Below are 57,671 nucleotides of genomic sequence, written 5' to 3'. Positions count from 1 at the left end.
AACTCACATTCACATACGACTCGGCTGACAAAGTGCTCATCGGAGATACCGAACCGCGATATACAGGTACCGTCAATACCAACGTATACTGGAAAGGATTCAACGTATACGCACTGCTGAACATGCGACTCGGAGCTTGGCTATACAACACCACACGTGTGAGCAAGGTGGAGGGTAGCAACCCGAAATACAATGCTGACCAGCGTGTGTTTGACGACAGATGGAAGCAGCCAGGCGACATTGCACTGTACAAGAACATTGCCGACAGTTCGCGTCCTGAGCAGACCGACCGCTTTGCCGAGAAAGAGAACACTCTCACTCTCGGTACGCTCAACATCAGCTATGAGTTCAGCGACGAGATGTGCCGACGCATGTATGTACGCAACCTCCGCTGCGGTGTGAACTTCACCGACATACTGCGACTCTCTACTGTGAAAATAGAGCGAGGCACAGACTATCTCTACAGTCAGGGATTTGAGTTTTATGTGAACGTAACGCTTTGAAATGAAGAGTGAAGAATGAAGAGTGAAGAATGAAGAGTGAAGAATGAAGAGTGAAGAATGAAGAATGAAGAATTCACTTCCTTAACTTCAAAATAATCAAAAGATATGAACTATAAAAAGATATTAGCAAAGACATTTATGGTTATAGGCCTGGCCTGTGCCGCCACATCATGCGACAGCTATCTCGACATCACTCCAGACGGACAGGTGAAGCGGGACGAACTGCTCGAGACTAACGAGGGCGTGGAAGACGCTATATACGGAGTGTACGCAAAACTGCGCTCCACATCGCTCTACGGACAGGAAATGTATTTCTCCGCTCTCGAGATAATGTCGCAGACACTATGGTGCTACGGAAACCAAAGTGTCACGGCTCTCGGACAATACAACTACGGCAACACCAGCGTTAAGAACGTGTTTGCTTCGCTGTGGACCGACATGTACAACAACATCTCCAACGTAAACAGTGTCATCAACGCACCGTTAGTGGAAAACGCCACGACATATCCCGCAACCATCTACCGCGGTGAGGCACTTGCTCTGCGAGCCTTCATGCACTTTGACCTCATGAGACTTTTTGCCGACCAGATAACGGTGAAACCAAATGCCGACGGCATTCCATATGCAACTCAGTTCTCGCTCGTGGCTCCTGACTTCGAGTCATTGGCTGAAAACTACAACCATGTGATTGCTGACCTCACCGAGGCGGAGCGACTGCTTGAGGGCGAAGACCAGTACAAGAATTCTACGGCATTCATGACCGACCGACAGATTCACCTCAACCTCCACGCCGTAAGGGCTCTTCTGGCAAGGGTATACCTCACTATGGGCAACAAGCAGAAGGCTCTCGAATATGCACAAAAGGTGATAAGGGAGAGCGGACGACAGCTTAAGACAAAGACTGAGGTGATAAACGACGTGGCAGGAGTTTTGTCGAAGAAAGAGTGTCTCTTCGGCATCTACTATTCGGGATTCTACTCTCTAGTAAGCCCTAAACTACAACAGACTGTCTCCTACTCGTCGCTCGACCTAAGGAATGACTTCATGGAGATGTATGAAAAGGGAGTGAGCGGACTCGACTACCGCACCAATGCCTATTTTACATCCGTTGACCTCGGAGGAACGGCAAAGTACCGACTCTGCAAGTTCACCGACATCTACGACCTGCAGAACAATTCATCGGCACGCCCTGCTGACCTTGTACAGGGTATCAACCTCATCCGTCTGCCGGAGATGTACTACATTGCCGCTGAATGCTTGCTCGACACCGACTATCAGAAGGCTGTGGACTACTACAATGATGTGATAACCAACCGCGGACTCGACCCGTTTGACGGCACAGGTGCAGAACGCCTCACCATCGACATGATCAACACAGAGCGTTATAAGGAGATGATAGGCGAGGGACAGACCTTCTTCAACATGAAGCGACAGAACCTTAGCATTTCTTCTTACGACAACTCTGTGATATACAAACCTGAAGATGGCATTTACACAGTGCCAGTGCCAGACTCAGAGAAAGAGAACAGGAATTAATACCAGATAATGTATTTTAACATGAAAATATCAAGGATAATACCTATCGCCATGGTGGCGGCAATGACTGCCGTGTCGTGTAGCGAAACAGACTACATGACTTTTGACACTGCCAATAATGGCGTCTATTTCACCAAGGACACGCTAAACTACTCGTTCAGCGTGACACCAATAGAGGTGAAAACATATACTTACAAGGTGCCGTTCCGCATTATGGGACCGACAAGTGGAGAACAGCGTACGGTGAAGTTTAGGGTTGACCCGCAACTTACCACAGCAAAAGAGGGTGTGCAGTATAACTTGGGACAGGCTGTGGTGTTGCCTGACTCTATCAACGGCTACATACCTGTGGAGATACTGCGCGACGGACTGGAAGGCACATACGCCACGGGATACACAAAGTATAAGCTGCACCTCATTCTCGAAGAGAACGAGTTCTTCCAGCCTACTCTCGATACGGCGAGCCAGCACCGTATTCTCACGTTCGACAATGCAATCGAACAACCGGAATGGCTCAGCGCACACGGCGAAAAGGTTTGGGACGTGTCGACTCTCGGCGTATGGCATCCATACAAGTTCATCAAGATGGTGGAGTATTTCCATGCACTTGCCGACATACTGCCCGAGACCTACAAAAAAATGGTGGAGGCTTACGGAGAAAACCTGGAGAACATACCATACGGCGACCCGTACGTTTATCGCACGATATTCAAGAAGTATATCTACGCCCCCATGTATGAGTTCTTCTCCAATCCCGCCAACCACGACATGATAGTCGAGGCATATCCTGACTTCCCATTCGACTTCCCAAGTCCGTATTGAGAAATGAAGAATGAAGAATTAAGAATGAAGAATGAGGAATGAAGAATTAAGAATGAAGAATTATGAAAACAATTAAACAGACAATAAATAAAATGCTTAAGCATATATTCCCCCCTCTCTCTTTGAGAGGGGTCGGGGGTGAGGCTTTTTGTCTCGCCTTGTCAGCCCTCACTCTCGTGTCGTGCTTCAGCGACGACACGACATTGGGCGACCGGCCGTTGGCGGAAATAGTGATAGACTCGACCAGCGTGGCTGAGGTTTACAACATCAACAAGAACGAGACGCTCACCGTTACACCGAAATTCTCGCAAACCAACGGGGGAAAGACCGTTACTACTACATGGGAGATTGACCAGAAGGTGTACAGCAACGAGCCTACACTCACATTCACAGGTAAGGAACTTGGTAGCTGGAACTGCCGACTCATTCTCGAAAATGAGGACGGCAAGACCTTCTATCCCTTTAAGCTCAACGTCAACTCGCCATACGAGGAAGGCATCACCGTGCTCAGCGCCGATGCCGACGGACGCCCATTCATATCATTCATGCAAAAGCCTATCGGCAACGAACAGGCTATGTTCTACGACTATGACTGTCTCGAAGTAAACAATCCAGACATGCACTTCGCCTCCATGCCTGCCGACATAGTGCAGAGCGCAGGAAGCCTTATCATCGCATGTCAGGGAAAGGGAATGAGCGGAGAGGACGTGCCCACCTTATATTATATAAATGAGAAGACAATGGTGGTGGAAAACATGCTATCGGTGACTGAGTACGACGACTTCAAACCCACCATTCTCGGCATTCCGTCGATGGATGCATCGGGTGTGGCTTACCCAGTGATGTGTGAAAACGGAAAGGTGTATGAATTCTCAACCACTGAGGGTGCTCTCGTGAAACCCACAAAGCTCAAGTACACCTACGACCAGACGATGATAGTGCGCGACAACGGCACAGGATGGAACTACGAACTCCTTACATGGGACAAAGAGATAGGTGCCCTCGTACAGATATACAACGGCTACGGTCCATACTACTGCAGCAAGAACTACCATCAGACCCGAGCCACCTGCACTGGCACAAACAACTACTTCGATGGACGCACGTTCTGCAATATGACACTTGTGCGCATGACCGACGCACAGTCTGCCACTGCCGACCCGCAGATTCTCGTAGTAGTGAACAATGGAATGCTCGTGCAGAAGGTTGTGCTCTCCACGTCGCTGTGGAAGTATAACTTCGACACTTCAGAGACTGTGCTTGACGACAATGGTGGCACCAAGATTGCCATGGTAGGCGAATGTCCACTCACCCCCACCACTCCCACCATTGCCAATATGACCTACTACTCCCTTCTCTTTGCCGAGGGCAACAAGGTGCGCCGTTGGAACTACACCACATCCCAGTTGCTCACTGCCGCCGACGTGCTCCAGACCGTAGGCTCTGCCGATGCCGTCATCACCGGTTTTGAGATGAGTGCCGACCACAAGAAGACCTATGTCGCCTTCTACGAGCCCACCAAGTCGGGCAAGAACGGCAGTCTATGGGTAATAGACACCGACAAGGGTACCGTACTCGAGAAGTATGACAACGTGTTCTATCGTCCGGTAAAGATGATATACAAGAAGAAGTAAAGCGCGCTGACCGCCCCTCGCCTCAAAAGAAACTAAATCGGCTGCATTGCGGCATGGGGTGAGTGAGACACTCACCCTCCTATTGCGGTGGATTTTTGGTAGGGAACTTCAGTAAAAATACTTCCCCCGTGAGAGAAATATTTGTCTCTCACGGGGGAAGTTTTTTTTCCCACGAGGGAAATTGTTTTTGCCCACGAATAGGAATAGGGGCTCTCATCCGTCTTTATTTCAAGCTACTCAGCTTGGCTTTCAGCTTCGGGTCGGAAGGACGTTTGGCGCAGGAGTCGATGATGGTGCCTTCTTTATCCACTATCATCAGTCGCGGCACCGACTTGATGCCTGTCTGCTTTATGAAGTCTGACTTAAAGCCGCCGGGGATATTGAGATAGAGTACATTCGACGGGGCACGTGATGTCATCATCTTCTTCCATGTGGCCATGAGCTGGTTGCCGGTGTCGAGCGAGATGGAGAGAAACTGGATGCCGGTGGCTGCCAATTCGTCGGCGAGGCGGTCGTAGTATGGCATCTCGGCCTTACATGGCACACAGCCCGTAAACCAGAAGTCTAACACGATGTATTTGCCCTTGAAGTCGGCAAGAGTATAACTCTTTCCGTCGACAGTGTTGCCCGTGAAAAATGGCAGTTGCGCTCCGATGAGCTTGTCGGCAGCCTTTGCCTTTTCAGCCATTGCCTTCAGCTCTGTCATACGGTTGCGCAGACTATCGTCTGTAGTGAGCGAAATCAAATCGTCATACTGGTTGATGACATCGGCATAGTAACCTTTGCGCAGTGATAGTTCCACCATGCTTACGATGTATTGGGAGCGCAGAGTGGGGTCGGTGATGCTGCGTGCATAGACAGACATATAGCTGTCGGGTGAGGTAGGTATAAAGCCGTGGCGTTCCATCTCTTCAAAAGACTTGTCGATGGTGTCAAACCATTTTGGATAGCTGAGCATCAGAGGGTCGTCGAACTTCACGTCTTTCAGAAAGTCATAATAGTCGGGCGCAAGCTCTATCTTCTGGCTTATTTCCGGACTGAAGGTAAGCGAGGTCTGTGCTCCGTTTATTCGCTGATAGAGGAATGTGTTGCTGAGATATGCGGCATGTACTTTCTTGAACTCGGCATTTAGGCCTGAAGCATGTAGTTCATTGAGACGTGTGGCAAGGACTTCTTCGTTGTATTCTGTCCATTCGCGGGAGTAGGGGGCTATGCTCTGCGGTGTGGTGCAGTTGAACGGATGCTGCTGCATAAACGTGTTTTCGCTCTTGAACGTACCGTCGAGCGTGGATGTGCCGTCGGCGGCAATAGTTATAGTGGTGGTGCTGCCTTGGGTGCAGAAGAGCGGTAAATATCGGGAACCGTCGATTACGAGGTTGAAGTAGCGTGGTTTGTCTACTCCATAGCTGAAGGTGGTGTCACGTGAGGCTATTGTGATAAACTTGCTGGAGTCTTGTGGCTGGAAGAACACGGGCTTTCCGCCCGCATTCTTTATGTTAAACACTGCACTCCCGGCCTTGACTGTCAGCGTAGAGATGGCGAGGGCAGCGATAATCAGAAATCTTTTCATTGTCATTTGCTGTTTTGTTTGAGATTACTGTTTTGCATGGCTTTCACTGGGAATGGATAGACAAGCAGATGGGAGGTGGGGGAGAGGGTATATGTCTTGCCCTCAAACTCCTTGCTTACGGTCTCGTTAAACTCATGGCAGAAGCGGCGCATGTCGAAGAAGCCATTGTAGGTAAGGAACAGTTCGCGCTTGCGTTCCTCGCGCACGAAACGCAGGGCTTCTGTGGCGTTGGTAGTGGAGAGGTGGGTATAGCGTCCTGCCACACAACGCTTTGAGCGCAGGGTTTCAAGATATAGCATAGCTTGGGATATGGCTTCGGGTGTGGCCTTGCGTGCATAGCATTCGGCGAGCATCAGGTAGACCTCAGACAGACGCATGCCCGACGGATTCCATTTTATACCTGTGGTGGCGAAGTCTTGAGAGCCTTCAGGTGCTGTGTCGTGTTGTGCTTTGTAGCGTATGCAATAGCGGTAGCGAAGGTCGGCATTGCGCTCGAAGAGGTTGAGTACTTCCTTGGTGACATACATTGGGAATGGGTCGTCCTTGGTATTGCCATATTGATAGAGCAAGTGTTCCGCCCCGTCGTAACCATAGGTGACACGGCTTTTCCATATTGTTTCTACAAAGTCGTTGATGCCCATGTAAGCGGGATTGTCGATGGCTTGATCAGGATAGCCCATCTGGATGAGCAGTGGTGCGTATTTCTTGTAGTCGGCGGTCATGTCCCATATTTCGTGTCCGCCCGCTTTAGCTGCCTCGAGTGCTTTTTCGCATGCGTCGATACACTGCTCGTACTCCCTTTTGTAGAGATGTACCTTGGCTTTCAAAGCGTAGCCGAAGGTCTTGTCGGGGCGGAAACTGTTGAGGGCGCGGTCGGGCAGGTCGTCTATGGCGGCGTCGATGTCTTTCTGGATGAAGTCGTAGGTGTAGCCCACAGATTGCTGTACGCCTTCTTCTTCAATCGACTCAAACATTTTTTCGCGTACTATGATACCGTTGTCGGTGTAGGCTGTGGGGGGGTCGTAGGGTGGGGCGAAAGTGTTGACAAGGAAGAAGTAGTTGTAGGCGCGCATAATCCGGCCTTGTGCCAGTCCCGTCTTCTTGTCTGCCTCATTGCCTTTGGAGTCGGCAATGCCGTCGACGAGGGCGTTGTATCGTGTGATGCGGTCATAGCAGTTATTGTAGAGCGAACTCTCAATGGTGTAGGCTGCACGGTCGTAGTTTTCGTCCCAAAAGAAAGCCGTAGACCATAGTGGATAGGTATAAGCCTTGAGCTCCTCGCTTTTGTTCCATGACGATTCTCCGCTCATAGCCCAGAAGTTAGAGTGTTCGTATGACGGCGACACTTCTTCGAGCAGTCCTAAGTAGTCGTCGGTGGTTTCGAGTTGTGCCTTTCCTTTTGGCACGATGTCGAGATAGTCGTCGCAGGAGCAGATCATTGCCGCTGTGGCCATGATGGTCCCGCAGAAAAATAAATTATGGTGTTTCATTTCTTTTGCAATATTAGAATTGAATGTTCAGACCTAAGATATAGCTTGGCATTACAGCCTCGTTGCGTGTGCCGCTGTTGGCATTGAATGCCTCTGGGTCTATGTCTTTATCGTTGGCTGTCCAGCGGAAGGCGTTGTCTACCTGTAGTTTCAGTCTTGCTCCCTTGACTCCTATTTTCGTGAGCCATGTCTTGGGCAGGTCGTAGGTGACGCCGATGTTTCTCATCTTTATGAACGATGCGCTGACCACATTGACGTCGGCATATTTCCAATGGTAGTTTCGCTCGCCGGTGTCGGAGTGCAGACCCATGGCGGGAATGTCGGTATCGGTGTTGGTGGGGGTCCATCGGTTGACGATGTCTTCGCCTATGGCTCCGTTTCTTATGGTGTTATATGAGTCGTAGAGTGTCACCACATCGTCGCGCAGTGAGTGACCTGTGTAGTATACTGCCTTGAGGAACAGACCGAGGTTTTTGTATCTGAAGTCCATCGACAGTGCGCCGCTCCACTTCGGAGTGAGCTGTCCTACACAAACCACAGCATCGGCGCTTCTTACCGGGCTGATAGACACTATGTTGCCGCTTTCGTCGTATACTGAGGGATTGCCGTCGGAGGTCAGTCCAGCATAGCGGTAGGCGTATACAGACTTATAGGTGTCGCCAACGCGATAGTTGCTTGCAGGCGACTGTATCATGTCGATGGCGTCGGTGGGCTCGTAGTCCACTTTCTCAATGGTGTTGCTGTTGTATGCGGCGGAAAAGGTGGTTGAGAGACTTGTCTGTTTGTGTTTCAGCCAGTCGTAAGTGGCCACGAATTCCACTCCCACGTTTTTCATCTCGCCGTTGTTGGCTTTTGCCATGCCGTTGAAGCCGAGCGAGGGGTCGATGCTCTTGTTTACGAGCAAGTCGGAGCTATAGCGGCGGTAGAAGTCGATGCTTCCTGACAGCTTGCCGAGGAAGCGGTAGTCGATACCAACGTTGAAGGTGGATGTCTTCTCCCAGCGTAATGAGCTGTTTGGCGGAGTGAGTATCATCGTTACCGGAGCTCCGGAGTGGAGGGTGGTGGCGAATCCGGCGAGGAGGTAGGGCGACGAGCTTTGGTCTACGTTACCTGTAATACCGTAGGTGAGTCGCAACTTCAGGAGGTTTATCCATGAGAACTGCTTCATAAACTCCTCCTTGTTGGCGTTCCAGCTGGCACCCACCGACCACAACGGGCGATAGCGGTATTTCGGGTCGGTGCCGAAGAGGTCTGCCTGTTCTATTCTCACACTGGCGTTGAAGGCATAGCGTTGGTCGTAGGTGTAGCCGGCATTGAAATAGGCTGACACGTAGCGGTGTTTGATTTCTGACACAGAAAGGTTTTCGGCACGGCGGCGCACGCTGGAGTACAGTTGTCCCACTACGCCGTCGCGTGAAAGGGTCTGCCAGTCCACCTGTGAGTAGGTGAGCTTTTGGTCGTCGTAGCCAAAGCGTTCGGAGCTCCAGGAGCGGTAGTTGTCTTCGCGTATTTCACCACCAAGCAATGCCGTGATGTCGTGTTTTGAGGCAATGGTTGTGTTGTAGTTGAACTGACCGCGGAGGTTGTAGTAGCTGTAGTTGGCACTCACGCTGTAGAGGCGGCCTCCCTGCGGAATGTTGTAGGTGTAGGTGCCGTCGGTGTTGGTTGAGGTGAACTCGTTTACGAGACTTCTCATCATATACGAGTCTGCCTCGTCGTATTCCTCTTGGTCAATCATGCGTTTCTCGTATTGGAACTTCAATTCGAGCCCAAGGCCTTTTACGATTTTAAAGTCGGTCTGGGCGAAGTATTTCATATAGGTGTTGTCGGTCTTGGCGATGTTATTCCCCGACTCCTCCACGGCATTGTAGCCCATGGGCTGTAGTCCTTGGGCATTGTCGAATGATGTGGCGAGCACTTGGTTGTAGGGATATCTGTAGGCCAATGAGCCGTCGTCGTTGTAGAGGCGGTCGTAGGGCATGGCGTTGGCATATCCGAGGTATGAGGCCTGTGTGTACTTGCTCTTCAGCACAGAGAGGTCGGCACCTAAGGTCAGCTTAAACCATGGTGCCACCTGCAGGTCGTTTTTGAGGTATAGCTGTGCTGTATTGTTGTCGTTGAACTTTGTGTACATGCCGTTGCTCCTGAGTCGTCCAGAGGCGAAGAAGTTGTATTTGTCGCCTCCCTTTGACACCGACACGCTGTAGTCCTGGGTGATGGCCATCTGCTGTAGTTTGTCGCGGTATTCTTTTCGGTAGTCGTAGTTGCGTAAGGCGTCGATGGCGCTTTTTGCTCCGGCTTGGTCTATTTCTCCTTTAGCAAGTCGGTAGTATATCATGTCTACCTGGGTCATGAAGGTGGCGTTCGACTTGTTGGTAAGTGTGTTGAAGTAGGCGAGAGGGTTTGCCTGGTAGTCGGGGTCGGAGAGAAGGAACTCTTCCTCAAGGTCGATGATATCGCTTGTGGAGGCGTAGTGCTTGTAGCTTAGCGACGGTAGGGGCTTGAGGTAGTAGTTGGCGGAGACGTTGATGTCGAGCTTGTCCTTGGCGGCGTTTTTTGTGGTGATGACTATCACGCCGTTAGATGCCCTCACACCATAGAGAGATGTGGCAGCGGCATCCTTTAGTACCGTCACTTGGTCTATTATCTCCGGGTTGATGTTGTCTATTGATATGCCGGTGGCAGGCTGTCCGTCGATGACGAGCAGTGGAGTGCCGCTTACGGCAAATGAAGATGTGCCTCGAATGCTCATGTCTCCGTTGTAGATAGTGAGTCCGGGTGTCATGCCTTCGAGTTTCGAGCTAAGTGTGGTGGCCTGTATCTTATTGAGTTTCTCGCTGTTTACGATTACGGCAGACCCGGTGTTGCGTTCGCGTGAGATGGTCTGGAAGCCGGATACCACTACCTCGTCGAGCACCTTGCTGTCGGCCTCCATCTTCACCACGATGGCCTTTGTAGTGGTGGCGGCAGTTTCTAAGGCGGTCATTCCGACAAAGGTGATGTTGAGCGTGTAGCGTCCTTGTTTGGTTACGGGAATGGAGAAGTTGCCGTTGAGGTCGGTGAGTACTCCAGTGTCAGTGCCCTTTATCTTTACTACGGCACCGGTGAGAGGTTCGCCTGTATCGTCGAGCACCTTGCCTTTCAGGTAGAAGGCTGTAGCTGCAGGGCTGTTCATGCCTTCGCCTGTGGTGTCTTCTGCAGCTTTGGCGGGTAAAGCCGTGATGAGAGCCATACAAGTGATGGCGGCTGCTTTTGTCAATGTTGTTTTTTTCATCTGGTGTGATTATTTGACTTTTCTTATTGTTTCTTTTTCAGAAGTGATAATGCGCAGTATGCCGTAGCCATTGTAGGTGGCGGGAAGGGTGACTGTGTTCCCTTCATTGCTTGAGGAGAAGAGAGTCCTGCCGTCTGAAGAAAAGAGTTCTACAGAGGTGATGGTCTTTGCTGATGTCACCAGCCATGACCCGTCGGCATTGCGATGGAATTTGACCTCAGGCGAGGTGGCAAGGCTGCCCTCTATGCCTGTCGACGATGCTGGTTGAATGCCACATTCCATGGCTTGTCCGTTATTGTAGCCATCGTCGGAACCACCTTCGCCCTGGTCTGTTGGATTGAGGGCAGAGAGAGAATAATAGCCGTCTGACTTTCCACGCCATCCCCAGTTGATGTGGAACATGCCGTTGCCGTCGTAGCCGTCGCACACGAAGGTGTGACCTATTGTAGAGTTCGCTCCTCTGTAGATTACAGGTCGTGCAGCCTCCAGTTCGGCAATGATGAGCGATGCCCATGTGTCATCGTCATAGTTGCTTCGCTCGTGATGTGTTATGTCTTTGGAATAGCCGAAATAGTCTGCCATGCGTGCTACCGAGCTTTGGGGCGTGGCGAGTGTCACGTCGTAGCCAAAGTCTGCCTTTGATGCATGGGTGACACTGACGAAGAGGTCGGCTACGGCGGTGCATTGTTCTATGGTGGGAGTGGTCTCGTATTCGTCGTTGATGTTCTCCCAGTCGAATTTCGGCTGTTTGTCGAAGTCAAGTTCCCTCCATGTGCTTTGCTTGCTGTCGTAATAGAACACCGAACCGGTGGGGCGTTCAGGATATTGGTAATAGTACATTACCTGGGCAATGGCAGTAGGTACACATCCAGTAAGACATTGTTTGCCTTCATATCCAGACCGACGTTCCATCGGACACTTCATGTTGTATGGGAAACCTTGTCCCCAGGTAGACTTGAGCAGAGGCTTGATGGCATCGGCAGAAATAGTGAGTTTTGTAGTGCCGTGGGTATAACTGTCTATCCATTCCTTGCATGCAGGAGGCATTTCGCTGGCATCGAAGGTGTTTTCGGTGGAGTAGGCGAGAATAGTGTTGCTTTCGTCGGCCGACACCACGACAAATCCTTTTCCGCCGTTGCGGTTGTATACATACAGAGCCGGTTCCGCCTTTATTGCTCTTGTTGTGGCTGGCCCGGTGGCAGTGTAGCAAAGTGTCATTTCCTTGGTGTCTGCCCCAAGAAACAGGGCCGCAGTTTCAAGTGCCTTGTCGTTGTCGGCGGCATAGCTGGATACTACCGTGGCTGCCAGTAGTGAACATATTAAGTGTTTCATATTAAGCATTCTTTATTACTCAGTTACTAAAGTATTCAGGTCTCTACCTTCCACCTTCTACCTTCCACCTTCTACCCTCTCATCGATGAAAGTATAGAATTCAGGTGACTCTCCAGAAACGATTTTCAGTATTCGTCCTTCCGAGTCGAGTACTATCTTTGTTGGATATCCAGTGATGTTGTATTGTGCCGTCACGTCGTCAGGAGTGCCGTTTAGTACATGAAGCCATGGGAGTTGGTGTTTTTCTACGGCAGCCTTCCATTTGGGCTCCTTGTCGTTGCACGCAATGCCGAGAATCTCCATTCGGTCGCGGTATTTTTCGTAGTACTTCTTCATCTCCGGCATGCCTTTGATGCACCAACCGCACCAAGAACCCCAGAAGTCGAGTATGACATATTTGCCGCGAAGCGACGAGAGCGTGAGTTTGTTGCCGTTGATGTCGGTGAGGGTGAAGTCGGGAGCGAAGTTGCCTTCCTTTATGGTTTTGCTTGCTTTAAGGCGCACGGCATCGGTGTGTGCTTTCTTCACCAAGAAGTCGATGTAGGCCTTGAAGCGACCATTGCGTGCCGTGGAGTCAAGCAGTGTGGAGGCATGGTCGATGTCGGTGCAGAAAACGTTGTTAAGCATCACGATGGAAATCTCCGACGATGGGTTCTTTCTGATATAGTCCATCGCCTCTTCAGATATGGTGTGGCGCATGGCATCAGCCTTGCCGGAAAACACCTGTTTCAGAGAGTCGACGTTAGCTCCCGGCATGTCTCTTTGAGAGGCGAAGTCGAGATTAAGTTGTCGCCATTTAGTCTGAAAGGTTTTGTTGAAGACTTCAAACTGCTTGTAGTCGTTATAGAATTGGGTGCCTTCAACGCAGATGCCTTCTGCGGTGGAGTTGATAATGAGTTCCTCGCCGGGCACGGCTATGTAAGAAAGGTCTTTCTTTGTGGTCTTGCCTTCCGACAATGTCTTGTATGTGATGGCGAGATATGACACCTTTTCGGTAGGTATGGATATATCGAAGTTGCCGCCTTCCGTACGGCAAGTCTTGCTTTCTGTCATGCGGCTTGTCTCGATGTCGATAAGCTGCACTATGAGTGTGTCGTTGGTAATGCCCGAAATGTTTCCTTTTATGCGAAGGATGTTTTCGGCTGCATATATATTATAAAAGGTGGCTAAAAGTAATAAGATAGTGATAAATGTCTTCATTGTATTTATAAAAAAAAGAAACAGCATCATCGGGGCGCATTACGTCCTGTGATGCTGTTTCGGTATTAAATTTGTCTTATTTTACGATGAGCTTTGCAGAGGCAGAACGGTCAGGTCCGTAAACTACCACGAGGTAGGTGCCTGGTACAAGGTTAGATGCGTCTACGTCGAATGAGTCAGAGCCGGCCTTTGCCTGTGATGCCCAGACGCGGCGTGCCGACATGTCGTAGATGCCAATCTCTGCGCCGTTCTTCAGCAGTGTACTGGTGATGGTGAACAGTCCGTCGGTAGGATTTTCCGACAGCTTCAGATCGCGTGAGCTTGACTTAACGTTGTTGATGCCGGTAGAAGGTGTTCCGCCTTTAACCACCTTCAATGAAGGAGTGCCATCGGCAAGTACGCCAGACTCGTCGGCATAGAGAATCACGATATCGTCTTTCTTGAATGTGCCAACCACAGAAGCAGTGTTGTTCTCGCCCACTTCTACGCTGAGAGGATTGGTGTCGAAGTCGCAAACCTTCTTGTTATTCTCGTTCACTACTACAGAAGCTATCGAGAGTACTGAGCCTTCAGCGGCATTGAGAGTGAAGGTATAATTTCCGTCCTCTGGCACAACGAAACGGCGGTTCACCACGTAATAAGCGTTGGCTATGGCGCTCTCGGTGTTGAGCTCAATCACCGGTGCATATGCTGGATTGTTGCCGCATCCGGCTGCCGAAAAACCGTCGAGTTGGAACATGATGGAACATGCTGCATCTGTGGTCACACCCACGAGGTTCACTCCGGCCTTAAGGTAAGTCTGCTGAGGCAGAAGTTCGTTGCTCTCGTTACTGCCTCCGTCGCAAGCGAGGTGCTTTGTCACAACTTTGGTCACGTTAGGAGAAAGAGGGTTGCCAATGTCGCTGCTCAACACCTTGAGTGGAGCGTTGATGGCAGGCTCTATCTGGTACCACATGGTTCTTGCTCCGCCGATGCTTTGGGCGATTCCCAGTCCGTTGCCGTCAATAACGATTGGTTTCACGCAGTACATACCAGCCGGTGCGTTTGCCATTGAAGTTGCACTTGGGAAGAAGAAGTCAGACGACCTGAGCTTTAAGAACACCTTATACTCCTTGCCGGGTTCAAGATAGTAGGTGTTAGTACTCATCTTGATTGCAGAACGGCCTCCGCATCCTTCATATATCAGGATGTTTCCGTCTTCAAGACCAACAGGAGCGCTTGATGGGAACATTGAGGCTTCGGTCACGGAATAGTTGTACCATGCTCCGTTGGGAATAGTGGATCCGTCCACATACGTAGGCATTGCCGTAGCTTCTTCGCATGTTGCACCTTGAGCCTTTAGCTCCGAAATGTTTGCGGCAAGAACAAGTGCCGCACAGCTAAGTAACAATTTCTTCATAATGTTTCTCTCTGATTCTTTAAGTTATTAATTGATGGCAAAGATAGGGAATATTCGCGAAAGTTGACGTTTTTTTTTTTTTTGTTTGCGCTTTTTAACGAAAATCATCTACTATTTGAATAATATTAACCAACTATCTAAGTCTTTTCCCCTAAGTACATTTCACTTAGGATTTGAAACCATGTTACAGGGTCAGAGGGACATTCTAAGAATTCACATGCATATAGCTAATCGTCCTTCTGTATTAGGGACAAGGGTACTCTCATTTTTATTATCTACTTTTGCAGTAGGATTGCAGCATTTCTGAGCATATTCAGATTGGGAACAAGTACGACCAAGTGAACAAGGTCGTGCCGAGGGTTGTGCCGAGGCTATCTAATATTCTAATTTACTTCGCAACAGCAGATATTGCCGGTATGAAATCCTTCTTTCGCGACATCTGTCCTTCCACGCGGATATATCCCTGCTGAGACTTGCCGAAGGCTTTCTCGGCCATTTCTTTCGCTCCTTCACCATAGAAAATGATGTCGGTGTAGTTGTCACGTTTGTTAACCATAAGAGCATAGAGAATATCACGCTCCTTTTTTGCCATTATTGACGGCATCACGGCTTGCATCCTGCCACGCAGACTTATCTGCGACGCCTCGTCGAGCGAATTCACCTGAGCCACACCCATAGGACGTCCGGCTACCTCACTGCCATAGTCCTTGTAGTCGGAAAGGAATATTTCCTCGTCGGTCATACCAGTGTAAGAGGCCAAAGAGTCGGTCATCTCCTCATAGTGTCTTTCAACGTCAGTTATGCCCGACAGGGGTAGAAGGGTGTTGTGCATCTCACGGTCTATGTCGGTCACGGTGGTGGAGGTCATGCCGTTAGTGTCAGACAGTAAGGCAGACAGCATCAGGTATGCCATTGTCTGATTGATGGGCTCACCTAACTCCTGATAGCATGTATACACTACGGTGTTGGTAGAACCTAACGGCACTATCTTGAAATAGGGTATGGAGGCTGTGGGGGAGTTGCCCAACGCATGATGGTCGATAATCTGCAGTACCTTTGCTTCCGTAATGCCGGGCACTGCCTGTTCTGAGGTGTTGTGGTCGGTCATGATGATGCGTAGTCCGGCTGCGTTGTCGAGCACTGGCGGCACCTCTACTCCAGCCTTTTCCAGCACCATCTTTGTCTCGTTGTTTATCTTTCCTGCCACGCGAGGTTCGCAGCGGTAGCCCAGCGATTTCATAAGGCTGGCGTATGCAATGGCAGAGCAGACGGCATCGGTGTCGGGGCTCTTGTGGCCTATGACGTATGTCGTGTCGCTTTCTCCCCAGTCGAGACATGCAAGGATGTTGGCCACAGGACTGGCGGGAGACGAAGGGTTGTCGCGGTCGTCGCATGATGCTAGTTGGAATACAAGACACAACGCCACCAGAACGCTATGCCATCTTATGCATGATTTCGGTATCATGGTGTTTACTTTAATTTTCATGTCGTTTTGATATTATGTATGTTGAAGACTTTTTGCAATTGAATTCATAATGACTGCAAAGCTACGCATTTTTTGTTAGACCGCCAAATAATAATTCAGAAAAAACGGGACTTCGCAAAGGTTTACGTATTAAATAAGTTAATATATCTTTATAAAAATGCACATTTAGAACAAAAATGTGTAATTTTGCAGCCGAATAATTCACATTATAGTATTATGACGCATAATTTATTAGCAGGAAAACGCGGTATCGTCTTCGGTGCATTGAACGAAGACTCTATCGCTTGGAAAGTGGCCGTGAAGGCCGTTGAAGAAGGTGCAACAATAACATTGAGCAACACTCCCATGGCATTGCGTATGGGCGAGCTCGACGAACTGAGCAAGCAGCTCAACGCGCCTGTAATACCAGCCGACGCTACCAGCGTTGAGGATTTAGAGAAAGTATTCAGTGAATCGGTGGAGAAACTTGGCGGAAAGATTGACTTCGTGCTCCACTCTATCGGCATGAGCCCCAATGTGCGTAAGCACCGCACTTACGACGATCTCGACTACAACTATCTGCAGAAGACGCTTGACATCTCTGCTATCTCGTTCCACAAGATGCTACAGGTGGCGAAGAAACAGGACGCTATTGCTGAATACGGCTCGGTAGTGGCTCTTACATACGTGGCTTCGCAGCGTACTTTCTTCGGCTACAACGATATGGCTGACGCAAAGAGCATGCTGGAAAGTATTGCACGCAGCTTCGGATATATCTACGGACGTGAGAAAAACGTGCGTATCAACACCATCTCCCAGTCGCCTACACCTACCACGGCCGGTAAGGGCATAAAGGATATGGAGAACCTGATGGACTTCTCTAACAAGATGTCGCCACTGGGTAACGCCTCTGCCGAGGACTGCGCCAACTACTGCGTGATGATGTTCTCAGAATTCACCCGTAAGGTGACCATGCAGAACCTCTTCCACGATGGTGGATTCTCGTCGATGGGCATGAGCCTACGCGCCATGAACCAGTATTCGAAGGATCTCACTCCTTATGAAGACGAGAATGGAAAGATCATTTACGGATGATGTAAAATAATATTTGATTATTTATATTACGGACACAGAATCTCAGAGTTCTTGTATTTTTTTGCTTAATAGAATTACAATGTCTCTGTGACTCTGTGTCTTTTTATCTAAAAAAATACAACTATCAAAAAACTTATAACTATGAAAAAACTATCAACAATCTTTTTCGTATTGTGCATGGTGTTGACAGCAAATGCCGGCGACTATGCGAAGTATTATCAGAACCTGCCGGTGGAAATGAAACAAGTGGCAGATTTTGACATTCCTGACAATACGGTCTCACTGACCGATTTTGGCGGAGTGGGCGACGGTGTGACCCTTAACACCGAGGCTTTCCGTAAGGCTATTTCCGCACTCACAAAGAAAGGTGGCGGACGACTCATAGTGCCTCAAGGAGTGTGGCTCACCGGACCAATAGTGATGAAAGACAATATCGACCTGCATATTGAGCGTAACGCCATAGTGATGATGTCGCCAGACAAAAGCCTCTTTCTCGACAAGGAAGGAAAGTCGTCGAGATGCGAACCGGGCATAAAGGCTTCAAAACGTAAGAACATCGCCATCACGGGAGAAGGCATCGTAGACGGTAATGGCGCACAGTGGCGACCGGTGAAACGAGGCAAGGTGAGCGACACTGAGTGGAAACGCTTCCTGGCCATTGGTGGTGTGGAACGACAGAACGGACAACTGTGGTACCCCTGGGACGTGAAGGCAGGATTCCCAAACATAGAAGAAACTCCAGAGGCTCAGGAAAAACGCCGACAGGACCTCGTGAGATTCACCGACTGTGAGAATGTGCTTATTGAGGGAGTGACATTCCAAAACTCGCCACGATTCCATGTGCATCCGTGCAACTCACGCAACGTGATAATTGACGGCATAACAGTGCGTTGCCCATGGAATGCGCAGAACGGCGACGCTATCGATATCAGCGATTGCCACCAAGTGCTCATTGTCAACTCCATTGTGGACGCCGGCGATGACGGACTCTGCATGAAGAGTGGAAAGACAAAGCCTACGGCACTGGTGAACGGCTGCGAGGACATCATGATTCAAGACAACACCGTATTCCATGCCCATGGCGGATTCGTGATAGGCAGCGAGGACATCACAGGCATGAAGCGCATTGTGGTGCGCCAATGCCGATTCTCTGGCACCGACACCGGACTGCGCTTCAAGAGCGGCATAGGCCGTGGAGGAAAGACTGAGGCCATTCATATCTCGGACATCGTGATGAACGACATCGCCGACGAGGCTATCGTGATACAGTGTGACTACGTAGACCGCCCTGCCGGCCACGACGCATCGAAGGAAAAGAAAGCCGAAAAGCTTGAGCTTGTTCCTGAATTCACCGATATAAATATTAATAATGTGGTGTGCTATGGCGCAGCTACAGCCATAAAGGCAAAGGGCATCGAAGGACTTAACTGCATTCATGGCATAAGCATCTCCAACTCCACTTTCTCCTACATACAGGAAGGCGTTGACATAGACGCGGCTACTGCTGAGGTGAAACTTGAGAACGTGAGGACGGAGAAAATCAGCTGTCAGAAATAAAGAGAAATCATTTTGTAAAAGAATGCTTGCCGACTTCTATTATTCTACCATTTGCCGACACATTGGTTTTGCTCCAACGGCAGAGCAAGCCAGCGCCATAAGGACGTTTGCCAACTTTGCCCTTGACCGCAACGAGCGTGTGGTCATGATATTGCGTGGCTCGGCAGGTACGGGAAAGACCACACTTGCCGGTGCAATAGTTAAGGCACTGGTGGAAATGAAACAGAAGCTTGTGCTTATGGCTCCTACGGGACGCGCCGCAAAGGTGTTTGCCATGAACGCAGGTCTGGCGGCATTCACCATCCACCGAAAGATCTACCGCCAGAAGACCATGACCGACATGGCTTCTCCCTTCACCCTTAACGCCAACCTCGCTACCGACACACTGTTTATAGTCGACGAGGCTTCTATGATAGCCAATATGGGTATGGGCGACTCCTCCTTCGGCAGTGGCTGTCTGCTCGACGACCTCATTCAGTTTGTCTATTCCGGACGCAACTGCCGCCTGATGCTCATTGGCGACACGGCGCAGCTGCCTCCCGTGGGCGAGGAAGAGAGTCCCGCTCTTATGGCCGAAGTGATGGCGGGATATGGTCTCGACGTGTTTGAGGCAAGTCTTAAGGAAGTGTTGAGACAAAGCCACGACTCCGGCATACTGTTTAACGCTACACGGGTGAGAAGTATGATTGCTGACGACGAGGTGACGCAAATGCCGAAGGTGGTGTTTAGAGGATTTGACGACATTGTCGACCTTAGAGGCGACGAGCTTATTGAGCAATTGTCGTCGTCGTATAGCAATATAGGGCTCGACGATACTATTGTCGTCACGCGTAGTAACAAGCGTGCCATAATATATAATAATGGTATAAGAAACATGGTGCTTGGGCGTGAGGAACTCGTGAGCCAGGGCGACATGCTTATGGTGGTGAAAAACAACTACTTCTGGGCGGAGAAACTGAAACTGCCGTTGCCGTTTATTGCCAACGGCGACCGTGCCCGAGTGTTGAGGGTGAGAAACATACGAGAGCTCTATGGATTTCATTTTGCCGACATCACACTGTTGCTTCCCGACTACGACGGTATGGAACTTACGGCCACTACGCTGCTTGACTCGCTGCAGTCGGAGTCGCCATCGCTCACTCGCGAACAAAGCGAGCTGTTGTTTCAGCAGGTCATGGCAGACTATCAGCATATCCCGCTTAAGGCCGACCGCTACAAGGCGTTGCGCCAAGATGTCTATTTCAATGCCCTCCAGGTGAAATATGCTTATGCCGTGACATGTCATAAGGCTCAGGGCGGACAGTGGGCGCATGTGTATGTAGACCAAGGCTACATGACCGACGACATGCTCTCTCCCGACTATCTCCATTGGCTCTATACCGCTTTTACACGAGCTACGGAAAAACTGTTTTTAGTGAATTGGCCTAAGGAAGGGAGAGGGTAGAGGGATGAAAATATACATTGACGAAAACATAAACGACTTTGACCTCGACGAGGCGATGACTCTACTGTCTGAACAGCGGCGCGAACAGGTGGCGCGCTATAAGATGGAGGGACCGCGGCGGCAGGCTGTCGCTGCCTATCTGCTGCTGAGAAAGGCATTGAGGGAAATGTATGGCATTCATGATGCGCCTGTGTTTGAATATGATGCTAACGGCAAGCCTTCGATATTGGGACATCCGGAGATTTTCTTCAACCTAAGCCACTGCCGAAAAGCCGTGGCATGTGTCGTGGCTGATTCCCCCGTGGGTATCGACGTAGAAGAAACATGCCGCTTTTCAGATAGCATCGCCCGCTATACTCTCGACGATGAAGAATATGAAAGTGTGGTGAAGGCCGACAATCCTTCACAAGCCTTCATACGGCTATGGACTATGAAGGAAGCCCTGTTAAAATATACCGGCGAAGGGCTGCGTCGCGATATAAAAACCGTGCTGCGCCTTTCGCCGGCAAACAAAGTGGAGTTCTTGACCGAACTCCACGATGGCTATGTAGTGAGTGTAGTAAATACTAAATCTTGCTTATGACGCTGTCAATAGCAGCACTGAGACCGTCGGTGTTTTTACCTCCGGCAGTGGCATAATGAGGCTGTCCGCCGCCGCCGCCCTGTATAAGTTTTGCCGCCTCGCGCACGAGTTGGCCTGCGTTCAGACCGTGGTCTTTCACCATGTCGTCGCTCAACATCACGCTCAACATCGGCTTACCCGCATCGATGCTGCCGATAACGCAGAGCAGGTTTTCGGGCACTTCCTGGCGAATCTTGAACACGAGGTCTTTCACGCCCTGAGGCATCAAAGGCAGTATGGCTGAAATCACAGTCACTCCGTTTACCACGCGTGCCTTTTCCAGCAGTGACTCCTTGGCGCGCTCCACGTTTTGTGCACGGAACTCCTCAATGTCTTTCTTCATGGAGTCGTGTTCCTCGATGTATTTCTCTATCACGCCGCGAAGGTCTTTGGCATTGTTGAACATCATTCGAATGGCCTTCAGACCGTCTTCCAGGTTATACATCATCTCTTCACATTCCTTGCCAGTCTTAGCTTCAATACGACGTATACCGGCAGCCACACTGCTCTCGCCCACGATCTTGAACATGCCGATGCGTCCGGTTGACAGTGCGTGTATACCACCGCAGAACTCACATGAAGGACCGAAGCGTACCACGCGCACCTTGTCGCCGTATTTTTCGCCGAAGAGGGCGATGGCACCGAGTTTCTTGGCTTCCTCGATAGGTGTGTCGCGGTGTTCGTCGAGAGGAATGTCCTCGCGTATCATGGAGTTCACCATGCGCTCTACCTGTCTCAACTCCTCGTCGCTGACCTTCTGGAAGTGGGAGAAGTCGAAGCGCAGTGTATCGCTGCTCACGTAAGAACCCTTCTGCTCTACATGGTCGCCGAGCACTTGTTTCAGGGCATAGTCGAGAAGGTGGGTAGCGGTGTGGTTGGCAGCACTGCCTATGCGCTTGTCGATGTCCACGCAAGCCATGAAGTCGGCCGATGGGTCTTTTGGCAGCTGCTTCACAATGTGTATGTTCTGGTTGTTCTCTCGCTTAGTGTCGATGATGTCGATGGTCTCGTTTTCGTTGCAGATTACTCCGCAGTCGCCTACCTGTCCACCCATCTCGCCGTAGAAAGGTGTGTAGTCGAGCACGAGTTCGTAGAACGACTGTTTCTTCTGAGTTACCTTTCTGTATCTTAGAATGTGGCATTCGTATTCGGTATAGTCATATCCCACGAATATCTGTTCGCCTTCCTGCAGCACTTCCCAGTCGCCGTTTTCCACTGCGGCAGCATTGCGTGCACGTGCCTTCTGCTTCTCCATCTCCACGTTGAAGCCTGCCTCATCAACGGTATATCCGTTTTCGCGGCAGATGAGTTCGGTGAGGTCGAGGGGGAATCCGTAGGTGTCAAACATGCGGAATGCCTGAGCACCGTCGAGCACTTTCTCGCCGTGAGCCTTCAGTTCGTCCATGGCCCCGTTGAGCAGGTTGATACCCTTGTCGAGTGTGCGCAGGAATGAGTCTTCCTCTTCCTTCATCACGCGGCCTATGAGTTCGCGCTGAGCCACGAGTTCTGGATAAGCGCCTCCCATCTCGCCGATGAACACAGGCAGGAGCTTGTACATAAATGCCTCTTTTTGGTCGAGGAAGGTGTAAGCATAGCGCACAGCACGGCGCAGTATGCGTCTTATCACGTATCCGGCCTTGGCGTTGCTTGGCAGCTGTCCGTCGGCAATAGAGAACGAGACGGCACGCAGGTGGTCGGCCACTACTCTCATTGCCACATCCACCTCTTCGGTCTTGCCATATTCCTTGCCAGAGAGGCGTGATATCTCCTTGATGATGGGCTGGAAGATGTCGGTGTCGTAGTTGGAGTGCTTGCCCTGAAGAGCGCGAACCAGGCGTTCGAAGCCCATGCCGGTGTCGATAACGTTCATCGACAGTGGTTCGAGGGAGCCATCGGCCTTGCGGTTGAACTGCATGAACACGATGTTCCATATCTCAATCACCTGTGGGTCGTCTTTGTTTACGAGTTCACGTCCTGGCACCTTAGCCTTTTCCTCGTCAGTACGTGAGTCGAGGTGTATTTCAGAACAAGGTCCGCATGGGCCAGTATCTCCCATTTCCCAGAAGTTGTCGTGCTTGTTTCCGTTTATTATATGGTCTGCCGGTACATGTTTAGCCCAATAGCTTGCCGCCTCGTCGTCGCGCACGAGGTTTTCCTCTTTCGATCCTTCGAACACAGTGACGTAAAGGTCTTTCGGGTCGAGTTTCAGTACGTCTACGAGATATTCCCACGCCATGTCGATAGCACCTTCCTTAAAGTAGTCGCCGAAGCTCCAGTTGCCGAGCATTTCAAACATGGTGTGATGGTAAGTGTCGTGTCCCACCTCTTCGAGGTCGTTATGCTTTCCGCTCACACGGAGACACTTTTGAGAGTCGGCACGCCTGCGTGGTTCCGGGTCGCGTGTACCGAGTATAACATCTTTCCACTGGTTCATACCAGCGTTGGTGAACATAAGCGTCGGATCGTCCTTAATAACCATAGGAGCCGACGGTACGATTGCATGTCCTTTCGATTCGAAATAGTTCTTAAACGAATCGCGGATTTCATTAGCTGTCATCATTGTTTTTTATGTCTAATTATATTTTTCTCAGAAAATTGTTGCAAAGTTACTTTATTTTTCGTACATTTGCAAGCAAATTAAAAAAATGATTTATAAAATAGGCGAAATATGGCATTAAATTTGGACAAAACCCTTAAGTTGTACTATTCAATAAGCGAAGTGGCTAAGATGTTTGACGTGAACGAAAGCACTTTGCGCTATTGGGAAAAGGAAATCCCAGCCCTGAAACCAAAGACTTCAGGCCCGTCGCTCATACGTCAATATTCGGAAAAGGATATTGAGGTGGTGAAGGCTATATACAACTTGGTGAAGGTGCGTGGATTTAAAATTGCCGCCGCAAAGAAAATTCTTGCTGCCAACCGCAAGGGGGTTGACAAAACTACCGAGGTGCTAGAGAGACTTATTGCCATTCGCGATGAACTTCAGCTTATGAAGCAACATGTAGATGAGATGTATGTATAGAGGGAAGAGGGCAGAGGGAAGACTCTACCCTCTATCCTCTACTTTTTCAGCAAATCGTCAAACAGTTTTGCTGTTTCGGGGTTTGACGGGCGTGGAGCATTTGCTTTTACTATCTTGCCTTCACGGTCGAGAATGATGAAGCGGGGGATGCCGTTTATCATATATTCGTCGAGGAATGAGGCGTTAGGACCTACATGTAGCTGTATGCCTTGGAGCTGGTCCTTAGTCACCATCTTTTCCCATGCCTCCTTATTCTGGTCACACGACAGGCTTACGAAGTGAATGTCTTTGTCCTTATATGCCTCTTCAAGCTTTTTCAGATGAGGCAGCTCGCCACGGCATGGTCCGCACCATGTGGCCCACACGTCGATGTAGATATATTTTCCACGCAGCGACTCGAGTGTCACTTGTTTTCCGTTGATGTCGGTGCCGGTGAAAGTAGGCGAGGCTTTTCCTGCACGCAGTGCTTCCCATTTGCCACACAGCTCGTTTAGTTTTGAAGTCTTCTCGGCGTCGGTCACGTTTTTCTTGAAATACTCTATCAGAGCCTCGTTGCCGTCGATGCCCTGGCTCGACACAGCCGACATGACGTATGAGTCCACGATGTATTCTTTCACTTTCGCGTCGTTCACCTTGTCTGTCCAATCCATAAATTTCTTAGCTTCGTCGTCGCCTTCCATATTGGAGGTATAACAGCTCTGGGCTGACAATAAGAACTGGCAGTATTCCGGACATTCAAGCCATTCGGAATTGAACTTCGTAAGTTCGTCGAGTTTCGTGAAAAACTTCGCAGAAGGAGTTATCTGCTTCTGCATTTTGTAATACATGTAAGCCGGATACATCGGCAGGGTCATATACGACATGTATTTCAGTCTCAGCTCTTCTTTCTTCTTAAAATCGGCTGGTAGAGAGGCCTTTTCCATCAATGCCTTGTTGGCAGCATACACGCTGTCGCACACCTTAAGGAATGCCGTCTCCTCCAAACCATACTGGTCGCGTGAGATGTCGGCAAACTCAGTGTTGAGCAGGTATCTGTTGATGTCTGCTAAAGCGCCGCTACATTCCGCCTTTCCTGTCTCCATGTCTACGGTCACCGCCAAGTCGCTCTTAGGGTCGAGATACATTGTGCCTCTCATGCTACGTCCGAACACCACGTCGACATACTGCGGTTTGAAGTCACTACTGTCAAGTTTAGCTTCACCGTCGGTTGCATTAAGAGTGGTCCATTTGTCATTATCACTCCAGTTCAACATCACGTTAGCTTTTGCCTGGGCGCCGTTCATCTTGAACTTGTAAACTCCTGCGCTGGCAGAAAGGGCAGAGCTTATAGCCACTGCCAAAATCATTACCTTTTTCATTGTTTTATAATAATTAAATAATAAGTCGTTTATTATTATTACGCAGATTTCCATGAAAAGGGTATAAAAGTGACAATGTTTTTTGAGTATAAATACTTATTGCTCTTACCATTTCATAGCAAAAAAGATGGTCGCGGATGTTTCGTAAGGGATACATCCGCGACCGATTAATAATAATAGTCTAAAAAGACTTATTCTACGCTGAAGTCAAAACCAAAAGGCTGTGTTTGGAAATATTTGTTCTGCAGACCGCTTTTGTAGAAGAAACAGTATTCGCCTGGCTCCAATGGCTGGCTGAATGTCACCTCAAAGGTGTTGTTGTTGATGGGGTTGATTTCGAAATTAATCATCTCACGCGTACTGGCGTTAGATCCGCTGAATCCAGCCACTGTATATGACATAGAACTCGGGAAGAGACGACGGCCACCCTTCTTGTTTTCCTTCACCTGCATCTTTATAAGCTGGAACTCGTTAGGGCTCTGAATATCGTTCATCACCATTTCATACCAGTTGGCGTGCTCGGAATTGAAGCTGGCGTTGTCAACCTTATTGAAGTAGAATCTGAATACCGGTTGACGGCTGGTCTTTGTTTTTGCCTTTGAACCTGGAATCATCATCTTCTGGATGTCCTTGCCCGAGGTCATCATCAATCCTGCACCGGCTGTAACGGCAGCAGCCTCACCTCCACTTATATTTCGGTCGCTAACTGCGCTTCCCACTCCGTATGCAGCTAAGCCAATTGCAGCTGCCGTTGCAAGGTTAAAGCCCTTCTTTTCCTTTTCGAAGTTGCAACGGTAAATCTTTGTCGGCTTGCCACCGTCAACAGGATTCCAAAGTATGACACCCTCATAGCCGTTGTCCACCTTGGCTATCTTCTGTATGTATGACGTAAGGGACGCATCAGCTCCAGCTGCCTTTAGCTGGCGCATGTAGTTGATGTTGAAGGTGATCGTACGTGTTGTGCTGTTCTCTATAGCACCGATAATTTCCTCTGAAGAAAAACCTTCTTTCAAAAGGTCGAGCACAGTTTGGTTATTCACTTCGTCATTCTGTGCATTTGCAGTAAAAACAGACGCAACAAACATTGCAATAAATAAAAGCTTCTTTTTCATATTAGATTGTTTCTTTTAATTGTTGTAAAAGGATGTGCAAAGGTAGTTTGATTTTTTGTTTTCACAATAATAAATCGATATTTTTTTTGATTTCATCGTGTTAAACATTACTAACTGAAGATTTCTGTCTTTATTTAGGAAAATCTACAGGCTACGGATAGGAGGGTGGGTGTTTCAAAAAATGAGTTAAATTATCATAATTATTCAGCTTAAGCTAGGCAAGTGTAACTGTAAATAGCTACTTTTGCACTACAATAAAATACTCAACTTCAAAACAGTATTGGATATTAAGAAAGACAGTATGATACAACAAATAGAATTCACACTCCCGGCAAAACATCGCGGATGCCATCTCGTAACCCGTGAAGTATTGGACCATCTGCCAAAGCCACTTCCCAAAACAGGGCTGCTTAACCTCTTCGTAAAGCACACTTCCTGTGCCTTGAGCATCAATGAAAACGCAGACCCTGACGTGCGTAAGGACATGGAGAAAATCCTCAACCGTCTGGTGAAGGAAAATGAACCATACTACGACCACGTTATGGAAGGCGCTGACGACATGCCAGCCCATGCCAAAAGTTCACTCTTTGGCGTAAGTGTCAACATCCCCATAACCAACGGACGCCTGAACCTCGGTACATGGCAAGGCATCTATCTGTGTGAGTTTCGTGACTATGGCGGTGAGCGCAGGATTGTTGCTACACTGATGGAATGAGTCTATCGACTTAAGCATGTCTCATTGTTTTCGTATTTTTAACGGGAAGTAATAAGAAAAACATACAATAACTCTTGTCATTTAGATGAAAATGTGTAACTTTGCACGCAAAGTCAGGTATAAAATGTGTGACTTAATCATAAAAGTCGGGTATAAAATGTGCGACTTTTTGTAAAAACTCGGTATTAAAACGTGTAAGACCATGTATATAAGGAAAATAGAATCGGTATTCCAGTCATGGATGGATACGCCCTCGCACAAGCCCATAGTGGTGAAGGGAGTTCGCCAATGTGGAAAGACAAGCAGTGTGGTTGATTTTGCCAACAAGCATTTCAGGCATATTGTTTATTTGGACTTTAGGGAGCATCCTGATTACAAGATGTTTTTCACCCCAAACCTTCATGTGGATGATATTATCATGCGCATAACGGCAGCTATGCCTGATGTGGAAATAGAAGCAGGGAATACATGTTTCATTTTCGATGAGATACAGGATTGCCCACGGGCAAGAGGCTCGTTGAAATATTTCTTTCTTGATGGGAGATTCGAGGTGATGTGTACAGGGTCATTGCTTGGAGTTAATGGCTACAAAAGCCGCGAAGAACAGGCAGAAGAAGCAGATGCTTCCATTCCTGTGGGATTTGAGGACATTGTTGATATGTATCCCATGGACTTTGAGGAATGGCTATGGGCAAACGGCATCAAACCGATGCACATCGACTATCTGAGAAAATGCCTTGACAATGAGGCACCTGTTGACGCATCCCTTCATGCCAGATTTCGCGAGCTGCTGTACCAATATGTCATTGTCGGCGGAATGCCAGAGGCTGTAACTACATTTCTGAATACGAAGCAGATTGGTAAGGTTCTGTCCATTCAGCGTCGAATTGTGGACGAATATAAGGCTGACATGGTGAAATATGCGCTGTTGGCAGATAAACCGAAAATCCGCGAGTGCTTTGAATCTATTCCGTCACAACTGTCACGAGAGTACAAGAAATTCACCTTCTCCACGGTTCGACCTGGAGGACGTGGGCGTGATTATGCGGGAAGCCTTCAGTGGATAGAGGATGCAGGTATCATCCGAAGGTGCTATAATACGGAAACTACCGAATTGCCTTTGGATGGTAATCGCATACAGAGCGAGTTCAAGGTTTATATGTCTGACATCGGCCTGCTCGTGTCTATGCTTGAGGACGGCACACAATCGAGCATATTGCGAGGAGAGCTGTATGGATATAAAGGTGCCATCTTTGAGAATCTTATTGCCGATATCCTTGGCAAGATGGGGCGTAAGCTCTACTATTACCACAAGAACGGCGGCATTGAACTGGATTTCCTGATGCGCCATAAGGGGCAATGTGTCCCGATTGAATGTAAGGCCACGACAGGCAATGCCAAGTCCATGCGCACCGTTCTTGGGCATCCGGAGAAATACCATGTGGATTATGCAATAAAACTTGGAGACTACAATGTAGGCAAGAAAGACAAATTGCTCACTTTGCCGATGTATATGGCATTCTTGTTGAATGAATATTAAGTAAAACGACGAAACCCTTTAACCCCATTTCTTCAACGGTACTTCGAAAAGAAAGTCCCGAACCGTTGCCGTTCGGGACTCTCGTCTGCCTTTATTCCATCGGCTTAATCATTCTTTCGATAATTACAATAAGGCCATTCCATCTTCTCTTCTGATGTCAAGTATCTCGCCGAGATGAAACTCCACTATGCCATCGGCATAAGTAGTGTCAACCACGCTCACAAGAACATTATCCCCACCGTGTCCTCCCTGGCCGACAATGAAACGCAGGGCATCGAAACGGCGTAGATAGCGTTTGCCGTCAGCAGGGTCAATGTATGTATATCGGTTCAATGTGGTCTGCTTTATTTCCCTTCGCTCAACAGTCTTTGTTCCACCGACAATTTCATTGAACAGTATTTGCCGTATTCTAAGTGTCAATATGTTCATACCTTGTGTGTCATACTTGGAACTATTCTGCTTTATCTGCTTTTCCAAACATTGGAGTTTCGGATTGTATAAGTAGTTGACTATCGTCCCATCTAAAATACGCTGAATGATAATCTCGATAATTCCAAACGGCACAACGAACCACTCGCGAGGCTGATGCTCCACACCATTGGCATCATAGACATTAATGTTCATCTGTACGCTTTTCAACACCTTATGTATTATGTCCTCAAACTTGTGTGAGTTTAGATTCATCACTTTGTACGAAGCTACTATCTCCACTGGTGCCATTAGATATGTCGGCTCGTTTTCGGCATAGGCTATTCGGTCTTCCACCCTGTTTGTGGAGAAGCCTATCTTGTAGAGGTCTTTCTTGCACGATATTTCAGGGGCTTTTGACAACGAGCGAAGCACATAAATGTATCCCGTCACGATGTCCTCACCATTGCTTGTCCCATGCCTGAAGAAACTGCGTTCCATTTCCGAGTCAAGTTCAGTAACACCATAGCCGTCGCCCATGACACTCTTTCGCAGTGTCTGTAGCAGTATGTCCGACTCCTGCCCATTTTCATAGATACATCGTGTACGACCGTCTATGGCATGGTTGGTTCCCTCGTAGCTCTCCAGTATTTTTTCCAAAAACACCATCTGTCCGCTCACTATGTAGTAGTGCCCCTCCTTCAGGTTCACCGTCTTTGCTATTCTGACGAGGCTTCGCTTTCCAGCTTTCAGATCACTATGAACCTTTTTGAATCCCTCGGCATATTTGTAGAAGTCCTCACAGGGCTTCCGTTGTGCCACATAATCAGCCTGTTTCCTGCCGATTACGTCCTTCATGTCTTGGGGGATGTCAAACAGTCCAGCCTCCTTTGCCGTTATGTCGCTGAGCAAAGGGTCGTCAAATATCTTTTCAAGCTCCTTGTCAATGTCCATTTGCTACTTCCTTTTTGTTCTTCTTACAGTTGTCGTCTCAGTCCTTCGAACCTCGCCCACATGCGTTTCTCCATAAGGTCGCCGTTGCGTTGTGGCTCGCGTCCGTGTTCCGCCATCCACGCCTCCAGCTCAGCCACCTGTTTGTCTTTCCTGTCGGCGGCGGTAGGTGCGGGAGCCTTTGGGCGCACATCGTCAAACAGAGGGTCTTCAAACACCTCTAACAATTCTTTTGGCCATTCCATATCGTTCCTTGTTTTTCAACCGTTCATTCCTCGTATTCCAGTCCTGCCATCTTTCTTGCCTTCAGGTTTCTCAGCATCTGATAGGCGGCAGCCATTTCTCTCACCTTTGGGTCGGGGTCGTCGCCTTGTGGAATATTTCCCCCATGTTCTTCTACGTATGCCTTGAACGGACCTTTAAAAATCATTATTGCTTGCTCCATCGTAAGGTCAAACTTCTGCTCGGCTATCGTGTCCTGTATTATTCTCAGCGTTGGGGCATCCACGGTTTTCGACAGCACCTCATACGCCCTTTGGAACGGGTTTATAGTGTCTATAAGATTGATGCTCAGCTTATCGATGTTCACAAACCTGTTGGCAAGTTTTATCAGCCTGTTGCCTTCGCTCTCGCCGTCCTCCGCGTTTCTCTCGTCCCTCCTAATGATGGTATCCTCAACCACAATATCGCTTCCTTTTATCAATGTGTCCGCAAGGAAATGCTCTCTGACCATTTCCACTTCTTCGTCGTTGAGGTCAGGATAACGCTCACGAATCACTTTTGGAATCAACACCTTCGTTATGGTCTCTGCCGTGGTTGAGCCACTTATGGCTCTTACCACGAGGTCGTTGTTCAGCACGTCGGCTTTCAGGTCGTCCAGCTGTTCCTCCACAATCTGCTTTGCCCTTACGCTTGTCAGTGGCTTCAGACCTTCTATCACTACGGTGTTCTTTTTCCTGTTGTTGTCATCGTCGTCAATGTCTGCCGCCGTCTTGAAGTTCCAGCTTGGAGCCATCACCTGTTCCATGAGCAGTGAGGCGGTTATGGCTTTCAGGAAATCATTCACCGCCACCTTCACGTCGGCTTGCTCAGCGTCAGGCATGGCTATCATGTTTACGAAACGCGCCGTTTCCTTTCCCTCACAGTCGCGTGTGCATCGGCCTATTATCTGTATCACCTCTGTCAGCGATCCCCTTACACCAATAGTCAGACACATCTCGCACCACTGCCAGTCAAATCCCTCCTTTGCCGTTCCCAGTGCTATAATGATGTCCACGTCGTCGCGCCGTTTCATCTTCTGCAGAAAGCCTTGCACTCGGTTACGCTCCTTAGGGTCGTCCTCCACAAGGTCGGCAATTCTCAGCAGTCTGCCGTCTGGCGTCTCCACCGTATATATCCCGGTGTTGTAGTCCCTGTCCACCCTCCTGCCTATTAGCCTCATTATCTGGTCGGTCTCGTCGTATTTCAAGCCTGTTGAAGCTCGCGAGTTTATGCTCGGAATGTGGATAATGGTCTTCTTCGTAGTGTCGAGCACCTCCATGATGTGGTCGAGATAGCTTCCGTGGTAGAAGTGATAGCCAAGAACGAGGTTTTTCATATATCGGTAGCCGTTCAGCTGCTCATAGTAGTTGTAGGTCACGGGGAAGAAACGTGCCTCGTCTTCTTGCCTCAGCACAGGCACTCCGTCGCCACGGAAGTAGCTTCCGGTCATAGCCACGATGTGTCCCGTGGAGTTGTTCATCACACGGCGCACCACATCGCCAAGGTTCGACTCTGCGTCGGCGCTTGTATGGTGAAACTCGTCTATTGCCAACAGGGTGTCGTTAAACCATTCGTCTTCCATTTCCTTCATGGCGTTTCTTAGCGTGGCGTGTGCGCATACGAGTATCTTTGCCCCCTTTTGGCGGAAAAACTCAATGAAACGACCCTTCTTGTCCTTCTCGTTCTTCACGTCGGTCAGGTTGAAGTAGTTCGCCACGTTCCAGTCTGCGAAAAAGCCGTAGGGCTTCAGTCGGGTGTTCTGAAACGAGCGTCCGATACTTTTTTCCGGCACAGCCACCACAACTCTCTTTATGCCTTGGTGCTGCAGTTTGTCGAGGGCAATAAACATCAGTGCTCGGCTCTTTCCCGATGCGGGCGGTGCCTTTATCAGCAGAAACCGTTTGTCGCGTGCGGCATAAGCCTTTGCCTGCATTTCTCTCATTCCCAATTCGTTAACATCCGACGACCTCCCGGTCTGTTCATATTTTATGTTAACTATCTCGTTTGCCTTTTGTTTCATAAGCCTAATGCTTTTTGCTTGTCATTTTCTCATACATCTTGAACAGACATTCCAGCCTTGCCTCGTCGTTGGCAAAGGGATATCCGGGGTAGCAGCTCTCCACAATGTCATCCAGAGTCTCGTGCGCCTTACGAAGGTCATCGGGCATAGTGTCCGGGTCGTAGAGCTCAGCCAATGTCTTGCCCACATGGAATTCCCTCGTTATCAGCACCTCTTCAGCGGCGTTGGCAATCTCCTCTTTTTTAGATGCTGATATTTTGGGGAAGGGGAAGGTATTGTAGCAGAGTTGGGCGGAATAACGAATACGTGTTTCTAATTTCCCAGAAACATTTTTAACCCATACCATATGTAAATGTGACTCTACAATTCCAAAAGTAAAACTATCACCATTATAAATTGCGAAAGCCGAATGATAAATGACGGTATTGGGTTCTACAAAACCAATAGGTATATATTTCCTTTTTTCAGACGATACGGCCGGTATGATGATTGATGAGGAGCTATTATACCGATTTTCAGAAAAAGCCCAAGGTTTATTGGCTTTTTCAACAGTCTGTTTTTTGGGGCTTTTTTTCCGACTTTCAGCCACCTTTAAGAATCGAGCCTTTAATTCTGGGTAACTGTATGCATAATCTACTTCTTGTTGTTCAATCCACAAACAATATCGTTCAACACTATCAATAAACTCTTTTGCCCCAATAAAAGGCTTGATTAATTTTTCAAGTTCTGGATAACGATTTAGGAGAATTCTCTTCTCCTCGCTATTTAAACTCAAATTATTATCATCAGCTGGCAAACTACCTAATATTATTGGCATTAATCCTGAAATAGATTTATTTGATTTCTGTATTATTGTCGTTTTATCACTTGACAATAATGGGGAAATGTGTTCTACTTCCATTTTTTTATCATCTGAAAATAACATTTTCTTCTCATTATTCTTGCAAGATAATCCAACAATAACACAAGTTACACCTGCGTTATGCTTTGCATTATTTTTCCATTTAAAAGATGTGTATGCGAACGGTATATCTACATTCATTTCTAAAATATATTTCCATAATAGTGAGATATGCTCCCCTTGACATATGGAATTCGTACTAACGAACCCACATTTAGAAAATGTATTTTCAACATATTTAGCTCCTTTATAAAACCATTGTGATATATAGTCTAATTTTCTAAATACAGGAATATCATTGGCAAAAGTATTTTCCATGTCTTTTTTTTGTTCTTTTGTTTGGAGCCTAAATCCTAAATACGGCGGATTCCCAAACACAAAGACCTCTTCGTCCTTAGTATGTGGACATACAACGTCCCAGTCCAAACGACAGGCATTGCCACACACTATTTGCGTAATGTTCTTAAGAGGCAGGGCTTTGGTGTTCACTCCAAACTCCTCGTTTAGTTTCCTGTTCATCTGATGCTCTGCAAGCCATAGCGACAGCATTGCCACCTCGTGAGGGAAGTCGAGAAGCTCTATGCCGTAGAACTGATCGAGACGAATCACACTGTTGTCAACCAGCAGCTGACCACCCTCACCCTGACAAGCCTTCTGAAGCTTCAAGATGTCCATCTCCAGGAAGCGGAGCGACTTATAGGTGATGATAAGGAAATTGCCGCTGCCGCAGGCTGGGTCGAAAAACTTCATCTGGCTCATGCGCCTCAACAGTTTGTCGCCATCGCCAACAATGGCCTTCAGCTCCTTGAAGTAGTCTTTCTTCTCTATGCCGCGAAGTTCCCTCAGCTGCCTCAGCTTCTCATATCTCTCATTTAGATTATGATATTTTTCTCGCAGCTCGTCGAGAAACAGAGGATTAATCACCTTCATAATGTTTGGCACACTCGTGTAGTGCATACCCTGCGTGGCACGTTCCTCTGGATTCACCACGGCTTGGATCATCGAACCGAATATGTCGGGATTGATGTCCTTCCAGTCCAGCTCACCACACTCAATGATTATCTTCCTTGCCCTCGCTCCCATTTTTGGAATCTGAATGTGCTTTGAGAACAGGCCACCATTAACGTATGGGAATTGCTTCACTATTTTTGGAATGTCCCTGCTGCGGAGCGAAAGGTCCATCACGTTGAACGACTCATCGAGATAGTCCGACAGATCGCTGCCGTCGTCCTTCGTATATCTCATGATGGAAGTCGTAAACAACCCTTCCTCAAATATCCCCGTGTCTTCAGCGAAGAAGCAGAACAGCAATCGGGTGATGAAGATGTTCAGGTCGTGTAGGTCGCTGTCGCTGCGGAAATCGTTGTAGGCACGCAGTTCGTCGTGCAGTTTGGCAAGTTTCTCGGCAGCCTTCACGTCGGCGGGATTCTCTTCCACATAGTGTATCCGCTCAATACCCATCAGAGGATAGAAGAAACCAAAGTCACAATACAACCTGTCGAGTTGGTTCTCGTAAGTTTCCTTTTCCCTTAGGTCATAGGCGAGAATCGACTTTCCGTCGCTCACAGCCACAATCTTTGGTGCCGCTTTCAACACTTGACTGTCGTTTTTCAGAAGTTCCAACTCTGTAGTCATTCTTCTTGTCGGCACTTCACAGAAGCACAACAGTCCCTTGATGAGCAGTCCGTCGAAAGTCTTCAGAATGCCCTTCCCTTCCTTGTATCTCTCAATGTCTCTTTCACTTTTGCCAAAGGAGTATAGCAGCTCATATCCCACCTCGTCGGCAGGAATGACATAGTCACGAAACGCCATCAGGCGCTCCTCTATCTCCCTATAGCCCAGTTGTGTTTTCTTTGCCATAGGCGTAGCCTTTCTTAAAGTTTTAGGCAAAAGCACTTATCGGCAGAATATGGGCAAAAACATAAAGACCTCCCGATATGGCAAAAGAAAGGCGTGTGCCTTGTTCTTACCATAATCTTGAGGCCGTAGGAATTGCCCATAACACCTGATAAGTCATGCCCACGCCTATGCAGCGCAGACATCAACACTTATACTTCGGTGCTATAATCAATGAAATTTCCTACGTTTCAAGATTAACCGAATAACTGCTAATGCTGTTATTATTAAATCCAAAAAACGAGCCTCGTCCTTCGCCAAGCACAAAACTCACGTGCAAAGATAGTGCAAAACGAAGACAATACAAAATAAAAGTCCAAAAAACTTTTATTTTTATTGTTGAGATGCAGCCTATCTTATCAAAAGATAGTGCAAAAAATCGATTTAGCGAAGGAAAAGAGAACATTTTTTCTTTTCTGAGCGTGAGATTTTTATTCAAAAAATCGATTTAGCGAAGGAAAAGAGAATAATTTTTCTTTTCTGAGCGTGAGATTTTTATCTAAATCGAAGACAATACAAAATAAAAATCCGACGTTGATTAATAATTAAAGTTAAATATTATATTGTCATTTTGATGTATTAGCCAAATGTAGTATATTTGCAACAAATATAAGGACTATTGTTTATATGATGAAGAGCAAAATAGAATATTTGGTAATGTTGATAGCAGAATTTGCAAAGCGATACCACATCACGTCGCAGGAGGCTTTTAGATATCTCAGAAGGTATAAGGGATTTGAACTCTGCGATGTGCATTATGGAATCATGCATACACTATCACTTGACGAAAACTTAGATAGTCTATATCGTTATTGTAAGAAGAACGGAGGTGTGTTATGATGCTTTATCATGGCTCAAACCAGACTATAGACGAAATTGATTTGAGAAAATCACGCCCTAACAAAGATTTTGGACGTGCATTCTATCTGTCACCTATTAAGTCTCAAGCGATGGATATGGCCAAATTCAGGGTGATGCTTGACGGTGGAAAACCTGTCATTACTGCCTATACCTTTGATGAGGAATGTTTGAACTCTTCTTCTCTTAGGGTTCTTCGCTTTGACAATTATTCGGAAGAATGGGCAAAGTTTGTGCTTGCGAATAGAGATGCCCAAACTTGTAATGATAGTCATGACTACGACATTGTCTATGGACCTATTGCCAACGACAGTGTCGGTAGGCAAATAACTAATTTAAAAGAAGGTTATATCACCTTCGACGTTTTTTTGGAAAGATTGAAATACATGAAGGGCATCACCTTTCAATATGCTTTCTGTAGTGCCAATGCAATATCAAAACTTGTTAAGCTATGAATGTCAGTCAATCGGATTTCGAGTTTATGAAAGAATGTCTCAGTAGGGACATCATTGCCATCTTGGTTGAGGAAATGGGCATGAGCCTACCAACCGCTTTCGACCTATTTTATAATTCGGATACTTATAGCAAGTTGTCAGACCCTAATACTGGCTTGTTTTTCCAAAGTCCGAGATACGTTCTCTCTTATCTGCTACCCGCATCTTCCTCGAATCGTTGACCATAGATGCTGGCGAGAATATCAACATCGCAGTCCTCCAGTTCCTCTTGTCCTTTTGCCTCATGATATTTTGCCCTTTTCATGCCCTAAACGGCGATTTGAGTTAAGATGACAATCCATTTTTGGACTGACATCTTACTTAAACCAATTATGGTTAGAGTGCATAAGGTGAACGCAAAAATGCGTTGGGTTATATCTCAAAGTCAGGTCTCCACAAATTTGTGGGCGGCTCATTTTTACTCGGTATCACATTTTACTCGTAAATTATAACTCGCATATCGCCTATTCACATCTGATTTGGCTGAAAAATCGGAGTTGTGAGCAAGAAATAAGTATGGGGAAATGGTCCATAGAAAACAATTTTTCAACCGACGCATTTTTCCGCTGGTTGAATACAAAACACAATTCAAGGGGTGTAGCGAAATGCGACATAGCTATGTAACGAGTCGTTACACCCCTATGTATCGAAATGTTACGCAGGGGAAATTAAGCATAAATTGACATTGTTGTTTCATGTCAAACTGGATAAATTCTAAATAATGATTAAATTATACAAGTTTTTTGGCATTTATTTTTTGCACAAAAGAAAAGCTTTGTAACTTTGGAGGAATTTTAAAATATTATTTTAAATTATGACAGAAAAGGTCATTAAAACAAATGCTGCCGAATGTGCAACTTTCGGTCGTATCATCAGCTTAAAAGTTGATGACATTGATGTTAATTACTCTCTTGACAAATTATCAGGGGCAATAGAGAAGGCATTTGAGACAAATGCCTCGTTATCAGACCGTGACTTCGGACATATATTGTTCGAAGAGGATAGCAACGAAGCAAACACAACTAACATCAAAACAACTATTATAGAAATGAAAGAGGATAACAAGAAGCACATTGCATTTACTCAGATTCCAACGTACATTGAGCATTTTCCTCAAGTGGAAACCATGGTTGACGAACTTGGTGCTTCGGGGCTGGGGACATGGCTACATCTTGTGCAGAAAATTTATCGAAATCCCTCAATGTCGATTACGAAGACTCAAGCTGAAGGAGAAAAGCTGAAAGGGGTAACAAAAAACACGATTAAGAAGGTCATCTACAACTATGGTCTGTTTGACATTGACGACTATGGACACGTCAGGAGCACCATTCCGCTCGTTAATGTCGATTCGGCAAAAAGCCAATCGAAATGCAAAAAGAAATCAAACGAATCCAAATCAGATTGTCAGCCATCGCCCGCGCGCGTATATAACATAAGAGAAAAAGAGGATGATAGAAAAAGATTAACTTCTTCTATTAAGAAGGAGCAGGGGCTTGCACTCATTGGGCTGTTGGATAAGTATTCTGATTGGGGGCATTCAATTACGTGCGACCCGGAACTTGGAGAACTTCTCTACCGACATTGGGACGAAGCTTTGGAATTGTTCAAGCAGCATGTAATTAGACAGAATACAATAGAGAATATGACCGATATAGACAAAACGCAGAAATACTTTGCAAATTACTGTTCTAACGACTATACACGTTCAAAACTTAAGCAGCATTTGGACGAGCTCGAGGAAAACACCAAACACGACAATCCATACAAATATGAGGATGCAACTTCTTGCATAGGAAATCGTAGCTACATGGGGATTCCGATTCCTGACTGTGCTCCTCCTCGTCCTTCCGACACTGCGCGATGGGATCAGACAAAATGGTTGGACTTTTAAACTGTATGCAATATGATAGAGACAGGAAAATATGACTATGAGGGTTATGGTATTAATGTAGATTCTGCCCGCGAGATACCTGGTACAGTCAACAAGTTCACTACGTTTTGTCCTCGATGCCATGCTGATAGGAAGCCATCGCATCAAAAGAAGCGTGAGCTGACTGTTTGGCCAGATTCCGGATACTGTAAATGTAATCACTGCGGGGAGACATGGCGTATGGACACCCGTGAATGGCAAGAGAAAAAGTCGGAAAGGAAAGAGATTGTAAAAAAGAAAGGAAACGGAAACAATATGAGGACATATGAACTACCGGCACCAATCGCCGAGGAGACTCTTCAGATTGAGCCAAAGCTTATGGGCTATCTTACTAAAACAAGAGGGCTGTCAGAAAGCGTTATTAAAGGCATGCGCATAGGTCAGGAAATGCACTATATATGTGAAACTAAGACAAAAGAGCCTTGTGTGGTGTTCAACTATTTCGAGAATGACACGCTCGTCCTGCAGAAGTTTAGGGATGAGAACAAGCATTTCGCCTCTACGACAAACTGTGAACAGATTCCATATAACATCAATTCTGCGCTTGGAAAGGAATGCGTGATAGTGACAGAAGGTGAGTTTGACACATTGGCTTTTCTTACTGCAGGAGCCGACTCTGTTGTGAGCTTGCCTAACGGTGCCAATAAAAACTTGGAATGTTTTAACAGATTCTATGATAGCCATTTCGCCGATAAGAAGAAGGTTTATGTGGCGACAGATATGGACACTCCAGGTGAAGAGGCTGCACAGGAAATCATTCGGCGATTTGGACCTGAGGTTTGTTACCGAGTCAGGTTTGCCGAAGACTGCAAGGATGCCAACGAACAGCTTGTAAAACATGGTGCCGAGAGCCTTATGGACTGCATTGCCAATGCCCAGCCAGCGCCAATAACAGACATAGTTGGCGTCGAGGATATTGAGCAACAACTCGATGAAATATATCAGAATGGTTTCACCCCAGGAATTCAAACTGGATGGCATAACCTCGACGTCACCAGACTGTCGTTTGCCACCAAACAGCTTGCCATCATAACAGGCCGAAGCAACGATGGAAAAAGCGAATGGACTGATGAACTTGCAATGCGTCTGGCTATCAATGCGAAATGTAAAATTGGATACTGGTCACCAGAGAATGTACAGATTGACCACGCCATCAAGATTGTCGAGAAACTCACCGGAAGACGCTATGGCAATGAAAAGGTTGACGGATTGTCAACTGAACAGCAAACTTTTGCCAAACAATGGTTGTCAAAAAACGTAAAATGGATAAATTTGCCATACGACAAACTCAAACTTGACAACATTCTTGATAAAGGGAGAAGTCTTGTCCGCGCCTTCGGAATACGCATCCTTGTGCTTGACCCGTACAACTTCATACTAAAAGAGACCGACAAGTATCACAACGAAAATTCTTGGGACAGTTATGCCGTGGGGCGCATACGCCAATTTGCCATCGACAACGACTTAATCGTTTTTCTTGTTGCGCATCCACGAAAAGTTGAAATGAAGGTGGATGGGCAAAAAAGAAGAATAACTATTGAGGACATAGCAGGAACGGCTGACTTTGGCAACAAGGCAGACTACGTGCTGTGCGTTGACCGAGGAGAAAAAGTGGTAACGGTCTATATCGACAAAGTTCGTAGAAAACAAAACGGTTCGAAAGGCAAGAAAGCTACATTCGTGTATGACATAATTAGTGGCAGATATTTTCCTTGTGAAATAGATGAGAAAGGTAATCCTATAAAAACAAATTATGACACGAAAAGTTGGCTTACTTGTGATGACATTATTCCTTTTAATGGGAATGCTGAGACCAACTCCGAGGTAAAGGGAATTGTATGTCAAGAAGATTTTTCTGATACGATTTTCTGAATTTTTAAACGCAACGTTGGAATTGCCGAAACCTGACGTTGCGTTTTTATATGTCTAACGTTGCATCTCCGCAAACGTAACATTACGTCTTCGGCAACGCAACGTTGCGGATGTTTTATTTCCACAATAATAAAATGGTGTTTAATCAAGAACAATCGGGGAAAATTACACTTTTCCAACACATATTCGTACAATTTTGACATTTTTCCAACACATATTCGTCCTTTTTTTACACTTTTCCAACACTACAGGAAGTGATTCTGGCATTTTTCCAACTTTTTCGGAGATGATTTTGTGGGGGGACGGGGGGGCAGTGCTCCAGGCAACGGCTGTTTTACACTTCCGGCATCGGCACTTCTGGTATCACCGTGTCCTCGATCTTGACGCCGGTTGTGCCGCTGATGAACATCGCGTAATAGATTGGCATGTAGGTTATGCCGTTTATGGTCTTCACCTCACGGTCGTTGCACAGGACTATGGCGCGGGCTACGGTGTAGTCGGGCGTGGCGAGAAACTTGGTCAGGGCACTGTGAATGGTGTAGTCTTTGCCCGACTTCACCTCTATGGGGAGGACGGTGAGACTGTTGAAGTCGTCGATCAGGAAATCCACTTCGCCACGTTGTTTGTTGTCGTAGTAGTGCAGCTTGCTGCCGTGGGCGTGAAGTTCCTGAGCTACAACGGTTTCATATACCGAACCGAGGTTTATGCTGCGCTTATCGCCGAGCACGGCATTGATGTTCAGTCCGTAGAGGAGGCTTGTCAGCAGGCCTACGTCGTTCAGGTAGAGCTTTATAAGGTTCTTGCTCTCCGACTCAATCAACGGGAAGCGTGGGTTGCTAATCGCCTGCACGGAAAGGGCTATGCCAGAGTTGGTGAGGTACTCAAATTCATCTGCATAGTCAGAGAATTGCTTGTGTCCTGCCTTGTCCTCAATGCGCTTCACCACTATCCGCTTTTTCTTGTTCTCCATGTTCGACGGTATCATCTCGTAGATTTTCCTTATCACGAGTCGGCGTTCGGTGTCGTATTGCGACGCGTCAATCTTGTAAAGATTAAGAATGTCGCGTTGCACTTCGCGCACGTGGGCTAAGTTTCTTGCCTCAAGGAATTTGTTTATCGCCTCTGGTAGTCCGCCTACGAGAAGATAAATTCTGAACTGCTGAAGGAAATAGTTGTGAAGGGGCTCGCTAAGAGACTCGTTTTTTTCGAAACATTCTCTTGCCCCGTCTATTGTGGCTTGTGCGCAGCCCATGGCAAGCAGAAACTCCTCGAAGTCGAGGGGGAACATTTCCACTACCGATATGCTGCCAATGGGCACCGATGCTGTTTGCGACAGTGCTACTCCAAGCTGAGAACCACTTGCAATATAGGTGTATCGCGCTTCCTGGTTCAGGAATTTTAGCATGGTCATGAGGTGTGGGTAACTATGAATTTCGTCGAGGAAGACCAGGGTGTCACTTTTTGTCCCTAGTTTGTTGCCGGCTATAGCGCCAAGCTGCAGGTGGAAATCGGCAGTACTCCGCACGGTGGAGAATACGCCCAAGCCTTCCTTGTCCTCCTTTAGGTTTATCTCGACGTAGTTCGTGAACATGCGTTTCCCTACATACTAATTTATGGCTGTACACAAAATAAATGATAAAAACAAGCTTTCAGGACTTTTTCCGTCATTTTAGGGGGCAAAAACAGGAATTATTCCGTTATTTTAGGGGGTAAAAACAGGAATTATTCCTTTTTTTTCTTGTGCTGGAGACATCATGTCCGTACCCTGACGGCATACATTCTGGCGAGAAGGAAGGAGGATAAAAAAGTTTGTATTTTAATGATATTTTTCTATGAAAATATTTGGTGGTTTCGGAATTTTTTAGTACCTTTGCATACGAAAGATGAAGCTATTAACAGTGGAGTCTTGAGCGATCTATTTTTTTTTAGTTTAACCTTAATAAGTTTTTACATTATGCTTAGTTATCAGATTTATCAAAGCCAACTGAAGGACAGCCCTTCGTTTGGCAAGTGGTATTGCCGAGTGGTAAGCAGTGAGACGTTCCATATTCCGGAACTCGCTGAACACATGGCCAGTCACAACACTCCATTGAGCAAGGGATTCCTTGAGGCAGTGCTGAAGGATGCAGTGAGCTGCATCAACGAACTGGCTCTCGACGGCAAGAGAGTAATTCTTGACAATCTTGTGTCGTTCGGACTTTCCGTGAAACACAAGATGGGAGCGGATACGGCAGATGAGTTCAGCATTGCGAAAAATGTTGATTCTGTTGTGCTCCAGGCAATCGGTGTAGGTGAGTTTTCCAAGTCGATGTTGACCAAGGCGGCGAAGCTCCGTGAGAGCAATAGCTACATGTCGCCCCGCACATCTACTTCGTCTGACACCGAAAGCCCAGGCACCGAGCCTTCCGCTCCAGACCCAGGTCAGGGTTCAGGTGACGACCTCGGCCAGTAGCCTTCTCTCTATTTAAAGGGGGAGTTATGATGGGGAGTTATGTGGGGATGTTATGAGAAGCCAATTGTTTATCCGCTGATGGTATTGGCCCTTTTTAACTCCCCATCATAACTCCCCTTTTTATTTAACTCCCCATCTCTTTATCTCTGTGGTTCAAAAAATACTTAGCCTAACAGTTACACAACCGCTTATGTTTAAAAAATGATAAAAAACGGGGCGTTTTGGCGGCGGTTTGCGAAAAAAATAGTACTTTAGCGAAGAAAATAGAAAAGGACATGATTTATTGTATATCGAAAACAATGGAAATATCGGCTTGCCACAACCTGAAGCTCAGCTACGATAGCAAGTGCTCAAGGCTGCACGGGCATAACTGGGAGGTGACCGTATATTGCGCCGCCACGGAACTTAACGCCGACGGAATGGTGATAGACTTCAAGCATGTGAAAGAGCTTATCCACGGACGTCTCGACCACGGCAACCTCAACGAACTGCTGCCTTTTAACCCTACGGCAGAGAACATTGCCGCATGGATAGTGAGAGAGGTGAAACCCTGCTACAAGGCATTGGTGAAGGAAAGCTATGGCAACGTAGCCATGGCCACCGACGACACATTCCCGATAGACCAACGCTATCTGATATGAGACAATACGCAGTAAACGAGATATTTTACTCCATTCAGGGCGAAGGGAGAAACACTGGGCGCGCTGCCGTGTTCATAAGGTTAAGCGGCTGCAACCTGAAATGCTCTTTTTGCGATACCGACCACCGGCAGCATACTCTCATGACCGCCAAGGAGATAGCCCAGGAAGCCGCGGCCTTGGTGACACCTTGGCACCGATGTGAGGAAAAGACCCTTGTGGTGCTCACGGGAGGCGAACCGTCGCTGCAGGTGGACACCGAGCTCACTGCCGAACTTCACGCAAGCATATACTGTGAGATAGCCATGGAGACCAACGGCACACGCATGGTGGCGGAGAGCGTAGACTGGATAACGCTCTCGCCGAAAGACATTTTCGTGGAAGGAGCAACGCCCGTGCTGGCCAAGGTGGACGAACTGAAGGTGGTGTATGACGGCATACACGACATTCCCGCTTATGACTTTATAGAAGCACGGTACAGATATCTGCAGCCGTGTGATACTGGAGATGAGGCACGCAACGCAGACATCATAAAAGGTTGCATAGACTTCGTGAAAAGTCATCCCCAATGGACTCTGTCGCTCCAGACACACAAGTGGCTTGGAGTGAGGTGAAGGGTGAAAATGAAGGTTGAAAATTGAAAAATGAAAATTGAAGGGTGAAAGTTGAAAGGGCGAAAGTTGAAAGATATTGTATAAAATTAAATAAATATAGGCAAAATCCTTTGTTTAGTTGGAAAAAAACATTAACTTTGCACCCTAAATAAGTAAATATCGTTTTGGAACAATTAGATATGACCCTTTTGGGGAAAATAGAATATCCGTCCGACCTTAGGAAGTTGGACGAGAACCAGTTGCCGGATGTGTGCGAGCAGTTGCGACGCGACATCGTCGACGAGCTTTCGGTCAACCCAGGCCATTTGGCTTCAAGCCTTGGCGTGGTGGAGCTGACCGTGGCTCTCCATTACGTTTTTGATACCCCCAACGACAGAATAGTGTGGGACGTGGGACACCAAGCCTACGGCCATAAGATACTCACCGGGCGCCGCGAGCTGTTCTACACCAACCGCAAGCTGCACGGCATAATGCCTTTCCCGTCGCCGAAAGAAAGCGAGTATGACACATTCACCTGTGGACATGCCAGCAACTCCATATCGGCTGCGCTTGGCATGGCAGTGGCAACAAAGGCCAAGGGCGTGCACAGGCATGTGGTGGCAGTGATAGGCGACGGAGCCATGAGTGGCGGACTGGCCTTTGAGGGACTCAACAACGTGTCACAGCAGCCTAACGACATGCTTATCATACTGAACGACAATAACATGTCGATAGACCGCTCGGTGGGAGGAATGAAGCAATACTTGCTCGGACTGAACACCAACGAGACGTACAACGCACTGAAATTCAAGGTGTCGAGATGGATGCACTCGCGTGGCTATCTTGAAGACGACCGCCGCAAGGGACTCATCAGGCTGAGCAACGCGCTGAAGTCGGCCATAAGCCACCAGCAGAACATTTTTGAGGGGCTCGACATAAGATATTTCGGACCCTTCGACGGCCACAACGTGAAGGAGCTCGTGAGAATACTCAAGCAGCTCAAGGGAATGAGCGGACCAAAACTGCTGCACCTGCACACCGTGAAAGGAAAGGGCTACGAACCGGCTGAAAAGTCGGCCACCATCTGGCATGCACCTGGAAAGTTTGACGTCGACACCGGCGAACGCATAGTGAAGGACACCACAGGACAACCACCAAGGTTTCAGGACGTGTTTGGCGAGACACTGCTCGAACTGGCACGACAGAACCAGAGGATAGTGGGAGTGACACCGGCCATGCCCACAGGATGCTCGATGAACATCATGATGGACGAAATGCCCGACCGCACTTTCGACGTGGGCATAGCCGAAGGACATGCCGTGACCTTCTCCGGAGGCATGGCAAAGGAGGGCATGATACCTTTCTGCAACATCTACTCCGCCTTCTCGCAACGGTCTTACGACAACGTGATACACGACGTGGCTATACTCAACCTGCCCGTGGTGTTGTGTCTCGACCGTGCCGGTCTCGTGGGCGAAGATGGCCCTACACACCATGGCGCCTTCGACATAGCCTCGCTCAGGCCAGTGCCCAACATGACCATCTGTTCGCCATACGACGAGCACGAACTGCGCCGCATGATGTATACGGCACAGAAAAACGGCAAGGGACCGTTTGTCATCAGATACCCAAGAGGCAACGGGTATCTGTCTGACTGGCGTTGCAAACTGGAGGAAATAACAGTGGGGACAGGACGCAGGCTGAAGGACGGCAGCGACCTGGCCGTGCTCACACTCGGACCCATAGGACACAACGCGGCGGAGGCTATTGCCGAACTGGAGAAGGAACAGCCAGGACGAACCATCGCACACTACGACATGAGATTTGTGAAACCACTCGACGAAAAACTGCTGAAGGAAGTGGCTGAAAGATACGGGACAGTGGTGACCGTGGAAGACGGAGTGAGAAACGGAGGGTTCGGGTCGGCTGTGCTCGAATGGCTTAGCGACCACGGCTACAATACAAAAGTGACAAGGCTCGGACTGCCCGACACGTTTGTGGAACACGGAAAGGTGGAAGAACTGCAACATATAGTGGGAATAGACAAGGAAGGAATAAAAAAAGCACTGAAATGAAGATAATCATAGCCGGAGCTGGTGCTGTGGGCACCCATCTTGCAAAACTGCTGTCGAGGGAACACCAGGAATGTACACTCATGGACCCCGACCCAAGCCGACTCGATGGACTCGACAGCGACTATGACATCATGACCATGGTGGGCTCGCCTACAAGCATAAAGGCGCTACAGGCGGCCGACACCAATAATGCCGACCTCTTCGTGGCCGTTACTCCCGACGAGAGCCGCAACATGAACGCATGCATACTGGCACATGCCATAGGCGCGAAGAAAACCGTGGCACGCATCGACAACTATGAATACCTCGACATAAAGCTCAAGCCCTTCTTCCGCGAACTGGGCATCGACTCTCTCATTTATCCCGAAGTGCTCGCGGCACAGGACATCATCAACGGGCTGAAAATGAGCTGGGTGAGGCAGAGATGGGACGTACATGGCGGCGCACTCGTGATGCTCGGAGTGAAACTGCGCGAGACGTGCGAGATACTCAACCAGCCGCTGAGGGAACTCTGCGGACCGGAAGACCCTTACCACATCGTGGCAATCAAGAGAGGCGGAGACACCATCATACCAGGAGGTAACGACGAACTGCGCAACTCAGACTTCGCCTACTTCATGACCACAAAGGAATTCATACCTTATATAAGAAAGGTGGCGGGAAAGGAACACTATGCCGACGTGAAAAACGTAATCATAATGGGAGGAAGCAAGACAACGGTGAGAACAGCACTCACCGTGCCAGACTATATGAACGTGAAGGTGATAGAACGCGACACGGCAAGGTGTGAGCAACTGAACGAACTGCTCAGCGACACCGACACCATGGTGATACACGGCGACGGACGCGACATCGGCATGCTCATGGAAGAGGGAATAAGAAACACACAGGCCTTCGTGGCTCTCACAGAAAATGCGGAAACCAACATATTGGCCTGCCTCACGGCAAAAAAACTCGGAGTGAGAAAAACCGTGGCAATGGTGGAAAACCTCGACTATGTGGACATGGCAGAGGGACTCGACATCGGTACCATCATCAACAAAAAGACAATAGCCGCAAGCCACATCTTCCAACTCATGCTCGACGCCGACGTGAGCAACATGAGGTCGCTAATGGTGGCCGACTCCGACGTGGCTGAATTCACCGCCGCACAAGGTTCGCCAGTGACACGAAAACCAGTGAAAGACCTCGGACTGCCAACGGGAGTGACCATAGGCGGACTGGTGCGCCGCAACGTGGGAATGCTCGTCAACGGTAACTCGCAGATAGAGGCAGGCGACTCGGTGATGGTGTTCTGTCACGAACATAACCTAAAGAAAGTGGAAAAGTACTTTAAGCCTAAAACACTATGGTAAACTACGGCATACTATCGAAGATACTCGGACAATTGCTGTATATCGAGGCGCTCATGATGATAGCTTGTTTCGGCACGTCGCTCTTTTATGGAGAAGACGACATGCTGGCGTTTCTCATCTCGGCACTCATCACCATTGCAGGAGGATTGGTATTCAGATATTTCGGACGCGATGCCAACAACCGTCTCAGCCGTCGCGACGCATATCTCGTGGTGACGGCCACGTGGCTGGTATTCAGTGTGTTCGGAATGTTTCCATATCTCATAGGAGGCTATATCCCCAATCTTGCCGACGCTTACTTCGAGACCATGTCGGGATTTACCACCACCGGTGCGTCGATACTCGACGACGTGGAGCACATGCCGCACGGCATACTCTTCTGGAGGTCGATGACACAATGGATAGGCGGTCTCGGAATAGTGTTTTTCACCATAGCCATACTCCCATCGATAGTGGGAGGAAGCATGAAGGTGTTTGCAGCAGAAGCAACCGGTCCCATAAAGTCGAAACTCCATCCGAGGCTTAGTACCAGCGCAAAATGGATATGGAGCATCTACACAGTGCTGACCATAGCCTGCATCGCATCGTTTAAGGTGGCGGGAATGGGATGGTACGACAGTGTGAACTATTCCATGACAACCACTGCCACAGGCGGTTTTGCGCCACACAACGACTCGCTGCTGCATTTCCACTCGCCGCTGATAGAATACATAGGCATACTGTTTCAGTTTCTCTCAGGCATCAACTTCGTGCTGCTTTACACTGCCACGTTCAAACTCAAACCCAAGGCTCTGCTCTCCAATTCAGAGTTCAAGCTCTTTATAAGCGTCATCGTCATTTCCACAATGTGGATAATGTATCTGCTCATCGCATACAACGGCTACAACCTCGAACCGGCCTTCAGAAGCGCCCTGTTCCAGGTGGTGTCGTTCATAACCACCACAGGACTGTTCAACGACGACGCCGGACAGTGGCATCACCTCACATGGGTGATACTCGGACTCTGCATGTTTGTCGGCTCTTGTGCGGGAAGCACCAGCGGAGGCTTCAAGTGCATAAGGGTTGTGATGGTGCTGAAGGTGATGCGCAACGAGTTCAAACGCATACTGCATCCAAATGCGGTGCTACCGATAAAGGTGAACGGGCAGCATGTGCCACAAGACAAGATACTCTCGCTGATGTCTTTTTTTGCAGTAAGCGGGATAATGTGTATCATCGTGGCAACGCTGATGATTGCGATAGGCATAGACCATACAAATGCCATAACGATATCGTTGAGTTGCGTGAGCAACGTGGGACCGACACTCGGTACAGACATTGGACCGGTCATGTCGTGGTCGTCGCTGCCGGAGACAATAAAATGGGTGTGTTCACTGCTCATGCTTATGGGACGTCTTGAAATCATGACCGTGCTCGTGATATTCACACCGGCATTCTGGAAAGACAACTAAGAATAAAAACCAAACATACAACTACAACACTTTAAACCTTCAAATAGATATTGGTTTAATAAATAAAAAGTAAAGAAATGGAAATTTTGAAGTTTAAGCCTTTGCTGAAATCTACTATTTGGGGTGGAAGCAAAATTGTACCTTTCAAAAAACTTAGCTCGGAACAAACTAACGTGGGAGAGAGCTGGGAAGTGTCGGGTGTGAAAGACAACGAGTCGGTAGTGGCTCAGGGAAAGTATGAGGGACGCAACCTCAACCAACTCGTGGAGGAACTGAAGGAAAAACTCGTGGGAAAGGAAAACTACGAACGATTCGGCAACACTTTCCCGCTGCTCGTGAAGTTTATTGACGCCCAGCAAGACCTGTCAATACAAGTGCATCCTGACGACGAAACGGCCCACCGACAGGGAAAACCGATGGGAAAAACAGAAATGTGGTATGCTCTCGACTCTGACGCCGACGCCACACTGCGCGTCGGACTGAAAAAGACCATCACGCCAGAGACCTATAAGACCATGGTGGAAGACGGGACTATAGTAGACGCACTGGCACAGTATAACCTGAAGGCCGACGACTGCTTCTTTATACCGGCAGGAAGAATTCACGCCATCTGCAAGGGCTCGTTTGTGGCTGAGATACAGCAGACAAGCGACGTGACATACCGCATCTACGACTACAAGCGACGCGACAAGGACGGCAACTACCGACAGCTTCACACAGAAGAGGCTGCAGAGGCTATCGACTACACTGTGCTCGACGACTACCGCACGCGGTATACCCCGGAAAAAAACCAGCCCGTGCAGCTCGTCACATGTCCCTTCTTCTCTACTGCCGTTTACGACCTCGACGAGCCAATGACCCTCGACTATTCCGAACTCGACAGCTTCGTGATACTCATAGCACTGAAGGGAGAGGCCACGCTGACCACGTCAGATGGAGAAACACAGACATTGCGCCAAGGAGAAACCATACTGCTGCCTGCCACTGCCGACGTGGTGAAGGTAGACGGAAATATCAAGTTCCTTGAGACATACGTATGATTTAACAAAATTTTCAACAGAAAGTTTTGGAATTACATATTTTCTTCATATTTTTGCAAAAAAATTAGAGACATCTAACAACATAGCGCAAAATTAAGTATGAAATATGTAGCATTACCAGAAGAAAAGGTGCGTCGCTTGTCGTTCTATCTCGCTATGGAAGAGTACATTGCGCGGAATATAGACGAGGACGACCTCTTCTTTATGTGGCAGGTGGAGCCAAGTGTAATATTTGGAAGAAACCAGCTGATAGAAAATGAGGTGAATCTCGATTTTTGCCGAAACCATGGCATAAAAACCTACAGAAGAAAGAGCGGAGGAGGATGTGTGTATGCAGATATGAGCAACATCATGTTCTCTTACGTGACAAAAGATGAAGCCGTGGGATTCACATTCAACAGATATATTAATATGGTGGTGCTGGTACTACAGAAACTTGGCGTCGACGCAAGGGCAAGCGGAAGAAACGACATCATGATAGGAGACAGAAAAGTGTCGGGCAACGCTTTCTATCACATTCCGGGAAGAAGTATCGTTCACGGCACAATGCTATACGACACCGACATGGTCAACATGGTGGGAGCAATAACACCTAACGACGAGAAACTCGTGAGCAAGGGAGTGGCAAGCGTAAGACAACGCATAGCACTGCTAAAAGACTTCATAAACATAGACATCGAGCAGTTTAAAACCTTCGTGAGAAACAACCTCTGCCAATCTGAAATAACACTTGGTGAAGAAGACGTAAAAGGCATTGAGGAAATTGAAAAGGAATACCTAACCGACGAATTCGTTTACGGAAACAATCCAAAATACACCATAATAAAAAAAGGACGAATAGAAAACGTAGGGGAGTTCCAGATAAGAATAGAGGCAAAAAACGGAGTGATAAAGGCTATGACTATGCTCGGCGACTATTTCATAGTGGGAAACATAGACGACATCGTAAGACCGCTGAAAGGGGTAGAGCTCACATGGGATGCAATGGCAAAGGCTCTGCCAGAAAAACTCGACAAAACGATAATGAACCTGAAAAAGCAGGACTTCTTGTCGTTGATACTTGGATAGACAACTAACGATTTGACAAAATAATACTAACGAAATAATAACCGCAAAACAATGGAAGAAAACAAAAAAACGTGCCTTTACGACAAGCACGTGGCTCTTGGGGCACTGATAAGTCCTTTCGGAGGATTTGACATGCCAATTCAGTATTCGACAATCATTGACGAGCACCAGGCTGTGAGAAACGACTGCGGTGTGTTCGATGTATCCCACATGGGTGAGGTGACTGTAAAAGGCAAGGATGCAGAGGCTTACGTCAACCACATCTTCACCAACGACGTGCGTGGACTGGAGAATGGAAAAATTCTCTATGGAATGATGTGCTATGAAAACGGAGGCACCGTCGACGACCTGCTCGTATACAAAATGGCCGACAACGATTTCTTCATCGTCATCAACGCTGCCAACATCGACAAGGACTGGGCATGGATGCAGGAACATGCAAAGGGTTACGACATCGACATGCAGAACCGCTCAGACTTCTACGGACAGATAGCCGTGCAGGGACCGAACTCGGAAAAAGTAGTGGAGGAAGTGCTCGGACTTGAATGTAACGAACTCACGTTCTACACCGTGAAGACCATTGGCGACGTGATAGTCAGCCGCACAGGATACACCGGAGAGGACGGGTTCGAAATATATGGCTCGCATGAGTACATACGCGAATGCTGGGACAAACTGATGGCTTCAGGCAGATGCAAGCCTTGCGGACTCGGATGCCGCGACACACTGCGATTTGAGGTGGGACTGCCACTGTATGGCGACGAACTCTCTGCCGACATCTCGCCTGTAATGGCAGGACTGGGCATCTTCTGCAAACTCGACAAGCCTGACTTCATCGGACGTGAGGCTCTCGTTGACCAAAAAGAAAACGGAGTGGCTAAGAGACTCGTGGGAATTGAACTCGAAGGAAAGGCTATACCGCGTCACGGATATGCTGTGATAAAGGACGGGGAGACAGTGGGAGAGGTGACCACAGGCTACCATACCATCTCTACCGACAAGAGCGTGTGCATGGCTCTCGTAAACGTACCTTTCAACAAACTCGGCACCCAGCTCGAGGTGCAGATAAGGAAAAAGACTTTCCCTGGAGTGGTGGTGAAGAAAAAGTTCTACGAAAAGCATTATAAAAAATAATCAGATATAACAAATCTTTAAAACATTATAACTATTATGGCAAAGGTAATTGAAGGACTCTATTATTCTGAGTCACACGAGTATGTAAGGGTTGAAGGCGAGTACGGATATGTAGGCATCTCTGACTACGCACAGCACGCCCTCGGTAATATTGTATATGTTGACATGCCAGAAGTCGACGACGAAGTGGTGGCAGGTGAGGACTTCGGTGCTGTGGAGAGCGTGAAGGCTGCCAGCGACCTCATTTCGCCCGTCAGCGGCACTGTAGTTGAGGTGAACGAGGCTCTTGAGGACGAACCGGAACTCGTAAATAAAGACGCCTTCGAAAACTGGATTATAAAAGTGGAACTTTCTGACAAGGCTGAGCTCGACAACCTCATGGATGCGGCAGCATACGAGAAGTTCTGCGAGAATGAAGAGTAAGGATATTTCCATCATTCGTAAATCGAAATTACAACAATGCAATACAAGTTTTTCCCACATACGGAAGAAGACCTGAAAGAGATGCTGGCTAAAGCCGGCGTCTCTTCTTTGGATGGTCTTTATGCTGAAGTGCCGGAAAGTATTCGGTTTAAAGGCGAATATGACCTGCCGGAAGCTAAAAGTGAATTGGAGATAAGACAGTTTTTCGGAAAACTCGGAAAAAAGAATAAACAACTCGTTTGCTTCGCAGGGGCAGGAACTTACGACCACTACACTCCGTCGGTAATACCAAGCATCGTGGAACGCTCCGAGTTCCTCACTTCTTATACTCCTTATCAGGCGGAAATTTCACAAGGCACACTGCACTACATCTTCGAATATCAGTCGATGATGGCTGAAATGACTGGAATGGACATATCAAACGCATCGATGTATGATGGTTCTACTGCCACTGCTGAGGCGGCACTGATGTGTGTGGCTGCCGGAAAAAAGGCTAACAAGGTGCTCGTTGCGGAAACATTAGACCCAAAAACCATTGAGGTAATCAACACCTATGCACATTTCCACGGTATCGACATCGAAATGGTGAAGGCCACAGACGGAGTGACCGACCGCGACGACTTCATGACAAAGATTGCACAGGGGGGCGTGGCAGGAATGATCGTGCAGCAACCTAACTACTACGGAAACGTGGAGGACTACGAGGGATTTGCTTATGCGGCACACGCTAACAAGGCGCTCTTAGTCATGAACAGCATCATCAGCGACCTCGCTCTGCTAAAGACACCGGGTGAGTGGGGGGCTGACATCGCTGTGGGAGACGGACAAAGCCTCGGCATCCCAATGACATTCGGAGGACCGTCGCTCGGATACATGTGCTGCACGGAAAAACTGCTGAGAAAACTACCGGGACGTATCGTCGGAATGACTAAGGACAACCGCGGACAGAGAGCTTTCGTGCTCACTCTCCAGGCTCGCGAACAACACATACGCCGACAGAAAGCCACGTCGAACATTTGTTCTAACGAAAGCCTAATGGCACTCTTTGTCACCATCTACATGTCGCTCATGGGAAAGGAAGGCGTGAAGGAGGCTGCAAGACTGTCTTACGCCGGAGCTCACTACATGGCGGATAAACTCCTTGCAACCGGTAAGTTTACCATGGCGTTTGACAAACCTTTCTTCAATGAGTTCTGCGTACGTTACAACGGAAATGTCGACGCTCTTCAGAAGAAATTCATCGTCAATGGCTTCTTCGGAGGTATTAAAGTGGCTGAAGACACTATCATGTTTGCAGTCACGGAGAAACGTACAAAAGAGGAAATTGACACATTGGTAAGTTTAATTTAAGGAGGTGACAATATGAACAACAAATTATATGGAAATCTGATTTTCGAGCTTTCTAAGCAAGGCCGACGTGGATATTCACTTCCAAAAAACCAATTTGGCGAATATCAAATTCCTACCGAACAGTGCAGAAAGGAAGATGCTGCACTGCCTGAGTGCGACGAGATGACTGTGGTGAGACATTATACAAACCATAGCGAAAACAATTTCGGAGTAAACAACGGATTCTATCCGCTTGGTAGCTGTACAATGAAGTACAATCCAGTGATAAATGAAGAGGTGGCCAACATGCCGGAGTTTACATCTCTGCATCCTATGCAGCCTGAAGAAACTGTAACAGGAGCACTCGATGTTTACGATACACTGCAGAAACAACTTTCGGCTATTGCGGGCCTTAGCAAATTCACTCTCAACCCCTTCGCAGGAGCACACGGAGAGCTCACAGGACTCATGATCATAAGGGCATACCACGAGAGCAGAGGCGACAAGAAACGTGTGAAGGTAATAATTCCTGACTCGGCACACGGAACTAACCCTGCATCGGCTGCTGTTTGCGGACTTCAAGTGGTGGAGGTGAAGAGCACGGCACAGGGATATGTTGACGTTAACGACCTCAAGGGACTGCTTGACGACACCGTGGCTGCCATGATGATGACTAATCCGAACACGCTCGGTATGTTTGAACAAGACATTCCTGAAATAGCAAAGCTCGTACATGAGTGTGGGGCTTTGATGTATTACGACGGAGCTAACCTCAACCCGATGCTCGGAGCTAGCCGGCCTGGCGATATGGGATTTGACGTTATGCACATCAACCTGCATAAGACATTCTCCACACCTCACGGCGGTGGAGGACCTGGAGCAGGACCGGTGGGAGTGAGGGCTGGACTTGAACAGTTCTTGCCGAAGGCTTCATCCGCCTTGTCGATTGCTGATGTTAAGCATATTGATTTTGCCGACGAGGATGCTGGAGGAAGAATTTCTGTCGGTGGGTATCACGGAAACTTCGCAGTGCTATTGCGCGCCCTCACATACATACTCACTCTCGGACGGGAAAACCTGAAACTGGTGGGACCTCTCGCAACTCTTAACGCCAACTATATCAAGGAGTCGCTAAAAGATGACTATCTGCTGCCCATAGAGGGTTTGTGCAAGCATGAGTTCGTGTTCGACGGACTTAGAGACAAGTCTACTGGCGTGACCACCATGGATGTGGCTAAACGTCTGCTCGACTATGGTTATCATGCGCCTACAATCTATTTCCCGCTACTCTTCCACGAGTCGCTCATGATTGAGCCTACAGAAAATGAGAGCAAGGATACCATCGACGGATTTATTGCAGTGATGAAAAAGATTGCAGAAGAGGCAAAAACGAACCCTGACATAGTGAAGAGCGCACCGCACAATACTCCTATTGGACGTGTGGACGATGTGCTGGCTGCTAAGCATCCTGTGGTAAAGTTTAAGGATATTGAGGCATGAACAAGTCTGATATTATCATAATTGGTAGCGGTCCTGGGGGATACAGAACCGCTGCCTATGCCGCTTATAAAGGAAAAACAGTTACTATCTTTGAAGAGGGGCATCTGGGGGGAACTTGCCTTAATGTGGGTTGTATTCCTACAAAGACTTTTGCTCGTTCTGCTGAAGCTGTCGATGAAATCCGTAATGCTGCTCAACTCGGGCTTAAGGCGGTAGAACCGCAGTTCGAATTAGCTAATATCGTTGCGCGCAAGGATAATATTGTTGACCAATTGCGTCAGGCCATTGCTGCTGTGCTATCTGCTCCAGGAATAACTTTAATCAATAAAAAGGCGTCCTTTGTTGATGATCATACTGTTGAGGCTGATGGTGAACGTTATACGGCCGATAATATCATCATTGCTACAGGATCGTCACATAAGACACTGCGACTTGAAACTCTTGACGAGTCAATGCTTCTAACTTCAGACTCGTTGTTGTCGCTTACCGACTTCCCAAGACGTCTTGTGATTGTCGGAGCTGGGGTTATCGGAATGGAGTTCGCTAGCATCTTCAGACAACTCGGAGCAGAGGTGACAGTCGTCGAGTTCCTTAAAGAATGCATTCCTGCTCTTGATGCTGACATAGCAAAACGATTGCGTAAAGTGCTTGAAAAGAAAGGGGTTGAGTTCTATATGCAGTCGGCTGTCAAAAAAATTGCAGACGGATGCGTCTCTTTCGAACGAAAAGGAAAGGTACTGTCGGTTGAGGCGGATAAAGTGCTTATGGCTGTGGGACGAAAACCTAATGTTGAGGGATATGGCCTTGAAAACACATCCATACAGTACGACCAACGAGGTATTGTTGTTGACGACAATATGCTCACAAACGTAAACGGGGTTTATGCCATTGGCGACGTCAACGCTCGTATGATGCTGGCTCATGCTGCCACCATGCAGGGACTTCATGTCGTTAATCATATCATTGGCGAGTCTGATGTTATCGACCTAAACATTATGCCTGCTGCCATATTCACCAATCCTGAGGCAGCGTGCGTGGGAAAAACCGAAGAACAACTTAAGGCCGAAGGTGTTGAAGTGGAGGTGAGAAAGAAAAACTATCGCACCAATGGACGCGCACTTGCAATGGCTGAGGCTGAAGGTATGATCAAGTTGGTAGCCGATGCTAACTCCGGAGCTATTCTCAGTTGTCACGCCTACGGCTCGCACAGTGCTGATATCGTTCAGGAAATAAGTGCACTTATGTGTAGGAAGACTACATTGAAGCAACTTCACGAAATGGTGCACATTCATCCTACACTTAATGAAATGTTGCAGGAAATTTAGTCAACTATTGTTTTCCTACTGAATCATTAGTATGTCATTCCTTCGCATAATAATATAAGGTGTGAGTGTTGCGAATAGTAAAGGTGTGTAAATTAACGTTAAATTTAGACACTTTTCTTTCAAAATGTTTGGAGTGTATTGAAAAAGTCCGTACCTTTGCACTCGCTTTTGAGAACAACGCTTCTCTTGAGCGACAGAAAAAGAGTTCTTTGAAAGATTTACATAACAGAGAAGTAGTAGTACAAGAAGCAATTGAGAAATCAATTGGGTAAACGAACCGTCAATTTTATGATTGATAAAGGTTTCTTTAGACTTGATATTATAATGGCGTCCTGAATACAATCAGACAATGGTCTCCCTTCCGTCACTTTTTTTTTAGAGTGCGGTAAGGTGATCTAAAAATATTATTTACAATGTAGAGTTTGATCCTGGCTCAGGATGAACGCTAGCTACAGGCTTAACACATGCAAGTCGCGGGGCAGCATGAATTTAGCTTGCTAAATTTGATGGCGACCGGCGCACGGGTGAGTAACGCGTATCCAACCTTCCCCTGTCCACGGGATAGCCCGTCGAAAGGCGGATTAATACCGTATGAGGTCACATGACGGCATCAGAGTGTGACGAAAGGTTTTGCGGACAGGGATGGGGATGCGTCCGATTAGCTTGTTGGCGGGGTAACGGCCCACCAAGGCAACGATCGGTAGGGGTTCTGAGAGGAAGGTCCCCCACATTGGAACTGAGACACGGTCCAAACTCCTACGGGAGGCAGCAGTGAGGAATATTGGTCAATGGGCGAGAGCCTGAACCAGCCAAGTAGCGTGCAGGATGACGGCCCTATGGGTTGTAAACTGCTTTTATGCGGGGATAACGTGCACCACGTGTGGTGTATTGCAGGTACCGCATGAATAAGGACCGGCTAATTCCGTGCCAGCAGCCGCGGTAATACGGAAGGTCCGGGCGTTATCCGGATTTATTGGGTTTAAAGGGAGCGTAGGCCGCTGTTTAAG

At 47.8% G+C, this 57,671-nt stretch carries 43 protein-coding genes and 1 rRNA gene (1 of these 44 running past the window's edge); 29 read left to right on the top strand and 15 right to left on the bottom strand.

The window, feature by feature from the left end; all coding sequences use genetic code 11:
* From CIK98_RS14625 to CIK98_RS14610, 4 genes are all read left to right on the top strand, one after another.
* Positions 1–503: the 3' end of a SusC/RagA family TonB-linked outer membrane protein gene (locus tag CIK98_RS14625; protein WP_094385511.1), read on the top strand. 2,605 nt of this gene lie to the left of the window's left edge; only the last 503 of its 3,108 coding nucleotides appear in the window; its start codon lies off the left edge, out of view; its stop codon occupies positions 501–503.
* Between the two features lie 105 nt (positions 504–608).
* On the top strand, positions 609–2,039 hold the full coding sequence (locus CIK98_RS14620; protein ID WP_094385509.1) for a RagB/SusD family nutrient uptake outer membrane protein: 1,431 nt from the start codon (positions 609–611) through the stop codon (positions 2,037–2,039).
* 21 nt (positions 2,040–2,060) lie between these two features.
* Positions 2,061–2,861 carry a DUF4843 domain-containing protein gene (locus CIK98_RS14615; RefSeq protein ID WP_172409977.1) on the top strand — a complete coding sequence of 267 codons (801 nt, stop codon included), beginning with the start codon at positions 2,061–2,063 and terminating at the stop codon, positions 2,859–2,861.
* A gap of 62 nt (positions 2,862–2,923) precedes the next feature.
* A complete protein-coding gene (locus CIK98_RS14610) occupies positions 2,924–4,495 on the top strand; it encodes a PKD-like domain-containing protein (RefSeq protein WP_094385505.1) in 1,572 nt (523 codons plus the stop codon).
* 223 nt (positions 4,496–4,718) lie between these two features.
* On the opposite strand, the gene CIK98_RS14605 is transcribed toward CIK98_RS14610, so the two are convergent.
* The 7 genes from CIK98_RS14605 to CIK98_RS14575 form a co-directional block, all read right to left on the bottom strand.
* The gene (locus tag CIK98_RS14605) at positions 4,719–6,065 is read right to left on the bottom strand and encodes a TlpA disulfide reductase family protein (RefSeq protein ID WP_172409976.1); all 1,347 of its coding nucleotides are present in this window, start codon (positions 6,063–6,065) and stop codon (positions 4,719–4,721) included.
* A gap of 2 nt (positions 6,066–6,067) precedes the next feature.
* Complete coding sequence (locus CIK98_RS14600; RefSeq protein WP_094385501.1) at positions 6,068–7,555, bottom strand: RagB/SusD family nutrient uptake outer membrane protein; 1,488 nt, start codon at positions 7,553–7,555, stop codon at positions 6,068–6,070.
* 13 nt (positions 7,556–7,568) lie between these two features.
* Positions 7,569–10,829, bottom strand: a complete 3,261-nt coding sequence (locus CIK98_RS14595; protein ID WP_094385499.1) for a SusC/RagA family TonB-linked outer membrane protein — start codon at positions 10,827–10,829, stop codon at positions 7,569–7,571.
* 9 nt (positions 10,830–10,838) lie between these two features.
* Positions 10,839–12,161 carry a C10 family peptidase gene (locus CIK98_RS14590; RefSeq protein ID WP_172409975.1) on the bottom strand — a complete coding sequence of 441 codons (1,323 nt, stop codon included), beginning with the start codon at positions 12,159–12,161 and terminating at the stop codon, positions 10,839–10,841.
* A gap of 57 nt (positions 12,162–12,218) precedes the next feature.
* Positions 12,219–13,361 carry a TlpA disulfide reductase family protein gene (locus tag CIK98_RS14585; RefSeq protein WP_172409974.1) on the bottom strand — a complete coding sequence of 381 codons (1,143 nt, stop codon included), beginning with the start codon at positions 13,359–13,361 and terminating at the stop codon, positions 12,219–12,221.
* Between the two features lie 76 nt (positions 13,362–13,437).
* Positions 13,438–14,760 carry a T9SS type A sorting domain-containing protein gene (locus CIK98_RS14580; RefSeq protein WP_094385494.1) on the bottom strand — a complete coding sequence of 441 codons (1,323 nt, stop codon included), beginning with the start codon at positions 14,758–14,760 and terminating at the stop codon, positions 13,438–13,440.
* 388 nt (positions 14,761–15,148) lie between these two features.
* Positions 15,149–16,246 carry a DHH family phosphoesterase gene (locus CIK98_RS14575; RefSeq protein WP_094385492.1) on the bottom strand — a complete coding sequence of 366 codons (1,098 nt, stop codon included), beginning with the start codon at positions 16,244–16,246 and terminating at the stop codon, positions 15,149–15,151.
* A gap of 216 nt (positions 16,247–16,462) precedes the next feature.
* On the opposite strand from CIK98_RS14575, the gene CIK98_RS14570 reads away from it, so the two are divergent.
* The 4 genes from CIK98_RS14570 to CIK98_RS14555 all read left to right on the top strand — a co-directional run bounded on the left by CIK98_RS14570 (position 16,463) and on the right by CIK98_RS14555 (position 20,904).
* Positions 16,463–17,320: an enoyl-ACP reductase gene (locus CIK98_RS14570; RefSeq protein ID WP_094385490.1), complete on the top strand. Its 858-nt coding sequence runs from the start codon at positions 16,463–16,465 to the stop codon at positions 17,318–17,320.
* A 141-nt stretch (positions 17,321–17,461) separates the two neighbouring features.
* Positions 17,462–18,877, top strand: a complete 1,416-nt coding sequence (locus CIK98_RS14565) for a glycoside hydrolase family 28 protein (RefSeq protein ID WP_094385488.1) — start codon at positions 17,462–17,464, stop codon at positions 18,875–18,877.
* A 22-nt stretch (positions 18,878–18,899) separates the two neighbouring features.
* Positions 18,900–20,321 (top strand): ATP-dependent RecD-like DNA helicase, encoded by a 1,422-nt coding sequence (locus CIK98_RS14560; RefSeq protein ID WP_094385486.1) that lies wholly within the window; start codon positions 18,900–18,902, stop codon positions 20,319–20,321.
* A 4-nt stretch (positions 20,322–20,325) separates the two neighbouring features.
* Positions 20,326–20,904, top strand: a complete 579-nt coding sequence (locus CIK98_RS14555; RefSeq protein WP_094385484.1) for a 4'-phosphopantetheinyl transferase superfamily protein — start codon at positions 20,326–20,328, stop codon at positions 20,902–20,904.
* Here CIK98_RS14555 and alaS read toward each other — a convergent pair.
* Positions 20,888–23,503, bottom strand: a complete 2,616-nt coding sequence (gene alaS, locus CIK98_RS14550; protein ID WP_094385482.1) for an alanine--tRNA ligase — start codon at positions 23,501–23,503, stop codon at positions 20,888–20,890. The genes CIK98_RS14555 and alaS overlap by 17 nt on opposite strands.
* A 108-nt stretch (positions 23,504–23,611) precedes the next feature.
* Between alaS and CIK98_RS14545 the strand changes: the two genes are divergently transcribed.
* On the top strand, positions 23,612–23,965 hold the full coding sequence (locus tag CIK98_RS14545) for a MerR family transcriptional regulator (RefSeq protein WP_094385481.1): 354 nt from the start codon (positions 23,612–23,614) through the stop codon (positions 23,963–23,965).
* Between the two features lie 38 nt (positions 23,966–24,003).
* Here CIK98_RS14545 and CIK98_RS18765 read toward each other — a convergent pair whose 3' ends face one another.
* Together CIK98_RS18765 and CIK98_RS14535 are read right to left on the bottom strand one after the other, a co-directional pair.
* Entirely contained in the window at positions 24,004–25,323 is a 1,320-nt protein-coding gene (locus tag CIK98_RS18765) for a TlpA disulfide reductase family protein (RefSeq protein WP_172409973.1), read from the bottom strand.
* 191 nt (positions 25,324–25,514) lie between these two features.
* Positions 25,515–26,435 (bottom strand): hypothetical protein, encoded by a 921-nt coding sequence (locus CIK98_RS14535; RefSeq protein WP_094385477.1) that lies wholly within the window; start codon positions 26,433–26,435, stop codon positions 25,515–25,517.
* A gap of 301 nt (positions 26,436–26,736) precedes the next feature.
* Here CIK98_RS14535 and CIK98_RS14530 point away from each other — a divergent pair, with 301 nt between their 5' ends.
* Together CIK98_RS14530 and CIK98_RS14525 are read left to right on the top strand one after the other, a co-directional pair.
* A complete protein-coding gene (locus tag CIK98_RS14530) occupies positions 26,737–27,150 on the top strand; it encodes a secondary thiamine-phosphate synthase enzyme YjbQ (protein WP_094385557.1) in 414 nt (137 codons plus the stop codon).
* A 202-nt stretch (positions 27,151–27,352) separates the two neighbouring features.
* Positions 27,353–28,690 (top strand): ATP-binding protein, encoded by a 1,338-nt coding sequence (locus CIK98_RS14525; RefSeq protein ID WP_094385476.1) that lies wholly within the window; start codon positions 27,353–27,355, stop codon positions 28,688–28,690.
* Between the two features lie 123 nt (positions 28,691–28,813).
* Here CIK98_RS14525 and CIK98_RS14520 read toward each other — a convergent pair whose 3' ends face one another.
* The 4 genes from CIK98_RS14520 to CIK98_RS14505 are packed head-to-tail and all read right to left on the bottom strand — an operon-like array spanning position 28,814 to position 35,091.
* Positions 28,814–30,052, bottom strand: coding sequence for a GIY-YIG nuclease family protein (locus CIK98_RS14520; protein ID WP_094385474.1), 1,239 nt, complete (start codon positions 30,050–30,052; stop codon positions 28,814–28,816).
* 23 nt (positions 30,053–30,075) lie between these two features.
* Positions 30,076–30,294, bottom strand: a complete 219-nt coding sequence (locus CIK98_RS14515) for a hypothetical protein (RefSeq protein WP_094385472.1) — start codon at positions 30,292–30,294, stop codon at positions 30,076–30,078.
* 23 nt (positions 30,295–30,317) lie between these two features.
* The gene (locus tag CIK98_RS14510; RefSeq protein WP_094385470.1) at positions 30,318–32,330 is read right to left on the bottom strand and encodes a DEAD/DEAH box helicase; all 2,013 of its coding nucleotides are present in this window, start codon (positions 32,328–32,330) and stop codon (positions 30,318–30,320) included.
* Between the two features lie 4 nt (positions 32,331–32,334).
* Positions 32,335–35,091: a DNA methyltransferase gene (locus CIK98_RS14505; protein WP_094385468.1), complete on the bottom strand. Its 2,757-nt coding sequence runs from the start codon at positions 35,089–35,091 to the stop codon at positions 32,335–32,337.
* A 663-nt stretch (positions 35,092–35,754) separates the two neighbouring features.
* Here CIK98_RS14505 and CIK98_RS14495 point away from each other — a divergent pair.
* The 4 genes from CIK98_RS14495 to CIK98_RS14475 all read left to right on the top strand — a co-directional run bounded on the left by CIK98_RS14495 (position 35,755) and on the right by CIK98_RS14475 (position 40,281).
* On the top strand, positions 35,755–35,967 hold the full coding sequence (locus CIK98_RS14495) for a DUF3791 domain-containing protein (protein WP_094385464.1): 213 nt from the start codon (positions 35,755–35,757) through the stop codon (positions 35,965–35,967).
* Positions 35,964–36,440: a DUF3990 domain-containing protein gene (locus tag CIK98_RS14490; protein WP_094385462.1), complete on the top strand. Its 477-nt coding sequence runs from the start codon at positions 35,964–35,966 to the stop codon at positions 36,438–36,440. The genes CIK98_RS14495 and CIK98_RS14490 overlap by 4 nt, the downstream gene beginning before the upstream one ends.
* A gap of 853 nt (positions 36,441–37,293) precedes the next feature.
* Positions 37,294–38,370, top strand: a complete 1,077-nt coding sequence (locus tag CIK98_RS14480) for a Lin1244/Lin1753 domain-containing protein (protein ID WP_094385460.1) — start codon at positions 37,294–37,296, stop codon at positions 38,368–38,370.
* Between the two features lie 12 nt (positions 38,371–38,382).
* The gene (locus tag CIK98_RS14475) at positions 38,383–40,281 is read left to right on the top strand and encodes a toprim domain-containing protein (protein ID WP_094385458.1); all 1,899 of its coding nucleotides are present in this window, start codon (positions 38,383–38,385) and stop codon (positions 40,279–40,281) included.
* A gap of 334 nt (positions 40,282–40,615) precedes the next feature.
* Here CIK98_RS14475 and CIK98_RS14470 read toward each other — a convergent pair whose 3' ends face one another.
* Positions 40,616–41,872: an ATP-binding protein gene (locus CIK98_RS14470; RefSeq protein WP_094385456.1), complete on the bottom strand. Its 1,257-nt coding sequence runs from the start codon at positions 41,870–41,872 to the stop codon at positions 40,616–40,618.
* 363 nt (positions 41,873–42,235) lie between these two features.
* Here CIK98_RS14470 and CIK98_RS14465 point away from each other — a divergent pair, with 363 nt between their 5' ends.
* The 14 genes from CIK98_RS14465 to CIK98_RS14400 form a co-directional block, all read left to right on the top strand.
* The gene (locus CIK98_RS14465) at positions 42,236–42,733 is read left to right on the top strand and encodes a hypothetical protein (RefSeq protein WP_094385454.1); all 498 of its coding nucleotides are present in this window, start codon (positions 42,236–42,238) and stop codon (positions 42,731–42,733) included.
* Positions 42,734–43,011: 278 nt separating this feature from the next.
* Entirely contained in the window at positions 43,012–43,374 is a 363-nt protein-coding gene (locus CIK98_RS14460; RefSeq protein WP_094385553.1) for a 6-carboxytetrahydropterin synthase, read from the top strand.
* A complete protein-coding gene (locus tag CIK98_RS14455) occupies positions 43,371–43,985 on the top strand; it encodes a radical SAM protein (RefSeq protein WP_094385452.1) in 615 nt (204 codons plus the stop codon). The genes CIK98_RS14460 and CIK98_RS14455 overlap by 4 nt, the downstream gene beginning before the upstream one ends.
* A 179-nt stretch (positions 43,986–44,164) precedes the next feature.
* The gene (gene dxs, locus CIK98_RS14450) at positions 44,165–46,039 is read left to right on the top strand and encodes a 1-deoxy-D-xylulose-5-phosphate synthase (RefSeq protein WP_094385551.1); all 1,875 of its coding nucleotides are present in this window, start codon (positions 44,165–44,167) and stop codon (positions 46,037–46,039) included.
* Positions 46,036–47,394 carry a Trk system potassium transporter TrkA gene (gene trkA, locus CIK98_RS14445; RefSeq protein ID WP_094385450.1) on the top strand — a complete coding sequence of 453 codons (1,359 nt, stop codon included), beginning with the start codon at positions 46,036–46,038 and terminating at the stop codon, positions 47,392–47,394. Before dxs ends, trkA begins: the two co-directional genes overlap by 4 nt.
* On the top strand, positions 47,388–48,845 hold the full coding sequence (locus tag CIK98_RS14440; RefSeq protein WP_094385448.1) for a TrkH family potassium uptake protein: 1,458 nt from the start codon (positions 47,388–47,390) through the stop codon (positions 48,843–48,845). The genes trkA and CIK98_RS14440 overlap by 7 nt, the downstream gene beginning before the upstream one ends.
* A gap of 77 nt (positions 48,846–48,922) precedes the next feature.
* Positions 48,923–49,885 carry a type I phosphomannose isomerase catalytic subunit gene (locus CIK98_RS14435; protein ID WP_094385446.1) on the top strand — a complete coding sequence of 321 codons (963 nt, stop codon included), beginning with the start codon at positions 48,923–48,925 and terminating at the stop codon, positions 49,883–49,885.
* 99 nt (positions 49,886–49,984) lie between these two features.
* On the top strand, positions 49,985–50,953 hold the full coding sequence (locus CIK98_RS14430) for a lipoate--protein ligase (RefSeq protein WP_094385444.1): 969 nt from the start codon (positions 49,985–49,987) through the stop codon (positions 50,951–50,953).
* Between the two features lie 51 nt (positions 50,954–51,004).
* Positions 51,005–52,087, top strand: a complete 1,083-nt coding sequence (gcvT, locus tag CIK98_RS14425) for a glycine cleavage system aminomethyltransferase GcvT (RefSeq protein ID WP_094385442.1) — start codon at positions 51,005–51,007, stop codon at positions 52,085–52,087.
* 36 nt (positions 52,088–52,123) lie between these two features.
* A complete protein-coding gene (gcvH, locus tag CIK98_RS14420) occupies positions 52,124–52,510 on the top strand; it encodes a glycine cleavage system protein GcvH (protein ID WP_094385440.1) in 387 nt (128 codons plus the stop codon).
* Positions 52,511–52,546: 36 nt separating this feature from the next.
* Positions 52,547–53,860 (top strand): aminomethyl-transferring glycine dehydrogenase subunit GcvPA, encoded by a 1,314-nt coding sequence (gene gcvPA, locus CIK98_RS14415; RefSeq protein ID WP_094385438.1) that lies wholly within the window; start codon positions 52,547–52,549, stop codon positions 53,858–53,860.
* A gap of 12 nt (positions 53,861–53,872) precedes the next feature.
* Positions 53,873–55,339, top strand: a complete 1,467-nt coding sequence (gene gcvPB, locus CIK98_RS14410) for an aminomethyl-transferring glycine dehydrogenase subunit GcvPB (protein ID WP_094385436.1) — start codon at positions 53,873–53,875, stop codon at positions 55,337–55,339.
* Entirely contained in the window at positions 55,336–56,664 is a 1,329-nt protein-coding gene (lpdA, locus tag CIK98_RS14405; RefSeq protein WP_094385435.1) for a dihydrolipoyl dehydrogenase, read from the top strand. Before gcvPB ends, lpdA begins: the two co-directional genes overlap by 4 nt.
* A gap of 410 nt (positions 56,665–57,074) precedes the next feature.
* Positions 57,075–57,671: ribosomal RNA gene (locus CIK98_RS14400) — 16S ribosomal RNA — on the top strand; the annotation flags it as partial.

Origin of the sequence: Prevotella sp. P2-180, assembly GCF_002251435.1 — a bacterium.
Classification (GTDB): domain Bacteria; phylum Bacteroidota; class Bacteroidia; order Bacteroidales; family Bacteroidaceae; genus Prevotella.
This window is presented reverse-complemented; position numbering and strand designations above follow the sequence as displayed.

What these genes read in the sequence shown, in the direction of transcription:
- gcvT (WP_094385442.1), top strand. Translation starts at nt 51,005, where the DNA reads ATGGAAGAAAACAAAAAAACGTGCCTTTACGACAAGCACGTGGCTCTT.
- CIK98_RS14515 (WP_094385472.1), bottom strand. Translation starts at nt 30,294, where the DNA reads ATGGAATGGCCAAAAGAATTGTTAGAGGTGTTTGAAGACCCTCTGTTT.
- CIK98_RS14520 (WP_094385474.1), bottom strand. Translation starts at nt 30,052, where the DNA reads ATGGACATTGACAAGGAGCTTGAAAAGATATTTGACGACCCTTTGCTC.
- CIK98_RS14545 (WP_094385481.1), top strand. Translation starts at nt 23,612, where the DNA reads ATGGCATTAAATTTGGACAAAACCCTTAAGTTGTACTATTCAATAAGC.
- CIK98_RS14615 (WP_172409977.1), top strand. Translation starts at nt 2,061, where the DNA reads ATGAAAATATCAAGGATAATACCTATCGCCATGGTGGCGGCAATGACT.
- dxs (WP_094385551.1), top strand. Translation starts at nt 44,165, where the DNA reads ATGACCCTTTTGGGGAAAATAGAATATCCGTCCGACCTTAGGAAGTTG.
- CIK98_RS14560 (WP_094385486.1), top strand. Translation starts at nt 18,900, where the DNA reads ATGCTTGCCGACTTCTATTATTCTACCATTTGCCGACACATTGGTTTT.
- lpdA (WP_094385435.1), top strand. Translation starts at nt 55,336, where the DNA reads ATGAACAAGTCTGATATTATCATAATTGGTAGCGGTCCTGGGGGATAC.
- CIK98_RS14600 (WP_094385501.1), bottom strand. Translation starts at nt 7,555, where the DNA reads ATGAAACACCATAATTTATTTTTCTGCGGGACCATCATGGCCACAGCG.
- CIK98_RS14565 (WP_094385488.1), top strand. Translation starts at nt 17,462, where the DNA reads ATGAAAAAACTATCAACAATCTTTTTCGTATTGTGCATGGTGTTGACA.
- CIK98_RS14590 (WP_172409975.1), bottom strand. Translation starts at nt 12,161, where the DNA reads ATGAAACACTTAATATGTTCACTACTGGCAGCCACGGTAGTATCCAGC.
- alaS (WP_094385482.1), bottom strand. Translation starts at nt 23,503, where the DNA reads ATGATGACAGCTAATGAAATCCGCGATTCGTTTAAGAACTATTTCGAA.
- CIK98_RS14465 (WP_094385454.1), top strand. Translation starts at nt 42,236, where the DNA reads ATGCTTAGTTATCAGATTTATCAAAGCCAACTGAAGGACAGCCCTTCG.
- CIK98_RS14610 (WP_094385505.1), top strand. Translation starts at nt 2,924, where the DNA reads ATGAAAACAATTAAACAGACAATAAATAAAATGCTTAAGCATATATTC.
- CIK98_RS14620 (WP_094385509.1), top strand. Translation starts at nt 609, where the DNA reads ATGAACTATAAAAAGATATTAGCAAAGACATTTATGGTTATAGGCCTG.
- gcvPA (WP_094385438.1), top strand. Translation starts at nt 52,547, where the DNA reads ATGCAATACAAGTTTTTCCCACATACGGAAGAAGACCTGAAAGAGATG.
- CIK98_RS14530 (WP_094385557.1), top strand. Translation starts at nt 26,737, where the DNA reads ATGATACAACAAATAGAATTCACACTCCCGGCAAAACATCGCGGATGC.
- gcvPB (WP_094385436.1), top strand. Translation starts at nt 53,873, where the DNA reads ATGAACAACAAATTATATGGAAATCTGATTTTCGAGCTTTCTAAGCAA.
- CIK98_RS18765 (WP_172409973.1), bottom strand. Translation starts at nt 25,323, where the DNA reads ATGAAAAAGGTAATGATTTTGGCAGTGGCTATAAGCTCTGCCCTTTCT.
- CIK98_RS14490 (WP_094385462.1), top strand. Translation starts at nt 35,964, where the DNA reads ATGATGCTTTATCATGGCTCAAACCAGACTATAGACGAAATTGATTTG.
- CIK98_RS14430 (WP_094385444.1), top strand. Translation starts at nt 49,985, where the DNA reads ATGAAATATGTAGCATTACCAGAAGAAAAGGTGCGTCGCTTGTCGTTC.
- CIK98_RS14505 (WP_094385468.1), bottom strand. Translation starts at nt 35,091, where the DNA reads ATGGCAAAGAAAACACAACTGGGCTATAGGGAGATAGAGGAGCGCCTG.
- trkA (WP_094385450.1), top strand. Translation starts at nt 46,036, where the DNA reads ATGAAGATAATCATAGCCGGAGCTGGTGCTGTGGGCACCCATCTTGCA.
- CIK98_RS14455 (WP_094385452.1), top strand. Translation starts at nt 43,371, where the DNA reads ATGAGACAATACGCAGTAAACGAGATATTTTACTCCATTCAGGGCGAA.
- CIK98_RS14585 (WP_172409974.1), bottom strand. Translation starts at nt 13,361, where the DNA reads ATGAAGACATTTATCACTATCTTATTACTTTTAGCCACCTTTTATAAT.
- CIK98_RS14440 (WP_094385448.1), top strand. Translation starts at nt 47,388, where the DNA reads ATGGTAAACTACGGCATACTATCGAAGATACTCGGACAATTGCTGTAT.
- CIK98_RS14575 (WP_094385492.1), bottom strand. Translation starts at nt 16,246, where the DNA reads ATGAAAATTAAAGTAAACACCATGATACCGAAATCATGCATAAGATGG.
- gcvH (WP_094385440.1), top strand. Translation starts at nt 52,124, where the DNA reads ATGGCAAAGGTAATTGAAGGACTCTATTATTCTGAGTCACACGAGTAT.
- CIK98_RS14580 (WP_094385494.1), bottom strand. Translation starts at nt 14,760, where the DNA reads ATGAAGAAATTGTTACTTAGCTGTGCGGCACTTGTTCTTGCCGCAAAC.
- CIK98_RS14555 (WP_094385484.1), top strand. Translation starts at nt 20,326, where the DNA reads ATGAAAATATACATTGACGAAAACATAAACGACTTTGACCTCGACGAG.
- CIK98_RS14435 (WP_094385446.1), top strand. Translation starts at nt 48,923, where the DNA reads ATGGAAATTTTGAAGTTTAAGCCTTTGCTGAAATCTACTATTTGGGGT.
- CIK98_RS14595 (WP_094385499.1), bottom strand. Translation starts at nt 10,829, where the DNA reads ATGAAAAAAACAACATTGACAAAAGCAGCCGCCATCACTTGTATGGCT.
- CIK98_RS14470 (WP_094385456.1), bottom strand. Translation starts at nt 41,872, where the DNA reads ATGTTCACGAACTACGTCGAGATAAACCTAAAGGAGGACAAGGAAGGC.
- CIK98_RS14480 (WP_094385460.1), top strand. Translation starts at nt 37,294, where the DNA reads ATGACAGAAAAGGTCATTAAAACAAATGCTGCCGAATGTGCAACTTTC.
- CIK98_RS14510 (WP_094385470.1), bottom strand. Translation starts at nt 32,330, where the DNA reads ATGAAACAAAAGGCAAACGAGATAGTTAACATAAAATATGAACAGACC.
- CIK98_RS14570 (WP_094385490.1), top strand. Translation starts at nt 16,463, where the DNA reads ATGACGCATAATTTATTAGCAGGAAAACGCGGTATCGTCTTCGGTGCA.
- CIK98_RS14605 (WP_172409976.1), bottom strand. Translation starts at nt 6,065, where the DNA reads ATGAAAAGATTTCTGATTATCGCTGCCCTCGCCATCTCTACGCTGACA.
- CIK98_RS14495 (WP_094385464.1), top strand. Translation starts at nt 35,755, where the DNA reads ATGATGAAGAGCAAAATAGAATATTTGGTAATGTTGATAGCAGAATTT.
- CIK98_RS14535 (WP_094385477.1), bottom strand. Translation starts at nt 26,435, where the DNA reads ATGAAAAAGAAGCTTTTATTTATTGCAATGTTTGTTGCGTCTGTTTTT.
- CIK98_RS14475 (WP_094385458.1), top strand. Translation starts at nt 38,383, where the DNA reads ATGATAGAGACAGGAAAATATGACTATGAGGGTTATGGTATTAATGTA.
- CIK98_RS14525 (WP_094385476.1), top strand. Translation starts at nt 27,353, where the DNA reads ATGTATATAAGGAAAATAGAATCGGTATTCCAGTCATGGATGGATACG.